The sequence below is a fragment of the Microcoleus sp. AT8-B5 genome (assembly GCF_036705565.1).
Lineage (GTDB): Bacteria > Cyanobacteriota > Cyanobacteriia > Cyanobacteriales > Microcoleaceae > Microcoleus.
The window spans coordinates 57,672-115,342 of sequence record NZ_JAUBUY010000020.1; the positions used below are offsets into that span (position 1 = coordinate 57,672).

42 protein-coding genes and 1 pseudogene (2 of these 43 cut by a window edge) are annotated in these 57,671 nt (G+C 45.4%); 19 read left to right on the top strand and 24 right to left on the bottom strand.

The window, feature by feature from the left end; all coding sequences use genetic code 11:
* Both QUB39_RS15535 and QUB39_RS15540 read right to left on the bottom strand, forming a co-directional pair.
* Positions 1-471, bottom strand: partial view of a Tic20 family protein gene (locus tag QUB39_RS15535; protein ID WP_333054676.1) — the 5' portion only. It extends 3 nt beyond the left edge of the window; the window shows 471 of its 474 coding nt (coding positions 1-471); the start codon lies at positions 469-471; its stop codon lies beyond the left edge, outside the window.
* 142 nt (positions 472-613) lie between these two features.
* A complete protein-coding gene (locus QUB39_RS15540; RefSeq protein WP_190739976.1) occupies positions 614-811 on the bottom strand; it encodes a hypothetical protein in 198 nt (65 codons plus the stop codon).
* 168 nt (positions 812-979) lie between these two features.
* On the opposite strand from QUB39_RS15540, the gene glyA reads away from it, so the two are divergent.
* The 8 genes from glyA to QUB39_RS15580 all read left to right on the top strand — a co-directional run bounded on the left by glyA (position 980) and on the right by QUB39_RS15580 (position 11,791).
* The gene (gene glyA, locus QUB39_RS15545) at positions 980-2,263 is read left to right on the top strand and encodes a serine hydroxymethyltransferase (RefSeq protein WP_333208368.1); all 1,284 of its coding nucleotides are present in this window, start codon (positions 980-982) and stop codon (positions 2,261-2,263) included.
* Positions 2,264-2,851: 588 nt separating this feature from the next.
* The gene (locus tag QUB39_RS15550; RefSeq protein WP_333054678.1) at positions 2,852-3,907 is read left to right on the top strand and encodes an MraY family glycosyltransferase; all 1,056 of its coding nucleotides are present in this window, start codon (positions 2,852-2,854) and stop codon (positions 3,905-3,907) included.
* Between the two features lie 220 nt (positions 3,908-4,127).
* The gene (locus tag QUB39_RS15555) at positions 4,128-5,384 is read left to right on the top strand and encodes a competence/damage-inducible protein A (protein WP_333208367.1); all 1,257 of its coding nucleotides are present in this window, start codon (positions 4,128-4,130) and stop codon (positions 5,382-5,384) included.
* Positions 5,385-5,683: 299 nt separating this feature from the next.
* Positions 5,684-5,821, top strand: coding sequence for a hypothetical protein (locus QUB39_RS15560; protein ID WP_333054680.1), 138 nt, complete (start codon positions 5,684-5,686; stop codon positions 5,819-5,821).
* A 112-nt stretch (positions 5,822-5,933) separates the two neighbouring features.
* Complete coding sequence (gene aroQ, locus QUB39_RS15565) at positions 5,934-6,374, top strand: type II 3-dehydroquinate dehydratase (protein ID WP_333208377.1); 441 nt, start codon at positions 5,934-5,936, stop codon at positions 6,372-6,374.
* Between the two features lie 266 nt (positions 6,375-6,640).
* On the top strand, positions 6,641-7,750 hold the full coding sequence (locus QUB39_RS15570) for a transposase (protein WP_333054682.1): 1,110 nt from the start codon (positions 6,641-6,643) through the stop codon (positions 7,748-7,750).
* 110 nt (positions 7,751-7,860) lie between these two features.
* Entirely contained in the window at positions 7,861-9,009 is a 1,149-nt protein-coding gene (locus QUB39_RS15575) for an ADP-ribosylglycohydrolase family protein (RefSeq protein ID WP_333208366.1), read from the top strand.
* Between the two features lie 229 nt (positions 9,010-9,238).
* The gene (locus QUB39_RS15580; RefSeq protein WP_333054684.1) at positions 9,239-11,791 is read left to right on the top strand and encodes an HDIG domain-containing metalloprotein; all 2,553 of its coding nucleotides are present in this window, start codon (positions 9,239-9,241) and stop codon (positions 11,789-11,791) included.
* Positions 11,792-12,333: 542 nt separating this feature from the next.
* On the opposite strand, the gene QUB39_RS15585 is transcribed toward QUB39_RS15580, so the two are convergent.
* Positions 12,334-13,200 carry a carbohydrate ABC transporter permease gene (locus QUB39_RS15585; RefSeq protein WP_333270411.1) on the bottom strand — a complete coding sequence of 289 codons (867 nt, stop codon included), beginning with the start codon at positions 13,198-13,200 and terminating at the stop codon, positions 12,334-12,336.
* Positions 13,201-13,266: 66 nt separating this feature from the next.
* On the opposite strand from QUB39_RS15585, the gene rpsF reads away from it, so the two are divergent.
* The 4 genes from rpsF to argJ all read left to right on the top strand — a co-directional run bounded on the left by rpsF (position 13,267) and on the right by argJ (position 18,523).
* The gene (gene rpsF, locus QUB39_RS15590; RefSeq protein ID WP_015176119.1) at positions 13,267-13,602 is read left to right on the top strand and encodes a 30S ribosomal protein S6; all 336 of its coding nucleotides are present in this window, start codon (positions 13,267-13,269) and stop codon (positions 13,600-13,602) included.
* A gap of 439 nt (positions 13,603-14,041) precedes the next feature.
* Positions 14,042-15,574, top strand: a complete 1,533-nt coding sequence (locus QUB39_RS15595; protein WP_333208365.1) for a right-handed parallel beta-helix repeat-containing protein — start codon at positions 14,042-14,044, stop codon at positions 15,572-15,574.
* A gap of 600 nt (positions 15,575-16,174) precedes the next feature.
* The gene (locus QUB39_RS15600; RefSeq protein WP_006631905.1) at positions 16,175-16,369 is read left to right on the top strand and encodes a hypothetical protein; all 195 of its coding nucleotides are present in this window, start codon (positions 16,175-16,177) and stop codon (positions 16,367-16,369) included.
* Between the two features lie 912 nt (positions 16,370-17,281).
* The gene (gene argJ, locus QUB39_RS15605; protein ID WP_333208364.1) at positions 17,282-18,523 is read left to right on the top strand and encodes a bifunctional ornithine acetyltransferase/N-acetylglutamate synthase; all 1,242 of its coding nucleotides are present in this window, start codon (positions 17,282-17,284) and stop codon (positions 18,521-18,523) included.
* A gap of 319 nt (positions 18,524-18,842) precedes the next feature.
* Here argJ and QUB39_RS15610 read toward each other — a convergent pair whose 3' ends face one another.
* The 7 genes from QUB39_RS15610 to QUB39_RS15640 form a co-directional block, all read right to left on the bottom strand.
* Positions 18,843-20,162 carry a hypothetical protein gene (locus tag QUB39_RS15610; RefSeq protein ID WP_333208363.1) on the bottom strand — a complete coding sequence of 440 codons (1,320 nt, stop codon included), beginning with the start codon at positions 20,160-20,162 and terminating at the stop codon, positions 18,843-18,845.
* 186 nt (positions 20,163-20,348) lie between these two features.
* Positions 20,349-21,569, bottom strand: coding sequence for a decarboxylase (locus QUB39_RS15615; protein ID WP_333208362.1), 1,221 nt, complete (start codon positions 21,567-21,569; stop codon positions 20,349-20,351).
* A gap of 184 nt (positions 21,570-21,753) precedes the next feature.
* Positions 21,754-23,508: an asparagine synthetase B family protein gene (locus QUB39_RS15620; RefSeq protein WP_333208361.1), complete on the bottom strand. Its 1,755-nt coding sequence runs from the start codon at positions 23,506-23,508 to the stop codon at positions 21,754-21,756.
* Positions 23,509-24,132, bottom strand: a complete 624-nt coding sequence (locus QUB39_RS15625) for a DUF3859 domain-containing protein (RefSeq protein WP_333053314.1) — start codon at positions 24,130-24,132, stop codon at positions 23,509-23,511.
* Between the two features lie 257 nt (positions 24,133-24,389).
* Positions 24,390-25,118, bottom strand: a complete 729-nt coding sequence (locus QUB39_RS15630; protein ID WP_333208360.1) for an HAD-IA family hydrolase — start codon at positions 25,116-25,118, stop codon at positions 24,390-24,392.
* A gap of 163 nt (positions 25,119-25,281) precedes the next feature.
* Positions 25,282-27,195 (bottom strand): S9 family peptidase, encoded by a 1,914-nt coding sequence (locus QUB39_RS15635; protein ID WP_333208359.1) that lies wholly within the window; start codon positions 27,193-27,195, stop codon positions 25,282-25,284.
* Between the two features lie 297 nt (positions 27,196-27,492).
* On the bottom strand, positions 27,493-28,686 hold the full coding sequence (locus QUB39_RS15640) for an NAD(P)/FAD-dependent oxidoreductase (RefSeq protein WP_333208357.1): 1,194 nt from the start codon (positions 28,684-28,686) through the stop codon (positions 27,493-27,495).
* A gap of 409 nt (positions 28,687-29,095) precedes the next feature.
* On the opposite strand from QUB39_RS15640, the gene QUB39_RS15645 reads away from it, so the two are divergent.
* Positions 29,096-32,167, top strand: a complete 3,072-nt coding sequence (locus tag QUB39_RS15645) for a PAS domain S-box protein (protein ID WP_333053311.1) — start codon at positions 29,096-29,098, stop codon at positions 32,165-32,167.
* A gap of 42 nt (positions 32,168-32,209) precedes the next feature.
* Entirely contained in the window at positions 32,210-32,632 is a 423-nt protein-coding gene (locus QUB39_RS15650) for a DCC1-like thiol-disulfide oxidoreductase family protein (RefSeq protein WP_333208356.1), read from the top strand.
* Between the two features lie 104 nt (positions 32,633-32,736).
* On the opposite strand, the gene QUB39_RS15655 is transcribed toward QUB39_RS15650, so the two are convergent.
* The 3 genes from QUB39_RS15655 to QUB39_RS15665 form a co-directional block, all read right to left on the bottom strand.
* A complete protein-coding gene (locus tag QUB39_RS15655) occupies positions 32,737-33,171 on the bottom strand; it encodes a hypothetical protein (RefSeq protein WP_333053309.1) in 435 nt (144 codons plus the stop codon).
* A gap of 266 nt (positions 33,172-33,437) precedes the next feature.
* Positions 33,438-38,951: a protein kinase domain-containing protein gene (locus tag QUB39_RS15660; RefSeq protein ID WP_333208355.1), complete on the bottom strand. Its 5,514-nt coding sequence runs from the start codon at positions 38,949-38,951 to the stop codon at positions 33,438-33,440.
* Between the two features lie 304 nt (positions 38,952-39,255).
* Positions 39,256-41,640 carry a GAF domain-containing protein gene (locus QUB39_RS15665; RefSeq protein ID WP_333208354.1) on the bottom strand — a complete coding sequence of 795 codons (2,385 nt, stop codon included), beginning with the start codon at positions 41,638-41,640 and terminating at the stop codon, positions 39,256-39,258.
* A gap of 673 nt (positions 41,641-42,313) precedes the next feature.
* On the opposite strand from QUB39_RS15665, the gene QUB39_RS15670 reads away from it, so the two are divergent.
* Both QUB39_RS15670 and QUB39_RS15675 read left to right on the top strand, forming a co-directional pair.
* The gene (locus QUB39_RS15670; RefSeq protein ID WP_333053306.1) at positions 42,314-43,096 is read left to right on the top strand and encodes a calcium-binding protein; all 783 of its coding nucleotides are present in this window, start codon (positions 42,314-42,316) and stop codon (positions 43,094-43,096) included.
* A 145-nt stretch (positions 43,097-43,241) separates the two neighbouring features.
* Complete coding sequence (locus QUB39_RS15675) at positions 43,242-43,847, top strand: Uma2 family endonuclease (RefSeq protein WP_333397039.1); 606 nt, start codon at positions 43,242-43,244, stop codon at positions 43,845-43,847.
* Between the two features lie 146 nt (positions 43,848-43,993).
* Here QUB39_RS15675 and QUB39_RS15680 read toward each other — a convergent pair whose 3' ends face one another.
* From QUB39_RS15680 to QUB39_RS15695, 4 genes are all read right to left on the bottom strand, one after another.
* Positions 43,994-45,628, bottom strand: coding sequence for a hypothetical protein (locus tag QUB39_RS15680; protein ID WP_333208352.1), 1,635 nt, complete (start codon positions 45,626-45,628; stop codon positions 43,994-43,996).
* Positions 45,629-45,697: 69 nt separating this feature from the next.
* Positions 45,698-46,084: a hypothetical protein gene (locus tag QUB39_RS15685; protein ID WP_333208351.1), complete on the bottom strand. Its 387-nt coding sequence runs from the start codon at positions 46,082-46,084 to the stop codon at positions 45,698-45,700.
* An 11-nt stretch (positions 46,085-46,095) separates the two neighbouring features.
* Positions 46,096-47,058: a hypothetical protein gene (locus QUB39_RS15690; protein ID WP_333208350.1), complete on the bottom strand. Its 963-nt coding sequence runs from the start codon at positions 47,056-47,058 to the stop codon at positions 46,096-46,098.
* A 26-nt stretch (positions 47,059-47,084) separates the two neighbouring features.
* Positions 47,085-48,284 (bottom strand): hypothetical protein, encoded by a 1,200-nt coding sequence (locus QUB39_RS15695; protein ID WP_333208349.1) that lies wholly within the window; start codon positions 48,282-48,284, stop codon positions 47,085-47,087.
* A gap of 215 nt (positions 48,285-48,499) precedes the next feature.
* Between QUB39_RS15695 and QUB39_RS15700 the strand changes: the two genes are divergently transcribed.
* Complete coding sequence (locus QUB39_RS15700) at positions 48,500-49,900, top strand: NB-ARC domain-containing protein (RefSeq protein WP_333208348.1); 1,401 nt, start codon at positions 48,500-48,502, stop codon at positions 49,898-49,900.
* Positions 49,901-49,993: 93 nt separating this feature from the next.
* On the opposite strand, the gene QUB39_RS15705 is transcribed toward QUB39_RS15700, so the two are convergent.
* Both QUB39_RS15705 and QUB39_RS15710 read right to left on the bottom strand, forming a co-directional pair.
* Positions 49,994-50,221 (bottom strand): type II toxin-antitoxin system HicB family antitoxin, encoded by a 228-nt coding sequence (locus QUB39_RS15705; RefSeq protein WP_333208347.1) that lies wholly within the window; start codon positions 50,219-50,221, stop codon positions 49,994-49,996.
* A complete protein-coding gene (locus tag QUB39_RS15710; protein WP_333208346.1) occupies positions 50,218-50,442 on the bottom strand; it encodes a type II toxin-antitoxin system HicA family toxin in 225 nt (74 codons plus the stop codon). Before QUB39_RS15710 ends, QUB39_RS15705 begins: the two co-directional genes overlap by 4 nt.
* Before the next feature lie 307 nt (positions 50,443-50,749).
* Between QUB39_RS15710 and ffh the strand changes: the two genes are divergently transcribed.
* Together ffh and QUB39_RS15720 are read left to right on the top strand one after the other, a co-directional pair.
* On the top strand, positions 50,750-52,201 hold the full coding sequence (gene ffh, locus QUB39_RS15715; protein ID WP_333208345.1) for a signal recognition particle protein: 1,452 nt from the start codon (positions 50,750-50,752) through the stop codon (positions 52,199-52,201).
* A gap of 396 nt (positions 52,202-52,597) precedes the next feature.
* Positions 52,598-53,226 (top strand): annotated as a pseudogene (locus QUB39_RS15720) (Uma2 family endonuclease).
* A gap of 58 nt (positions 53,227-53,284) precedes the next feature.
* Here the strand turns inward: QUB39_RS15720 and lptC are convergent.
* The 5 genes from lptC to hrcA form a co-directional block, all read right to left on the bottom strand.
* Positions 53,285-54,481, bottom strand: coding sequence for an LPS export ABC transporter periplasmic protein LptC (gene lptC / locus QUB39_RS15725; RefSeq protein WP_333053299.1), 1,197 nt, complete (start codon positions 54,479-54,481; stop codon positions 53,285-53,287).
* 196 nt (positions 54,482-54,677) lie between these two features.
* Positions 54,678-55,283, bottom strand: a complete 606-nt coding sequence (locus tag QUB39_RS15730) for a LabA-like NYN domain-containing protein (RefSeq protein ID WP_006631885.1) — start codon at positions 55,281-55,283, stop codon at positions 54,678-54,680.
* Positions 55,284-55,388: 105 nt separating this feature from the next.
* On the bottom strand, positions 55,389-56,981 hold the full coding sequence (metG, locus tag QUB39_RS15735) for a methionine--tRNA ligase (protein ID WP_333208344.1): 1,593 nt from the start codon (positions 56,979-56,981) through the stop codon (positions 55,389-55,391).
* Between the two features lie 335 nt (positions 56,982-57,316).
* Positions 57,317-57,445: a hypothetical protein gene (locus QUB39_RS15740; RefSeq protein ID WP_333208343.1), complete on the bottom strand. Its 129-nt coding sequence runs from the start codon at positions 57,443-57,445 to the stop codon at positions 57,317-57,319.
* Between the two features lie 179 nt (positions 57,446-57,624).
* Positions 57,625-57,671 carry the final stretch of a heat-inducible transcriptional repressor HrcA gene (hrcA, locus tag QUB39_RS15745; RefSeq protein WP_445243000.1) on the bottom strand. Its footprint extends 1,096 nt past the window's final position, so 47 of the gene's 1,143 nt are visible here — the last part of the coding sequence; its start codon lies off the right edge, out of view — the gene reads right to left on this strand; the stop codon is at positions 57,625-57,627.

Genomic DNA, 57,671 nt, shown 5'->3' on the forward strand with positions numbered 1-57,671 from the left:
TCGTACCTGCATATAAACAGCATCCGAAAGCGGAGGAATCTCTGCATAGCGTCCCAAAAGCGACTGCACGACTGCATAGACAAATGCAGCAAAAGCGCCCAAAAACACCATGTTATACAGAGTTTCCGCAATAAATGCGACTTGTAAGCCGTTAGAAAAAATCGGCAAAACCAGACCGCACAGCATCAAAACAATGTCTAAAAGAATCGCCTGCATCGCATTAAAACGAATGAAGTGACTGATGTTTTCGTTTCTAACTACTCCTAAATACAGAGCAAAGAAAATAACCAAGCTAGCAAAGGGCAAACTATAAATTTGCATCAAAGGAGCTAGCGGTATCAACAACAGTTGCAGCACAGGAAACTGTGTAAACAGAAACCTGCCAAAGGCCAGCCCGTCAACCAACGGGAGCAAATAAGGCAAAGAAGCAAAAATCCGGTCTGTAACAGTTGTAGACCCGCGCCAAGTCATAATGAACTCTCCTGAGTCGATCGGTGAACTATTAATTCCATTAAACTCAGGATAACGCAGCAGCAGGGTTTGTGTTTCGACTCTGCCGGAACTTGCTTTTCACTCAGCAGGGAGCAGCCCCAACTACCAGATGCAGGCTTTTTTATTTAATATTAGCGATCGTGAAGCCCATTTGACACTCGTACCGATCGGGCAAATTTTCCGTAGGTTTAGCAACTGGATGTCCACAGCGAAGCTCTCCACCACTCCAGCGCGGTTGGCCAGTGCGATCGGCCAGCAAACAACTTTGGCAAACACACTGAGGGGCAAGCATCTGATTTTCCATTAAAATGACTAACATTTGATACCTCCGGCAGGTTTCACACCAGTAATTTCATTGTATGTCAGGAGTTGGGGACAAACCGCTTAACCTGAACACAACGTAATATTTATGTCAATGGTGCGAAATCCGTAGTACGGTATAAGATCCCCAATTCCCAATCCCAAAATTGTCAAGAGGTTGATTATTGTGACGGACACTAACTTAGAATTCCTTTCCAAAACCGATCCGCTCATTGCCGATTTAATCGGGCAAGAGCTCCAGCGGCAGCGAGACCACCTAGAACTCATCGCCAGCGAAAACTTTACCTCCGCAGCAGTAATGGCCGCTCAAGGCTCAGTGCTGACCAATAAATACGCCGAAGGACTGCCAGCAAAACGGTATTACGGCGGCTGCGAATTTATTGACGGCATCGAGCAAATCGCGATCGATCGCGCCAAACAGCTATTTGGAGCCGCTCACGCCAACGTCCAGCCCCACTCCGGCGCTCAAGCCAACTTTGCAGTATTTTTGAGCTTGCTGGAACCCGGAGACGGAATAATGGGCATGGATTTGTCCCACGGCGGACACTTGACCCACGGTTCGCCGGTCAACGTATCCGGCAAATGGTTCAAAGCTTATCACTACGGCGTCAGCCAAGAAACAGAACAGCTCGACTACGACGAAATTTTGGCACTGGCCAAAGAAAACCGACCGAAATTGCTAATTTGCGGCTATTCAGCATATTCGCGAATTATCGACTTTGAGAAGTTTAGAGCGATCGCCGACGAAATCGGAGCCTACCTGCTCGCCGACATCGCTCACATCGCCGGGTTAGTCGCCACAGGACACCACCCCAACCCCCTCCCCCACTGTCACGCAGTCACCACCACTACTCACAAAACCCTGCGCGGCCCCCGTGGTGGCTTGATTATGACCAATGACCCGGAATTAGGTAAAAAGTTTGACAAAGCAGTTTTCCCCGGCACTCAAGGTGGGCCATTAGAACACGTCATTGCGGGCAAAGCAGTAGCTTTCGGCGAAGCATTAAAGCCTGAATTTAAAACTTATTCCGGTCAAGTAATTGAAAATGCGCGCGCTTTAGCGACACAGTTGCAGCAGCGGGGTTTAAAACTCGTTTCCGGCGGCACGGACAATCACTTAATGCTAGTTGATTTGCGATCGGTAAACATGACAGGCAAACAAGCCGACCAATTAGTCAGCGGTGTGAATATTACTGCTAATAAAAATACCGTGCCTTTCGATCCGGCATCGCCATTTGTCACCAGCGGTTTGAGACTCGGTTCGCCGGCGATGACCACCAGGGGAATGGGAACAGCAGAATTTACCGAGATTGGCAATATTATCGCCGATCGCCTGCTAAATCCAGATGATGAAAGCGTTGCAGCCGACTGCCTGCGTCGAGTAGCAGCACTGTGCGATCGCTTCCCCTTATATCCCCACTTGTACTTGAAAGTGCCGGCATTAGCTTAATTTTCCTGATCTGCAACGGGAAATTGGTAGTTGGAAGTGTACGGGTAAAAGGGTTAGTCGATTTTAGATTTTAGATTTTAGATTTTAGATTTCTTCTCGCATTGAATCTGGGGGATTGAACTAGCATCTTAAATTTTGGGATCGACCATCGATTGTATCGGGGGCTTGTAACCGCTTTGGGGCGGATATAAAGAGCAGGAAAAGATTGAGAGTTGCCGGTAGCGATATTGACAAGCGGTTTTCACCAAAAATATCGATCGCCAATACGGTTTTTAGTAAAGATATTTGTCGGGCGGGGCTGGTTTGACTAACGGTATTTGTCGGTTGCGAAAGATACCGTTCAACTGGGCCCGCTCGCCAAATATCGACTTTTTTGCTCGCGAAAAAGTCGATATTTCAAATCGTTAATTCGAGAGTTAGAAATGAAAAACCTGACAATTCGTCCTCCTGCAACTGCCATTGCGGCAAATCTCCGACTCCCAAACCCCCAGTCGCTCTTCAAGATGTTTCCTTGTTATAAGCCATCTGAAATGTAGTAGACTCTGCCTGACAGACTAATTGCCCCGCACTATTTAAAATTGATTTCAGATGCCGTACCAGTATCTGTACCACATACTCGCTTTCCTGGTTTCTGCGATCGTCGTCCTCTGGAGTACACCAATAGTCAAAAAAATTGGTCTCAAAAGCGGGCGAGTCGATCGGCCAGGCGAGCGAAAAGTCCACAAGCGCCCAATGGTGCGCTTGGGAGGAGTGTCCATCTTTCTCGGCACTATCACTGCCCTCTTATTTGTCTGGATCTCAGGAGGCTTCCTCGATGCTAACGGACAAGTTCTCAATCCCAAAGACGAATACGAAATTTGGGGAGTCACCCTCGGCGGCATCGGATTCTTCCTCATCGGTTTAGCAGACGACCTATTTTCGCTCTCGGCCTTAAAACGCTTGCTCATGCAAATTGGCGTATCCAGCATCGTTTGGTACGCGGGCGTACAGATTGAGTTTCTGACAGTTCCCTCCTTGGGACTGACTAATATTGGCTGGCTGAGCTTGCCAATTACCGTGATTTGGCTCGTCGGCATGGCGAATGCCATCAACTGGATTGACGGTTTGGACGGTTTAGCAGCCGGAGTTTCAGGGATTGCAGCCGTTGTGATGCTGATTGTCAGTTTGGCGATGCAGCAACCAGCGGCGGCCCTGATTGCAGCGGCTTTAGCTGGCGGGACATTGGGGTTTCTGCGCTACAACTTCAATCCGGCTCAAATCTTTATGGGAGATGGCGGGGCTTATTTTATCGGGTTTACTCTCGCTGGAGTGGGAGTAATTGGGTTGGTTAAAACTACGGCTGTTACTTCTGTGTTGCTGCCCTATTTAATTTTAGCTGTACCGATTTTAGATATGTCGGCGGTGATTCTCGATCGACTTCGCAACGGCAAGTCACCGTTTATTGCTGACAAGCGCCATCTCCACCACCGACTTCTAGAAGCCGGACTCTCCCATCGATTTGCGGTTTTATTTATTTACTCACTGACACTGTGGGTGGGAAGTTTAGCCCTAGCTTTTTCGCTTCCGAGCGGCGTAATTTACGCTATGGGTGCAACAAGTTTGCTGGGATATGCTAGCTGGAAAGTTTGGAGACACGCTAGGTGAAGGAAGAAGGAAGAAGGAAGAAGGAAGAAGGAAGAAAAATAATTTCTAATGCCAAATGCCTAATTCCCAATGCCCTGCGCGGGCCAATGCCCAATGCCCCATGCCCCATGCCCCATGCCCAATTCCCCATGCCCAATTCCCCAATCCAATGCCCCATGCCCAATGCCCAATGCCCAATTCCCCAATCCAAAATCCAAAATCTAAAATCTAAAATCGAATAATGGTTGCTGAAATTATTTGTGTTGGCACTGAATTGCTGTTAGGCGATATTCTTAATAGCAATGCCCAGTTTTTAGCCAAAGAATTAGCGAGTCTGGGAATACCTCACTACTATCAAACAGTGGTGGGGGACAATCCAGAACGTATCAAACAAGTGTTAGAAATCGCCGTCAGTCGATCGCAGCTTTTGCTCTTCACCGGCGGTCTGGGCCCCACACCAGACGACCTGACAGTGGAAACAATCGCCGATTTTTTTGGGGTTCCCTTAATAGAAAAGCCGGAAATTATCGCCGATATCGAATACAAATATGCCCAGCGGGGAGGCACCATGAGTCCCAGCAATCGCAAGCAAGCTTTAATTCCAGAAACTGCGGATATTCTGCCGAACCGCAGCGGTTCTGCACCGGGCATTATTTGGCAACCGGTTTCTGACGTGACAGTAATGACATTTCCCGGCGTACCGGCGGAAATGCACTTGATGTGGCAAGAAACCGCCGTTCCTTACCTGCAAAATAACGGCTGGTGCAGCGCCACTATTTACAGCCGCACATTGAAATTTTGGGGGATTTCTGAGTCAGCATTGGCGGAAAAAGTAGATAGTTTTTTGAATTTAACTAATCCTACTGTGGCTCCCTACGCCAATCACGGCGAAGTCAAACTGCGGATTTCGGCCCGCGCAAACGAGAAAGTTGCTGCGAAAAACTTGATTGAGCCGATCGAACAACAATTGCGGCAAATTGCCGGCTTAGACTGTTACGGTGCTGATAGCGATACCCTCGCTTCGACTGTGGGCCAATTGTTGCTGGATGCGGGGCAAACTCTCAGCGTGGCTGAATCCTGCACGGGAGGAGGATTGGGGGCGATGCTGACAGGTGTTCCCGGCAGTTCGAGCTACTTTTTAGGCGGGATTATTTCTTACGACAATCGGATTAAGGAAGGATTATTAGGTGTTAATCCCCAAGATTTAGCCGAATTGGGGGCAGTCAGCCACCAAGTGGCAAAACAAATGGCTGCGGGAGTTCGCGCCAGCCTCAATACCAATTGGGGGTTGAGCATTACAGGCATCGCCGGGCCAGGAGGCGGCACCGACGGTAAACCTGTCGGACTGGTTTATGTCGGTTTAGCGGGGCCCGACGGATCCGCAGAAAGTTTTGAATACCGTTTTGGCGATGCCAGAGGCCGCGAGTGGATTCGGAATTTGAGTAGCTGTACGGCGCTCGATCGACTCCGGCGTACATTATTGTTGGCAAAAGTGTAGAAAAAATCCTACGATTGGTCAATTGTCAACAGTCAACCGTAAGCTTAAGCTTTATTTAACACTCTCTACTCCGATATAATTCGGCAATTTTCCTTTTGCCTCTTGATTATCTGTAAAGATTCGTTATGATAATAAGATAGGACTGATTGGCCAAGATACTGAATCTCTCCATTGCTGAAAATAACCAGCAAGCGAGAAAGCAAGTTTGACCTTTGGTTTCAAAGTCGTGCTTGCTTATTTTCAGATATTTAGCCGTCGGTTTAGCAATCTAGACTATAAAAAAAGGAGCTATCCGTTCAATGGAAGACATTGAAAAGGTGCTGGAACAAATTAAAGAATGGGTTCGCAAGCTGATAGAAGGATTGCTGAATCCTGAAGCTCAACCGGAACTAGAACCGATTCGTATTCCTGTCAACCAACCGAGGAATCGCAGGTAGTCGGGACTGAATTAGAAGTTTGATGTTTAAGGTTTGACCTTTGAGGTGGTTGACTGGTTTTAAATACCATGTCAAAACTCTCTTAAATTTTGTTGCGCGGGAAATTTTAAAATTGTTAAATATCCTGGTACTTCACGGCCCTAATCTGAATCTATTGGGTCAGCGAGAACCTGGAGTTTATGGTTCTGCGACTTTAAATGATATCAACAAGTTGCTAGAACGAGAAGCGCAAGCCCTCCAGGTGCAAGTCTCAATTCAGCAGTCGAATCATGAAGGGGTATTGGTGGATGCAATTCACTCGATGTTAGGGCAGCACCAAGGCTTATTGATTAATGCTGGAGCTTATACTCATACGAGTGTGGCAATTAGAGACGCGATCGCCGCGGTGAATATCCCGGCGGTAGAAGTTCATCTGAGCAATATTTACCGGCGGGAAGCTTTTCGGCACCACTCCTTTATCGCAGCGGTGGCGATCGGACAAATCAGCGGTTTTGGCCCAGAAAGTTATCGGCTGGGGCTGCAAGCTCTAGTTAGTTACCTGATTAAAAATTAAAAAATTACCGATGGTAGCGATCGGATGAGGGCAGGTTTTAGATGGAAAACCAGCCCTTATATGTTTGGGTTGAATTCAAATTAATCACAAGAGTTAGGCAAAGAAGCAAACCAGGAAGAACTCTAAATTACCAATTACCAATTACCAATTACCAAAGAACGGGGTTTAAAGCCCCGTCCTTATAGGACGGTTTTAATTTCTTAATTGTCCTAATTTTCTCAGATGTTGTGGTATAGTATAATAAGAATAACACAGGAGAGAGAGGCATGAAAGCGCGGTATCGATACAGATTATCTCCTAGTACGGAACAAAAAATTAGCTTAGCTAAATTGTTTGGTTGTACTAGAGTAGTCTGGAATGATGCCCTAAGAATTTGCAAAAACTCTGCCAAAAAACCTAGCTGTGCAGACCTGCAAAAAATTGTAATAACTCAGGCAAAAAAGACTGAGGAGAGAGCATGGTTGGGAGAAGTGTCGGCGATTTGCCTCCAACAATCTGTCTCTGATTTGGAAACAGCTTTTAAGAATTTCTTGGATTCTTGTAAAGGAAAACGTAACGGAAAAAAAGTCGGCTATCCAAAGTTCAAAAAAAAGACAAACAGCCAATCCGCCAAACTAACCAAAAACGGTTTTTCGTTGAGGGATGATTATGTTTACCTTGCAAAGATTGGCAGAGTTAAGCTGATTTGGTCTAGGGAATTGCCAGACCATCCAAGCTCTTTAACTATAATCAAGGATTGTGCAGATCGGTATTTCATCAGCTTTGTAGTAGAGGATGATCCCGAAGAAGTCGAAGCTAAGAACCACAGCGTCGGCATTGATTTGGGCATTAAAACCTTCGCTGTAATGAGTGACGGGACTAAAGCTGTAAGCCCTGACTACAAAGTGTTAGATCGCAAAATTCGCAGATTACAGCGTAAACTTTCCCGTCAAAAACTCGACTCTAAACGGCGGAATAAAACCCGACTGCAAATAGCTAGACTGCACAACCGAATTGCTGACACTAGAAAAGATTTTTTGCACAAACTATCAACTAACTTGGCTAAGGATAATCAACTTGTCATTTTAGAAGATTTGAATGTAGCAGGAATGGTAAAAAATAGGAAGCTATCAAGGGCAATTAGTCAGCAAGGTTGGGGTGAGTTTAGGGCTTTGTGCGATGGAAAATGTGGGAAGTATGGCAGAGAGTTCAAAGTAATTAGTCGCTGGGAACCTACCAGCCAAGTTTGCTCAGATTGCGGGTTTAAGTGGGGGAAAATAGACCTCTCTGTGCGTTATATACTCTGCCTCAATTGCGGTACTAACCAAGACAGAGATGAGAACGCCGCCAAAAATATAAATAAAGTCGGGATAGGGCATTGCCACGACTCTAAATGAACATGGAGACGCTCGTAAAACTACTTCGGTAGTATCGGTCAATGAAGTGTTAAGAATCCCCGCGCTTTTAAGCCGGGGAGTATGTCAATAACAACTTGAGTTAAATTCAAATGCGGCATTCCCTGTTGAGCAAGTTTCAAGGAACCATCCTGGGGGCAGTTTTAGGAGACTCTCTAGGCCTGCAATACCAGAGGCAACTCGTCGGTATTCCCCCCCAAACAGAAGACTTGCAGCCGATTTTACAACTGACGAAACACCAACAATTGACCGTAAGTGGCGCAACATTGGCGTTGAATTCTGTCAACAGTAAAATCCCAAGTGGCAAAGACTCATCCGCATCCGGGACACTTGCGGTAGCGTGTGCTCAAAGTTTAATTCGGTGTAGGGGTTTAAATTTAAAAGATTGGCGCGATACTTGGGAAGCATTTGCCAAGTCGGAAATCTACCATCCCCGCAACAGTGAGTTTCCAACCTTACTTAACCCTGGTGAAGCTGCCCTTGCTGCGCTGCCATCGGCGATGTTTTTTCACGAAAATAAAGCCAAATTGCGAGAAAAAATCATGCTGGCGATAGAGGTTTGGCACAACGAAAACCCGCCAGAATGGGAAACAGCAATTTTAGCAGTAGCATATACGATCGCCCGCTCTCTCAAAGAAAGACTTGACCCCGCGACGGCGATCGAGCAAACACTTGCCTACCTGAAAACAGAGAATGCCTTAACAGAGCTGCTGCTGCAAGTGCAAATACTACTAGAAAAGGGAGCCGATTTAGAAACAGCCGCCACTTATCTGTGCAAAAGCGCCACAGCTTTGCGAGAAAGACAGGGCGAAGGTGAAAAAAAATTACAAACCGAGTCAATTGTCAACCCAGGAAATTTCATTCCCATTGCCTTAGCTTTCTACTGCTTTTTGAACACCCCAGAAGACTTGCGCTTGTCAGTGGTGCGTGCTGCCCGCTGTGGTATAGCCGGACAAATAACCTGCGCTTTGACGGGAGCTTTGTCTGGAGCGTATAACGGCGTTGCTGCGATTCCTGTAGAATGGCGACAGGTATCTTCGGCTCAGGTTAATTCGCAGCAGCTAGCCGAGGGCCGAGAACCTTTGCTCTGGGGAACTGGCAGCGATGTAAAAATTGTAGAGTTAGCAAATAACCTGTTTGCTGTTTGGGCAGGCGTTTACAGGCCCGATGCCGGAGTCGATTCTGCTGTGCTAGCCCGATCGGTGGCTGCACCTTATGTCATTAGACCTCGTAAAATATAAAGGTTAAAGCTTTTAACAGTAAGGGGAAACCAGCAACTAACAAGTCAAAAGCCAAAGTGGAAGGAGAGCGCCAATTAAAGATTAAAAAGTGAAAAATTAAATCGGACGCGCCTGCCCCACAAAACCGGGTTTCAACGAGAATATGGGTAGTTCGGATAAAATCAATCAAGATGCATAGTCAGAAATTCTGACAAAGCTGCTGGATAACAGTGATATATCTTCGACACAAATGAATACGCTCTCCTCATTGATGCGACAGATTGAGCAGCTAGGGGCTGCGCGCTCACTGCGCCAACACATTGCTAAAGTGCAAAATGGCAGCAAAGCAGATACCTCACGCGCTGGCGGGCCTCTCCTGAGCCGTTTGTCGCGCCAGAAATGGCTTCTTCCCGAGACTTTTACTACTAAATTTACAAGTAAAACCTCCAAATCAAGCCTCAAAAATCAAGCTCGTTCCCCTATGTTGGCGCTGATAGCGGTAGTTTCCCTAAGCAGCACTCTGGGCCACCGCTTCTACAACCAGCCGAAACTGGATGTGGGGACGAAAGCTCCTCAGACGATTAAGGCTCCTGCTACTGCTAGCGTCCCGGATTACAAAACTACTGAAGAACAGCGGAAAGCAGCGCGGATAGGGGCTGTAGCTATATTAATGCTGGATTCGGCGGTCGATCGACAAATTTATCAAGAATTGCAACAATTTTTGCAGCATGGGAGCGATCTACGGGAGGCGGTAGGCCCGTTTCCGTTTGCGAGTACCTCGGCCCTCTCACTTGCTGTTCAGGTTTACTTGCGGAGCTGTCCTGAGTGGGAGTGGCGCTGGATTTTGGCGCAAGCGGGTGACAAAAGTGCAACTTCCGAGCGATTGAGTTTGGATTCCCCGGCAATTGCTGCGGCAACAGATAACAAGTCTCAGCAAGATGCTATCGCTCAACTGCAAGCTTACAGCCGATCGGTCAGGGCAGCAGAATTTCAAAGCCTGACAGACAGTATTTCCTCTGCTCGCGAGCGCTATCTCAATGCTGTGGAGGCGCTGGGAAAACCGTCGGTTTTGGGGCTGCCCCAGATTTACGATACTTCGCTGTTTGATTTGTCCGAAGCAGCTTGGCAGAAAACCCAAACCGGTATGAGTCGGGCGGCAAAAAGAATGGTGGCTCAAGGTATCCCGCAGGGGTTGCCCAAAGAGATTTTACAAGAAGCCGTGAACCTGCAAGTGGCTGATGAAGTGCCGTTAGAGTCCCAAGGTTTGGCGGTGGAGGGTTTAACAGCGATTTTGCAGCCAAATCTGGTGAGAGATCGGGAGGAAACCAAACAGCTAGCTGAATTAGCGGCGCAAAAGGTGAAACCGGTGATGATCGCAGTAGATCGGGGCGAGATAATTGTTGCACAAGGACAAGAGATATCGCAGCAAGATTTCGTGTTGCTGGACTATTTTGGTTTGAGCCGACGGGGGGTGAATTGGCTGGGGCTGACGGGTTTTGTTTGTTTAGTCGCGGGGGCAATTGCGATCGTACTGCTGGTGGAAAGGCACTACCGCTTGCGCCGCAGAGATCATTTGCTATTGCTGCTGCTGACTTTGAGCGCGCCAGTGCTGGTGAGTTTGGGGCTGCCTTGGACGAGTTTGCCCGCGATCGGGATTTTAGCGGGCGGCTTCTACGGTTCGGCGGTGGGAGTCACTGTGGTGGGGCTGCTGTCGGCGCTGCTGCCCATTGGCTTAAATGTGGACTTGATTCATTTGGTGGCTAGCGGGGCGGGCGGATTGCTGGGCGCTTTTATGGCCGGGCGGCTGCGATCGCGCGAGGAATTGGCTCTTTTGGGCGTAGCTGTCGGCTTGGCTCAGGGCAGCGTTTATCTGGTGGGGACTTTGATTGCCAGCGCGGCTGCCGGTGCAATTTGGTACGTCGTACTCGGTACGGTGGGCGCGCAAAGTTTGGCCGGTTTGGCTTGGAGCGTTGTGGCGATCGGCATCAGCCCTTATTTGGAACACGTTTTTGACTTGATTACGCCGATCCGGCTGGCGGAACTTGCCAATCCCAACCGCCCGCTGTTGAAGAGGTTGGCTGCCGAGGCTCCTGGGACTTTTCAGCACACGCTGTTTGTGGCGAGTTTGGCAGAGGCTGCGGCCCGAGAACTCGGCTGCAATGTTGAGCTGGTTAGGACTGGGACATTATACCACGATATTGGAAAAATGCACGACCCGCTGGGATTTTGTGAAAATCAAATGGGCGGGGCCAACAAGCACGATGAAATTAATGACCCTTGGGCGAGCGCGGAGATTATTAAAAAGCACGTTACCGAGGGTTTGGTGATGGCGCGAAAGCATCGATTGCCGAAGGCAATTCAGGCGTTTATTCCCGAACACCAAGGTAAAATGTTAATTGCTTACTTCTACCACCAGGCGCAGCAAATTGCTGCCAAAGAAATAGAAGATTTAAAGCTTGTTTTGCCAGATGCGGATAATTCAAAGTTAACAATCGCAAGTCGCCAAGTGAGGGAGGAGGATTTTCGCTACGATGGGCCGATTCCGCAGTCGCGGGAAACCGGGATTTTGATGCTGGCGGATTCTTGCGAGGCTGCTTTGCGATCGCTCAAGGATGCTACTCATGAAGAGGCTTTGAATATGGTTAATAAGATTTTGAGGGCTCGCTGGCAGGATAATCAGTTGATTGATTCGGATTTAACGCGGGAGGATATGTCTCTAATTGCGGAGATTTTTGTGCGAGTTTGGGAACAGTTCAATCACAAGCGGATTGCTTACCCTAGTGCAGTTTTTACTCCCAGGTAGGCGAAAATTTTTAGTTAGGAAAAATCAGTTCGCATTTCAGTTGTGAATGAGATTTTATTGCGGTTTGCGGGGCAAATCGCCATGCACTTCAGGATTGTCGCTGACAATTACCATAGTTTGTTTGATTCCTCAAAATTCCGAAGAGTCGATATCTCTTTCGCCGGCTAGGTGCGATCGCAATTTTTGCCAGTCTTCGGCATCGATCGCATTTGCAAAAGCGATGATAGTATCTACAACCCCAGCGTAGTAAACAATCCAGCAGATTGCTGGCTGTTCCTACATCACAAATACAGCATATTCCATGTATATGTGGTACACACAAGAAGAGAGACGCGAGTAAGGTGCGGATACACCCGTCAATCTGCAATCTTTATCAAATATGAAGCAGATCCGCACCCTACGGACTAACACCACATAATATAGCCGATCGTGTACTTCATGAACCACCGAATATGCGGTAATTTTTGTGAGTTGTGAGTTCAAAAGATTTTAATTTTCAACCGCAAATGAACGCGGATAAATGCCGATTGTTTATCTTGATTCTATCCCTTGACTCCAGCAGCAGTTTCTGTTGGCACAATGTATTTTTGCAAAAGCAAAAATAGTCCTAAAACTGGAACAATAGAAATAATCGAACCCGCCGCAACTAAACGCCAATCTAAGGAAAATGTCCCGGCTAAATTGGCTACACCTAAAGGTAAAGTGTAATATTCCGGCCTGTCTAAAACTAGCAGTGGCCACAGAAAGTCGCTCCAAGAACCGATAAATACGAAAATTCCTAGGGTGACTAAAGCTGGCTTAATTGCCGGAATCATGACGTGCCACCAAATGCCTAATTCGCTGCAGCCGTCGATGCGGGCGGCTTCTTCTAGTTCTTTGGGAACTGCTAGAAATGCTTGTCGTAATAAAAATATGCCGAAGGCTGAGGCTAGTCCGGGAAAGATTACGCCTAAATAACTATTTTTTAGTCCGAGTTGTACAGTCAATATGTATAGGGGAATCATGACTATTTGGAAGGGAATCATGATTGTGGAAACGATCGTGATTAAGATGGCTTCGCGGCCGCGAAAGTTGAGTCGGGCTAAGGGGTAAGCGGCGAGGGCGCAAAAGAGGACGTTGATGCTAACCGTGAGGCCAGCAATTAGGGTGCTGTTGAACAGGTAGCGGCCGAAGGGGTTGGTTTGCCAAACTTTGATGAAGTTTTCGAGGGTTGGCTGTTGTGGCCACAGTTGCGGGGGAAATTGAAAGATGTTTTCGTTGGGGGATTTGAGGGAGGTACTGAGCAGCCACAGCAAGGGAAATAGCATTAAAAGTGCGATCGCGCTCATGAGGCTGTACGTCCACAGGGTGCTCCACGGCGAGGGAGTGTTGTTTGGGGAATTTGGTTTTTTAGTTTTGAGATTGTTCATGGTTGGGATATGATAATAAGTCCTTGCTTCGTGAGAAGCCTTGTTGTCCATAAGGGGATTATTGCCATGAAACCGTTTATTTACGAAACTATGTACATTCTGCGCCCTGATTTGGGTGAGGAAATGACAGACCAGGCGATCGCTAAATATCAAACTATTTTGCGCGATCAAGGTGCTGAAAACATCGAAACTCAGCACCGCGGCAAGCGCCGTTTGGCTTACGAAATCGGCAAGCACCGGGACGGAGTATACGTTCAAATGAACTATACAGCTCCGGGCGCTGCAATTTTTACCCTGGAGCGCGCGATGCGTCTGAGCGAAGAAGTGATTCGCTATTTGACAATCAAGCAAGATGTGCCAGATGCACCGGAAGCGGAAGCTGAAGCTGAAGTCGCCGAGTAGCGATCGTGTCAACTTAACGTCTTATGTAGTAGCAGTCTACTGTTTGACGATTAGGGCCGCTTATTCCTCGGCCCCGGCACGCCTTTCTTAAGGGCTACGCTGTACGCACACCTTGAAAAACTAACGTCAGAGCCTTCCGCTCCCCCTGGCATCCTCCTGAAAAAGAGGCTAGGGGGAGCTCTGGAATTGTGGGTACAGCATAGTTTTTTAAGGGCGGGGCTTGATGTTAATTGAAATTATAGGTAGGTAAGCGGGATTAAACCGAGCTATGTAAAAATATGTAAACAGGGCTAACTTAGCCACGCTTAGGGATAAGGATACTTTACAATCCTTAATATAAGTGTGTTTTACAGCGCCTACCTACTTACTAGATTTACAAAATTACGAAAGTGCTTTAATCTTGAAACAGTGAGGATTAAATGCTACCTAATAAAATTTCATGATGAGAAAAACCGTTCATAGGTTCATCACGTTAGTATTAGCAGGATTTCTATGGGCAATTAGTGGCGAGTGCTGGACATCGCGAAATTTAGCACAAATCCCTCCTCATGTTTTTTATGTTGCACCAAAGGGCAGTGATACAAATAACGGTTCACTTGAGCATCCTTGGTCAACAATTAATCACGCAGCGTCGGTATTAAAAGCGGGTGAAACAGTTTATATTCGGGCTGGAAATTATCGCCTCACCGAACAAATTCAAGCTAAAAATTCAGGGACAGAAAAGGCTTGGATTACTTATCGAGCCTATCCTGAAGAACGGGTTATTATTGATGCGGATGCAGTTAAAGTAGAGCCTCCCTCTGGTAAGAAATCCCATTATCCTCACGATCAAGGTGCATTTTTGTTACAAAATGTTAGTTATATTCAAGTAGAAGATTTAGAAGTTATTAATTCTCATAATTCGGGGATTACAGTTAGAAACAGCCATTTTATTAACCTTTATAATAATAAAACAGAAAATACGTTTTCTCCTGGTATTGGTGTTTGGTGGGGCGATCACTATAAAGTAATGGGAAATACGGTTATTAATGCAAACGATCTGAAGATGGCTGACTTTTTAAATGATTTTTCAGAAGCTCCCCATGAAGCAATTTCAATCGGTGGGGTTAAAAATTTTGAAGTTGCTTATAACTTAGTTAAGGATGGTAAAAAAGAAGGGATTGATGTTAAAGAAAAAAGTAAATATGGAACCGTCCATCATAACTATATTCACCACATGGCACGACAAGGATTATATGTTGATAGTTGGTTTGGAGTCTTAGAAGATGTTGATGTCTTTAATAATGTTGTTCATGATTGTAATGGGGCAGGATTTGCTTTAGCAGTAGAAGGAGGTTCAGAAGCAAAAAATATTCGATTTCACCATAACTTAATTTATGATAACTGGGGAACCGGAATTCTCTTTGCCCGATGGGGAAATGATGGGTTACGGCATAATATTAAAATTTATAATAATACGGTTCATCATAATGGTTATGGTAAACCGAACCCAGGAGAAAGCTTTTTTTGGATTACTGGAGGGTTATATTTATTTTCTAATAATCTTCAAAATGTTGAAATCAAGAATAATATTTTTAGCAAGAATAGGGGATTTCAAATCGGTTATAGCGATCGCTATTTAGCGGCTAACTCTGACATCGAAAAGATTTTTCGTCAAAAAGATATTGAGATTAGCCAGAACTTAATCTTTGGAGAAAATAACACAACCAGTCCGATTTCTGCTGGATGGCTTCCTGATAACTATGCGAATATCTATGGAACGAATGGAAATGCTGCTGTCAGAGAAGAACCTCAATTTATTAATCCAGAAGAAGGGAATTTTTACTTAAAATCTCCGATCAGTAACCCAACCCCATTAACTGCTAATTCTAAAGCATCTCAGATGAGAGTTGGAGCTTTTCCCAATGGAGAAAAACCCCATTTTTGGTGGCAGGGTAAGTTTCCACCTCAATTTCCTGAATTACCCCAATAAACCATTCATTAAAATAAGTTGTACTGTAATAATTAATTGTTAGTAGTTGTATTAAGTACCTAAACAAAATTAATTAAACAACTCAATAATAATGATTTAAGTTGGTAAGCGGGATTAAACCGAGCTATGTAACAATATGTAAACATGGCTAACTTAGCCACGCTTAGGGCTAAGGATACTTTACAATCCTTGACATAATTGTGTTTTACAGCGCCTACCTACTTAGCTACTTATTAAATTTACGGTTAACTCAAGCAAATTCTACTCCCTTGAGAGACAAAATTATGCATCTATAACTTTGAACCAAACTATAAAGTTATTTTTGCCCTTGGCAATTAGGTAGCCGCTAAAATGTGGCTCTGACCAGATGAATATTGTCAAATTTTGCCAACTGCTGCTTGAGGTTGGGCCTGAATCCACCAGCCAAAGCTCGATCGCACTCCCTGCAACCTCGATCGAGATTCTCGCCCCATAGCCCAATTGTAAAGTTTTGTGACAATTTTAATTTGGTAGCTTTAGATACAGAATTGTCTGTTATAGTGATAGAAGAGAAGAAAAAACCAGCCCAACATTAATCTAAAGAATACGGAGGAACCGCATATGTCTACTGAAAATCAAGCTCGCTCTCTGATGATGCGCCACCACCAACTGGTGAAGAACCGCCAGCAATCCATGCTCAACCGCACCGCCACCGAAGTCGGGATGGAAGATACGCACTACTGGGGTCACATTCAAGGCAAACCGCAGCCCAGCTTTCAAGCCAGTTACGATCGCAGCAACGCCACTATGAGCTAGGGCAAACTCAATTTCGACAATTGCCTACGCAGTTATCAAGAAATTGGGTCTAAAACCCCCTCCTTGTAGGACGGCTTTGTATTAAGATGGATGTGCCAAGGTTAAACTCCATCACCATCGTGAAACTGTTAAGACACACTTTTAGGTGTAAAAATTGGGCACAGTGCTGCGAAAACACTTAAAACAGCGAGAGAATCAACGCATTCTCTGTACCAGAAAATACATCATTTGGTTTAAATCAATTAAGTAGGGTAGGGCATACCCGAACTCTAGGTTCGTATCCTAGTACGCTTTTGGAGATAGACCCTCTGGGGTTGCTGTGAATTAGGCTCGTCAATTGGTGTAATTGCACGGTTGAAAAGTTTAAAGATTGCCGAAAGGACATAGTGCTTAAAGGTCAGTCGATGAATTAAGCATCCCTACGCCTTTAGGCTAGGGAGTGTCAAGTCAACTCAAGAACAAGCCCGCAACCTGATGATGCGCCATCAACACGTCGTCAAAAACCGTCAGGAATCCATGCTGAGCCGTGTGGCTGCTGAAGTTGGTTTAGATGCTGGTTCTCCAGCGAGTATCGATCGCAAATAACTCCTTTTTTCAACGGCGAGATAGTTTAATCGAGTTTGTTGTTGGCCAGCTAAAAATTAATAATGTTCATTACAAAACCGTCGCGACTTCTTCTTGAGTTCTAACTCTAGATTGGAAGCCGCGATTAGTTTTATGGGGAATGGGGAATGGGGAATGGGGAATGGGGAATGGGAAATTGGGTTCAAAAGAATCTAAAATCTAAAATCTAAAATCTAAAATCGTTTGACTGAGCGCTCACGCCGAAGTCTAAAATCTAAAATCTAAAATCTAAAATCTAAAATGGTATAATCCCCTTTCAGCAGATTGAAGGCTACTAGGGAGGTCATCATGTCGGACTGGAAAGAAATTGACGGCGGAGTTACAGCACCGAGAGGGTATAGAGCATCGGGAATTACAGCGGGCTTGAAGCCTTCAGGCTTGCCAGATTTAAGTTTAATTTTGTCAGAGGTAGACGCGATCGCCGCCGGAGTCTTCACAACTTCCACTGTCCGGGCCGCTTGTGTGGACTACTGCCGCCAGCGTTTGCAAGCTAAACCCAGCGCGAAAGCAATTTTGTGCAATGCGGGACAAGCTAATGCTGCTACTGGCGAACAAGGTTTGGCAGATGCCCTCGAAAGTGCCAAATTGTTGGGAGAAGCGCTGAATATTCCTCCAGAATCAATTCTTTTGGCCTCCACTGGCGTCATCGGACAGCGGATAAAAATGGAGCCGCTGAGGGCGGGAATTCCCCGATTAGTTGCTGAGGCATCGGAAACTGGTTCCGATGCGGCGGCTAAGGCTATTTGTACGACTGATTTAGTGCCGAAAACGATCGCCCTGGAAACAATGTTTGGCGATCGGCCCGTCCGCATCGGCGGCATTTGCAAAGGTTCGGGAATGATTCACCCGAATATGGCAACAATGCTGGCATTTGTAACTTGCGATGCAGCAGTGTCATCGCATTTGTGGCAAGAAATGGTGAGTCGGGCGGCTAACAGAAGTTTCAATCAAATTACTGTTGACGGCGATACCAGTACCAACGACTCGCTAATTGCTTTGGCAAACGGTCAATCCCGCACGCCCGCAATTACAGAAATGGGGGCAGATGCTGAAAAATTAGAAGCGATGCTGACAGAAGTTTGCGTGCATTTAGCAAAGGCGATCGCCCGTGACGGCGAAGGTGCAACTTGTTTGGTGGAAGTGCAAGTTAGTGGCGCGCTAGATGAAGTTTCTGCGAGTAAAATTGCCAAAACAATTGTCGGTTCTTCCTTGGTGAAAGCTGCTATTTTCGGACGCGATCCGAATTGGGGCAGAATTGCGGCGGCGGCTGGGCGCGCTGGTGTACCTTTCGATCAAGAGAATTTGCGGATTCAATTGGGGGATTTTTTGATGATGGAAAACGGACAACCTAAAGAGTTCGATCGCGCTGCAGCAAGTAATTATATGAAAGCGGCTGCGGAGGGGGAATATTTGAAGGCTGATACGGTTTTAATTCAGGTTAGTGTGGGGGATGGCAGCGGTTTTGCGAAAGCTTGGGGATGCGATTTGAGTTACGACTACGTGAAGATTAATGCGGAGTATACGACTTAAATAAGTCCAGGCGGTTACAAGTCCGGGCGGTTAGAAACCGCGCCTACACAAACAAAACCAGACGAGAGAAAGTTGAAGGCAAATTTCACACAATTTAAACTCAACTTCCCCCCACGGGGGGAAATTAAAAAATCTGAAACCTTTACTCACCGAGTTAATCTCAGCTTTTTTGCTCCTCATTTTAAAATCGCTGAAGCCCTTACCAAGATAAGCTTTTTAGGAGTTTAACAAAAGAGCGCTAAAAATATTATTCAGACTAAGTTTCAAGACTTTTTAAGCTTATTATTAATAAGTCTAATATCAAGTTTGAAAACACGCCCTAACCAAAACTATCGGAGACAAACACATAGCCGCCGCCGTATCCAACATTATCATCCACTAATATTAAGCCCTCGTTACCCTGCGGATCGCCACTCTGAGCAAGTCCATAATTCACCACGCGCAACAACCGCTGCGGCGTAAACGATTCCAATTCCACAAAATTGCCTGCATCCAGCCATGCTAGTTCTTCTGCTGTTAAACTTTGCCTTACAGCGTCGGGTAATTGACGGGCTGTTTGTGCGATTGTTTGAGATTGCTGCACAAACATATCGCGGGATGCTAAGATTTGACGGGGAGAAATTCCCAAATCAAAAATTGTCACCTGTTGATTCGCAAACCAGTTTGGATTAGTTCGCAGTTGATGTACCAAGCCAACTCCAGCAGGGCTCGCATTGTGCAGTGCATAGACTTTTAAATCGGTATTGCGCCGCAGCATTTCAATCACGGTACTGAAGATGCTTTGGGGATAGCCACTAATACTAAGAATCGCGCAGTTGTTTTCAAAATGGACGTTGTTGGCAATGAGGAATTGAGCTATTTCGTCACTGTCACAGATGATTGCGCGATCGAAACTGTAGGCGCTAACTTCGCGATCGATGCTGGCGGGTAAAGCTTCTTGACGAGGCGCAGGGAGCAGTTTTTCTAATGTGCCGTTTACTGTTTGCCAGTCTCGCAGCCATTTATCACTCTGCGCTTGATTGACAAGAAATCCTTCACCAGTTATCTGTGGGCGTTTTTTTTGTGAAATGCCGAGCCAGTAGGAAAATAGCCCTAGTGTAATCGCTACGATGTATCCTGAAGAATAATCAAATATTAGGCTTCCTGAAATGCCCAGCACTAAAATAATTCCCCCTAAAATCTGGAGGTTTTTAGCATTATTTCTTCTGCCGCGAATACCTTGCTCAGGAGATTTACTGTCGTGAAAAAATAGCCATATCCAAATCAAATTGTAGAGAGCGAAGGTAATAATAACTGCGAATTGTGAGGGAAAAATAGCAATAGCGAAGGTAAGGCAGAAGGTTCCCGCAAATACGCTAAAAAAGAAGTAGGTCAAAATCCAACTGATTTCGGGTGCGCGAGATTTAAGCTTTTGGTCAATAAAATACAAAAACTGTTTGTGCGTAAAAAACAACATATTTTGGCTGGAAATATTCTCGATCGCCTTTTTGAAAAACGGATCGGTGAAAGCCAACTTTTTATCAGTGACGGTAGTGGGTTCAAAGACAAACGGATGGTTGCACTGTTTACAGCGACCTGAGTTGCTTGTACGATCGCGCAAATTGTTATCGGTATTACACTGGACGCATTTCATTCCCATTTCGGTTACTCCTGATTGATTTAATGGATTTATATCGTTGACGGTTGTTTTGGAATGATTTTACCGCAGAGGCCGCAGAGGGCGCAGAGGAAGTGAAGAGAGATAACTTCGTTACAACCGAGATGTTACACCATTGTCAGCAACAGGCATCTTGCCTGTTGCTGACAATGGTGTAACATCTCAGGTTTAAAATACTTGCCCGTTTAACAAGATAGAATAGTCTTCTCGCTGTCGAATTAATCGATCGCCCTTAGCATCAATCAACACCTCAGCAGGGCGGGGGCGGTGCAGAAAATGCGACGACATCGCATAGCCGTAAGCCCCGCTATCCAAAATCGCGATCGTATCTCCAATTTTGAGTTTCGGTAGCCAACAGTTGCGCCCCAAATAATCCCGCGAATAAGTCGTGTTGCCGCAAATATCCGTTTCATGTCGCGATACATCGCCGGTTTCCCAAGTTGCGATCGCCCGATAGCCCCCGTGTACCGCAGGCACCGAAAGATTTGATACAGTGGTATCGACACCGACTATTTGCCGAGATCCCAACCACTTCACAGACACAACTTTTGCTAGCAAAATACCGCAACCTGCGATCGCCGATCGTCCCGGTTCAATCACCAACTCGATCGGGCGAGATAGCGCACTCAATCGTTCAGTTATCGCCGCACCAAACTCCCGCCAGTCAAACACCGCACCACCTCGATAGGGATAGCCAAAACCACCGCCAAAATCGAGGGTTCGCCAATGGGGCAACAGTTGGGCGATCGCAATTAGGCGATCGATCGCCTGCGTAAAAGCACTCGTGGCGTTAGTTCCAGTCCCCCGATAAAAATGCAATCCGGTAATCCTCAACCCCTGCGGCTGCGCGATTTCCTTGGCTTTCCCGAATTCGGCGGCACGTACTCCAATCCGACTGTCTCCCGTCAATTCCGGTGAGTTGAGGCGCAGTCCAATTTCGGCACGGATCGATCGCGGTTGACTCCCGGAATATTCGCAAAAATCTTGGAGTTGGGACAGACAATCGAAGTTAAATCGCTCAATCTTCCACTCGATCAATTGCTGAATATCAGCCCTGTTGAGGTTACTGCCGGTGTAGACAATGCGATCGCTCGTAAAACCCGCTTTCAGTCCCAAAAAAACATCCCCCGGTGTATTCGCGTGTAGCCCCCAACCAGCCTGCTGAATCAATTGCAACAGAGCAATATTGCCGTTGGTGACGCTAGCAAAATGAAACTGAACGTGCGGATAGTCGATCGATCGCGTAATATCGTCAAGGGTTTGACGGAGGATATCGGCCTGATACACATATAAAGGCGAACCATAAGTTGACAAAAGTCGCTGGGCCATTGCTTCGGAGAACGGCGGCGAATGTGTTTTGGTTTCATTTTGTAGCAAAGATTCAGTCATATAGAAGAAGTTCGGCAACGAGGAATGTACGGGATTTAACGGATGTAACGGGTTATATCAAGTCCGAGGGATCTGTCTGATATAATTCCATATCTTGTAGGGGCGGGTTCACCAGTATTCTCAACTTCAAAGCCAACAAATTTATAAACCCGCCCCGCCCATATCAACAGTCAACAGTCAACAGTCAACAGTCAACTGTCAACCTCCTTCGATATTTCCAAATGCGTTGTCCGATCGCCGGTGGCAACCAAAACACATGATCCAGCGATCGCTTAACCGGAATTTCGCCTAAAACCTCGGTTCGCCATGCCTGCCACATCAGCAGCAACCAGAGATTATTGCCAATATAGCGATCGCGCATTGCAACTCCGAGTTGTCCCGATAACATCGAGTCGGCCAAATGGGGCTGCCAGCAATTTTGCGATCGCAACACATTCGGATTCAGCCGATCGCCGATCGCAGCCCAAAACTCCCGGTAATACCAAACCTTCAACGGCACACCCATCCCGCGCTTTTCTCGCCAGACAATTTCCGGTGGCAACCAGCGTTCAGACGCTTTTTTGAGGATGTATTTTTCGCACGCACCTTGCAGTAGCAGCTCGCCAGGGAGTTGAAACGTCCAGTCCGTGAGGTCGGGGTCGCAGAAGGGCGATCGCACCCACAAACCGCAAGCAAACGCCAATGCCGTTGCCCTCGGCTGAATATTTTGGGCACCTTTGAGCATCAGCGAAGCGCGCCGTAGCCTCGCTAGCAGGGAAGGACACCTCTTCGACAAACAACCGGGATCGATCGCGTCTTGCAGATAAACGCTCAAATCGTGAGACTGGATGCGATCGAGCATTTCGGGCGAAAAAACCTGTTTTTCATAACCATAAAATCGCTGAAACGTCCGCAAATACTGCTGTTCAAAGGTTTCTCCTCCGGCGGGATGTTCTGCTGTGTAAACTCCGTTGGCAATCAAAGGCTTGTTTGTCCATCCGGCAAATAGCTGATCGCCATTCTCGCCATTGAATACAACTCGCACATCTTGCGCCGCCGCCTGTTTGAGCAAAAACAGCGCAGCCGTCGTACCATCTCCATAGGGTAAATCGAGGGCTTTGGCGGTTGGCCCGATCGCGCGCAACACTGCATCACCCGTCGCCGCCACCCGAATCAGCGGAATCTGGAAAAAGTCCGCCACCTGTTGGGCGTAGGGCAGTTCGGAATAGGCTTCGACACCAAAATCGAGGGCATAGGCGCGCACCTGCAAGCCTGCTTTCACTAGCAGCGCCGTCACCAGGGAAGAATCGATGCCACCGGAGAGTAAAACGCCTACGGGTTCGTCGATCGGCAAATCGGCCACTTGTCGATCGATCGCCTGTTGCAACAGCCTTTGCAATTGTGCGATCGCCTCGTCTTCACTCCGCAGTAATTGGGGCGCTTCTTGCCAAGCTGAAGGCAGCGATCGCACTTTCGGCAGATCCTTAATATCGGCAATTTCCCAAATCATCTCGCTTCCGGCTGCTACGGAGGCAATTTGCTCGATCGGCGTTAACGGCGTGGGCACGTAGGAAAAGCAAGCATAAGTGTGTAGGGCGATCGGGCTAATTTGAGAGGAAGCAATCAGCGGTAGCAGCAGTTGCATTTGCGTCGAAAACCAAATCGTTTCTCGCAACTGCATCCAATAAAGCGGCACTCGCCCAAACGGATCGCGCCCCAGCCTTAGCTGTTGGGCTTCTACCGCCGCCCAAGCATCTCCCGGAAAATCCGTCGCCCGATCGCGCCCGCAAGCATTCAGCGTCACTCGATCGCCCGTGAGTACAGATGCAGAGGCGATCGCCCATTCTGATAATTTGCCCTGTCGGATGAAGTAGTCTGGGGCTAAACGGCTGAGCGTTTTTGTGCGATCGCCCAGTCCCCAATAGCCTATGAAATGTGAAGGTTTGCCGATCGCACCCATCTATTTCACCGTGAAAGGTTCACTGCCGATCGCGCGCCCATCCAGGGACATCCGAACTTCCCATTTGCCTGGGGCTGCAGCAGATCCGAGATCGTAAAAGCAGTGGGTATTCCAAACCGCAGTATCGATCGTGCGAGTTTGATACCTAGCCTGATGCACAGTTTGACCGCTAGGATTAATCCAATCGCATTGCAGAGACAACTCATTGCCGATCGGAGCATTTTGCAACGTCACCTGATAGTAGATGCGGGGATTAATTTGACGATTGACTTGAGTGAGGCTGTCACCGCCCTTTTGAGATAGGGAAATTCGGTCTTCTCCTGCGACAACTCGAGCAGTTTTTTGTTGCTGATTTTGCCCGAACAGTACACCTATACCGATCGCAGATATGACAACGGCTGTCGAGGCGATCGCGATCCAGCGGTTGCGTCGCTGCTGTTTTTCTAGGACTTCGCGGCGGCGCATTTGGGCGATCGCATCTTCTAAAAGCTCATCAGGAAGATTCAACTCCCGTAAAATTTCTCTTACCCGATCGGGTTCCAATTCTAACTCGCGCTGCTGCGATAACTTGTCGATTTCAGCGACTACCTGTGCTAACTGAGTTTGAGTGAGTCGAGGTTCCATAGAGTTCCTTCCCAGTAAAAATTAGATCTAAAAATCACATCACATTTCTCTTCTCTTCCTCTGCGCCCTCTGCGCTCTCTGCGGTTAAATTACTCATATTATTCAATAAACAGCTCTCAAAGTCAATTCATAAAAATCCTAACCTTAACCTCATAAAATTTATGTAAAAGCTATGGTAAGGTGCGTCGCCATCTATACTCTCCAATTTTTATTGAATCTCTGACAGCGACGCACCCTACACATTATCGCTAAGTCCTCTATTTAAGAACCTCGATTATAAAATCAAGACTGCTGCACAGTTCTATTTTCGTTTCACTTAAAGGCAATTTGCCTGAATTGATTTTTTCCTGTTGGCGATTCAACCAAATTGCGTTTAATCCCGCATTTTTAGCACCACAATAATCAGCTTTGAAGCTGTCGCCGATATGCAACACATTCTCCGCAATGCAGTTGTGCTTTTGCAAAGCGGCGGTAAAAATTTGAGAATCGGGTTTGGCTGCACCAACCTCGGTGGAAATTGTCACTGATGTGAAATATTCAGCTAAGTTTAGTGCTTTTAATACTGCATAAATTCTGGAATCGAAATTCGATACTACTGCTAATTTAATCCCTTGTTGCTGCCACCTATTTAATGCTGGGAATACGTCGGGATAGACGAACCAAGGTTCGGCGGTGGCAAAATGAGCGTAGAGTTCGACAAAGAATTTGGGAAAGTCTGAGAATTGATTGAAAACGCCTGCTTTTTGAAAAGCGTTCGCGCAAACTGCTTGCCACCATTCAAATTCTAGCTGGGGAATTTGGGCTAATTCTCTTCCGGGAAATGCCATCGGATTTGAGTCGGCAAAACTTTGGAAAAATGCTGCATTTAACTCTTCGTTAGAAACAGTTACTCCCCAACTGCGGGCAAATTTTCCGTAGACTTCGCCGACGCTGCCGCGCACGTCAAATAGCGTGCCTGCGGCATCAAGAAAAATAATTTTGGTCATTTGAGAAGAAAAAGGGAAGAGGAAAGAGGACTTATCGCACATCCGGTTGCATCGGAATGATTTAACCACAGAGGACACAGAGATCGCAGAGGAAAAGAAGAGAATAGAAGAGAACAGAGATTTGAGTAATTCCTTCTTTGTTCTTCCTTTTTTCTTCTTCCTTCTAATTAGTTATTTGCGGATTCACCACACCAGAATGATTGGCAATGTTGCCTGCAGGTTCAAATCTGCCTCCTAAATATTTGGCTAGGAATTCTTCGGCGATCGCATAAAAGTGCAGGCGATTTTCCGGTCGCGCAAATCCGTGTCCTTCGTCTGTATAAAGCACGTATTCTACAGGTTTGCCGGCTTGCTTCATGGCATTGACAATTTGCTCGCTTTCTGCTAATTTAACTCGCGGGTCGTTAGCACCTTGGGCGATTAGCAAAGGTTTCTGGATGCGATCGACAAAAAATAAGGGCGAGATCGATTTCAGAAATTCTGGTTCTGTTTCCAGATTTCCGACGCGGTGATACAGACTTGCTTTTCTCGGTTCCCAGTAAGGGGGAATAGTTTGCAGCAGTGTAATCAAATTGCTTGGCCCGACAATATCGACAGCGCAGGCAAAAACATCGGGACTAAAAGTCAATCCCGCTAAGGCAGCATAACCACCGTAAGAACCGCCCATAATCGCAATTTTATCCTGTAGGGCAATTCCTGTTTCTACAAGCCAATTAACGCCATCTAGCAAGTCGTCGTGCATCTTAGCGGCCCATTCGCGATTGCCGGCATTGAGAAAGGCTTTGCCGTAGCCGGTGGAACCGCGAAAATTGATTTGCAAAACGGCGTAACCTCGGTTTGCCAGCCATTGGGCTTGTGGATTGTAACCCCAGGTATCGCGTGCCCAGGGGCCGCCGTGAACAAGCAAGACTGTCGGTACGGGTGTGGCGACGCCGACAGGTTTTGTCAGGTAGCCGTGAATGGTTAAACCATCTCTTGCGGTGTAAGAAATGGGTTCTATTGATGATAGCGGTAGACCTTCGAGTTTGGGTTGGTTGCTGAACAGGAAGGTGAAGGTTTTGGAGGCGCGATCGAACGCATAGTGGTAAACTGGGCCGTCGTCTGTCATGTAAGCGATTAGCCAAGTGGTATCGGCGAGGTTTCGGCTGGTGATGGAGAATTCGCCGGGGCGGAATTTGCCGATATCCTCAAAATCCTCTGCTATGCTTTGGTCTAAAATCTGCCACTCTTGCTTGTCCTTGTAGAAGGAAACCGCCTGAATCTCTCGCTTGGTGGGGTGTACGACAATGCCGCCGACATCGTATTCTGGGTCAGAGGCGAGATCGGTTTCTTGTTTGGTTTCTAAGTCGAGTGCGATCGAACGTTCGGCGTTAGCATCGTGATTGCCGATGATGTAAAGAATTTTGCCGTTTTCTGAGAACATGAGGGCACCACCTTCCTCATCGGGCCCCCAGGTTCGCAGGCTTTCCCAAGACTTGTCTGCAGTTTCCCGAAACACTAATTCTGACCCGCCGTCGGCAGTGGTGGCTGTGGCCGCCCGCACTTGGAATTGGGCGTCAGCAATCCAACCGACGATGTTACCTGGGTTGTCGGTGTCAAATTCAACGGCACCATTTTTGAGGTTGATGCGGTAAACGTCGTGTTTGCTGCGATCGCGGATGTTCATTCCCACTAATATTTCATTGGGGAATTTGCGGTCAAAGGCGATCAGATGAGATCGAACACCTTGAAATGGTGTCAAGTCGCGAACCAGATTTGACTGGATATTGACTAAATATAAATGCCAGTTTTCATCACCGTCTGCATCTTGGAGGTAAATTAACTCTTCGCCGCTGTAAGCCCAGTAAAAGATGCGAATGCCTCGTTTTTTATCTGCTGTCAGTTGGCGATCGTCTGCTTGACCGATGGTACGCAATTGCACTTGCAAAACGTTGTTTTCATCGGGTGCAATGTAGGCGAGATACTTGCCATCTGGTGAAAGTCTGGGGCTAGCTTTTTCGGAATTTCCGAAGAGAATTTCTCGCTCTATCAGGGGGGGAAGTTCGGTTTTTTGCTGTTGAATTGTAGGAGTTGGCATTTTTTATTTTCCCTAATATTTTCTATAGGAACGGGCAAGATGCCCGTTCCACAAGAATATTGAATTTTTTGGGAACGGGCAAGATGCCCATTCCACAAGAATATTGAATTTTTTGGGAACGGGCAAGATGCCCGTTCCACAAGAATGTTGAATTTTTTGGGAACGGGCATCTTGCCCGTTCCACAAGAATGAATGTTGAATTTTTTGGGAACGGGCAAGATGCCCGTTCCACAAGAATGTTGAATTTTTGTGGAACAGGCATCTTGCCTGTTGCCAATCTATTTGAAGAAGCATCCATTAACTTTTCAGCAAATCCTGAATCGGCTTGCTAATCCAATTGAAACCAACTTTTAGCTGATGGTCAAATGTTGGCATCCGATAGAGATAGGCTAGGCGGCGAGCAATGTGGGCTAGTTGTCCGTCGAGTTTAATTCCTAAACCGGCTAGGGTGGCGTTGTCATTTCCTAATGTCATCATTTCTCCTAGGGGCTGATAGCGGAAAGGAAGTAATGGGCGGCCGGTCAGGGAGGCCCAAATGTTCCATGCGGTGTAGTCAGCTTGCTGGAAGGCTGTTTGGGCTGTTCCGGGGACTTTTTGACCATTTGCATCGTGACATTCAGCTAAGTCTCCCAAGGCGAATATATCTGGATGGTCGATAATTTGCATTTGCGGATTGACTATTAATTGACCGCGCTGGTTTTGTTTGAGGGGTAGCGATCGCACTGCTTGACTAACTTGAGTTCCTACTGTCCACAGCACTATGTCTACGGGGAGAACATCTAATTGTCCTTTGTAAAGTAAGGATATTGTGTCTGCTTCGATCGCCTCTACTGCTGTTTCTAAGTCGATCCACACTTTCCGTTTTTCTAAAGCTTGGGTGGCGGCTTGGCGGTTAAACTCCGGTGATGTCCGCAGAATCATGTCGCTTTGCTCAACTAACCGCACGCGACCTTTTTCTCCGAGTCGATCGGCTAATTTACAAGCTAATTCTACTCCCGAATAACCGGCGCCGACGATCGCCACCCGAATTTTGTCGGTGTTGCTGGCTTCTAAAAACCGCAGTCTTTCTTCTAAGCGGTAGGCGTCGTCGAGAGTGCGAAACGAGTAAGCATATTCAACCGCACCCTTGACCATATCTAGAGGGGTTTTGCCGCCTAAAGCTAAAACCAGGCGATCGCACGGAATTTCTGGCCCGTCGTGTAACTGCACTCGCTTTTGCTCCACATCGATGCCGGAGACAGTACCTTGACAAAAGCGCACGCCTGTGTTTTCCAATAGTTCGGCAAACGGGGGGGCAATTTCCCAGGTTTGGAGTTCGCCGGTCAGGAGTTCGTACAGCAGGGGAACGAACAAAAATCGATCGCGGCGGTCAACTAGGACTATTTCGGGTTTTTCGGTTTTGGAGAAGGGTAACTGACTCAAGCGCAGGGCTGTGTAGAGTCCGCCGAAGCCTCCGCCGAGAATGCAAATCCGGGGTTGTTGTTGAGTCATGGTGTTTTGTTTGAGGGGCTGGTCGGTAGCAAGGAAACTTATCTTATTCTAACGAGAGTGAGGGAGTGGGGAAGGGGGAGATTGGGGGAGTGGGAGTGGAAGAGATGGGGAGAGGGGGAGAGAGGGGGAGTGGGAAAACGAGAAAGGGGAAAATCTTCCCTGTTTCCCTCGAACCTCAACATCCATCCGTTAAATGCGTTCAATCCGTTAGATAATGCGTTTCCGAACTCTTTTCTACATCTCTAGCCTTGATTAGCTCTACCTATTAGCCACCCTCAAATTTTCTGAATGTTCGCAGAACTAATTTTGTACTATATTAGTTTATAACGAATTATTTCGCCAATTTAATTTACTTTTTATAGGGTAATCTACTCTAACACTTGCCCCCGCACTCACAAGTGAAAAAATCATGCAAATTTCCTCTAATTCTTCTAAATTTAAGAACGGCGATCGCAATAAGGAAGACGGCTCATCTTTGTTAAAAAGCGAAGAAAAATATAAAAATTTAGTAGCTAATATTCCTGGTGCTGTCTACCGCTGTACCTGCGAGTATACGGACGAGGAGGAATTAACACGCACAATGGCGTTTTTGAGCGAGGCTGTTCAAGAAATATCAGGCTATCCTTCTTCGGATTTTATCAACGATCGCGTCCGTTCTTTTGCCAGCATTATCCATCCTCAAGACCGCAAAAATGTGGATGCTACTGTCAAAAAAAGTGTAGAAACCAGAACTCCGTACATCCTTGAATACCGGATTTTCCGGGCTGACGGCGCTATTAGCTGGGTTTACGAAAAAGGCAAAGCTGTTTGCTGCGAGGCGGAAGAGGATAGAGGAAAACAAGAGGAACAAGGGGAAATTGAGGGTTTTTTGTCGGCTGTGGTTTCGCCGGTTTCGCCGATCGCAAATTCTCAGTGTCGGGTTGTTTATCTCGACGGAGTAATTTTGGATATTACGGAACGAAAGCGAGCTGAGGAAAACCTGCGAAACACTCAAGATTTTCTGAATGCGGTACTGCAAAATCTACCAATTAGCGTCTTTATTAAAGATGCTGTAGAGCAAAAATTTATTTATTGGAATACTGCTAGCGAAGAATTGTTTGGCTATTCCAGGGATGAAGTGATTTTAAACAATGCTGCTGACTTGTTGGAGTCAGTTCAGGCCAATTACTTGCAAGCACAAGATTTAGAAGTGCTGGAAACTAGAAAAGGCGTAGATTTGCCCGAACAAACTATCGAACTTCCGCACCGAGGCAAGCGGATTTTGCACACAAAAAAAGTTCCTTTGTTTGACGAATCGGGCGCGCCTAAGTACATTTTGGGTATTGCTGAAGATATTACGGAAAGCAAAAAAACTGAAACAGAATTGTTGCGCTTGGCCATTGTGGCTCAAAAAACGCAAAATGGTGTGATTATTACTGATGCTCAAGGCTGCATTGAATGGGTGAATGAAGGATTTACTCGGATTAGTGGTTATGTGCTGGCAGAAATGCAGGGCAAAAAACCGGGTGATGTACTGCAAGGCGCTCAAACAGACCCGGTAACTATTGCTCAACTGCGATCTGCTTTGGCTGCGGGCCTGCCGTTTAATCAGGAAATCTACAATTACAGCAAGGATGGAAAGGGTTATTGGGTGGCGCTTTCGATCGCCCCAATTTATCAAGAAAATGGCGAACTAGAAGGTTTTATTGCGGTACAAACTGATATTACGGATCGCAAGCAAGCAGAGGCAACAGTCAGGGAGAGGGAGAATTATTACCGCTGCATTGTCGAGACGGCTTCGGAGGGCGTTTGGATGTTTGACAGCGAAAGTATCACGACTTTTGCTAACAGCATGATGGCCGAAATGCTGGGGTATACTGTGGAGGAAATGCTGGGGCGATCGCTATTTGAGTTTATCGACTGCGAGTCTAGGAAAATAGCAGAAAGTTACGTCCAGCGCCGGCGGCAAGGCATTCGCGAACGCCACGATTTTAAGTTTACTCGCAAAGACGGATCTCACTTGTGGGCGATCGTCTCGGCGACGCCGATGTTCGACGATGAGGGCGAATTTTCCGGGGTGTTGCGGATGATTACCGATATTAGCGATCGCAAACAAGCCGAAGCAGAATTGCGCCAAACTCTCCAAGAGTTGGAATTTGAAAAATTTGCTTTGGATCAATCGGCAATTGTCTCGAATACCGACGAATTCGGAGCCATTACCTATGTCAACGATCAATTTTGCGAACTCTTTAAATATTCCCGAGAAGAACTGATTGGCAAAACCCACAGACTTGTCAATTCTGGCTATCACTCAGCCGATTTTTTCAAGGAGCTTTGGTCAACCATCCGCCAGGGAAAGGTTTGGCGAGGAGAAATGAAAAATCAAGCTAAAGATGGCACATTATTCTGGTTGGATACTACCATTGTACCTTTCTTAAATACCAACGGCGAACCCCATCAATATGTAGCAATTCGTAAAGATATTACCGATCGCAAACACGCAGAAGAAGCGGTGCGACTTTCCGAAAGTCAATTGAGGGCTAAAAATCAAGAATTGGCAAAAGCCCTGCGGGATGTGCATAAAACTCAAAGCATGATGGTTCAAAATGAAAAAATGGTAAGTTTGGGGCAATTAGTCGCTGGCGTTGCTCACGAAATCAACAATCCAGTTAGCTTTATTTACGGCAACGTCATGCACGCTGACGATTACTTTAAAGACTTGCTAAAAATGCTGCAACTTTACCAGCAGGAATACCCGCAACCAACATCGGCAATTCAACAAGAAATAAATGATGTTGATTTAAATTTTCTGCTCAAAGATTTGCCGAACCTCTTAAATTCGATGAAAATGGGAGCAGAGCGAATTCGTCAAATTGTGCTGTCACTGAAGAATTTTTCGCGATTAGATGAAGCCGAACAAAAGCAGGTGGATATTCACGAAGGGATTGAAAGCACTTTGTTGATTTTGCAACACAGGTTGAAAGAAACGGCAGGGCATCCTAAAATTGTACTGATCAAAGAGTTCGGGAATTTGCCCCGCGTACAGTGTTATGCAGGACAGTTGAATCAGGTATTTATGAATATTATCGGCAATGCAATTGATGCTTTGGAAGAGGCAATGGAGACTGGACAGTGGGCGCAGGGGGAACAGGCGCTTATTCCTTATTGTCCTTCGCCGACGCTGCGGATTTGTACGGAGGTAAAATATGAACAGGATGCTTTGATGCCACCCGATTCTGCTGTTTCTGATACTTCGATTCGGCATCCTTCTCATATTGTGATTAGGATTGCTGACAACGGCCCGGGGATTCCGATAGATGTTCACGAAAGGCTGTTCGATCCGTTTTTTACTACGAAAGAACCCGGTAAAGGTACTGGTTTGGGGCTGTCTATTAGCTATCAAATTGTAGTGGAAAAGCACGGCGGGCAGCTTCATTGCGATTCTGCACCGGGTCAAGGTACGGAATTTGCGATCGAGATTCCTGTAGGGAATAGTCAGTAGTCAGTAGTCAGTAGTCAACAGTCAACAGTCAACAGTCAACTAATGAAATATAACGTAATTTACGACGGCAATTGCAATCTCTGCGTTACCTTGGTGCAGTTACTAGAAAATTTAGATAAAGGCCAGAACTTTGAGTATATTTTTATGCAAGATTTAGAGCAATTAAATCGCTTTGGGATTACGTCTGAAGACTGCGAAATGGGGATGATTTTGATAGATAGCAACACCCCCGAACGACGCTGGCAGGGCAGCGATGCGGCGGAGGAAATCGGACGGATATTGCCTGCTGGCGAGGTTTTTGTGGCTGCTTATCGGGCAATGCCGGGGATGAAGTGGATGGGCGATCGCGTGTACGAACAAGTCCGCGATCACCGCTATACTTTGTTTGGCAAGCGATCGACTACTTACAAATCTGTTTATCCAGTTGGCTGTAAGTCGATCGGCAATTGCGACAATCGGGACTAATACCAAATCCACCTTCGTTTCCGTAGGGGCAATCCCCCCGTGGTTGCCCGATTTCAATCGCCGATTGACCTTCAATCTAAAATCTAAAATCTAAAATCTAAAATCTAAAATCGATTGATTGATTGATTAAACAAATCAAAAATCTGCTGGCAAAAGTGTTTGAGTTTTTGCGCCGACTCCACCGCAGGTTCGGTTAGGCCGAGAAAATTCCAATTTTCCACAGTAGAAAAGTGCCACTGCTGACCGCTATGATCGTAACCGGCGGCCTCAACTCCGATCGCCCGCCGATATCCTTCCACCGGATCTTGGTAAAATCGGATTTGAATCAAAATGCTGCGGCTTTGCAACAAGCGACTTCTACCGGGAAAATGGAAGCCAATGTCGATCGAATCTGGATCTACAAGTTCTCTGGTATCCTCGTCATTCATCCAAGGTTTCAAATCAACTTTTGCATCCGGGAATTCCGACTTGAATAAATTAACAACCGCAGCAATTTTGCTGGCAACTTCTATATTTTTGGCTTGTTCGGCAGCGTTCACTCGAAAAACTCCTATCAAATATAGTTATTACATTTAGCTAATAATGTAACTGCATACTGCCGAATGTAGACTGCCAACAGCGGACTTTTTCAGAAATAATTAGGCATTGACAAATTTTCATATATGTGTTATTCCGTTTTTAGCCGAGTCTCGCTCCCCCTAAATCCCCCTTAAAAAGGGGACTTTGAGCAGGCTCTTATCCTCCCCTTATTAAGGGGGGTTAGGGGGGATATCCGGGTTTTAAAACACGCCATAGTTCCATGATTTTAATTCAAAGGAAGGGCGATCGCAAATTCCGAACCTTCTCCCAGCACCGATTCGCAAGTTAGTTTACCGCCGTGGGTTTCTTCGACAATTTGCCTGCTGATAGACAACCCCAAACCCGTACCTTTTCCTACTCCTTTGGTAGTAAATAAATGGTCAAATATTTTCGACTTGATCTCCGATGACATCCCTTTACCGTTATCTTTGATTTTAATCACCACGCTGTTGTTATCCTCCGAGAGATGAGTGATAATGGCGATCGTATTCGGTAAAGCTTCAATTTCAGCGTAAGTGCGACCCTGATTGAATTCGTCAAAACACTCGATCGCATTTGCCAGCAAATTCATAAATACCTGATTCAGTTGCCCAAAATAACATTTAACTGACGGGATATCTCCGTATTCTTTGATAATTTTAATCGCGGGGCGAGTATCTTTAGCTTTCAGACGATACTGTAAAATCATCAAAGTGCTGTCGATCCCCTCATGAATATTTGCTGACACTTTATTCGCACTGTCAGCGCGAGAAAAAGTCCGCAAAGACTTGCTAATATTGCGGATGCGCTCTGTACCTGATTTCATAGATAAAAGCATTTTCGGCAAATCTTCAATCAAATATTCTAAATCAATCTCTGATGCTTTATCCTGTAATTCATCTCCAGGATTAGGAAATTTTTCTTGGTAAAGTTGTAAGCAATCAATCAAATCTAAGCTAGCCTCAGCAGCAGCATCAAGATTGCCCGCAATAAAACCAAGCGGATTGTTAATTTCGTGAGCAACCCCTGCAATTAAGTTGCCTAGAGCAGACATTTTTTCGCTTTGAATCAGTTGCAGTTGCGCCTGTTGCAATTCATTGAAAGATTTTTCTAACTGTTGAGATTTTTCTTTCTCCCGCGCGTACAAACCAGCATTTTCTACAGCAATAGCAACTTGAGAAATTAACACTTTGAATACTTCAACTCTCTCTGCTGTAAAAGCTCCTACTGTCAAAGCATTTTCTAAATAAATGATTCCGCGCCGCTGAGATTGATAAATAATCGGCAAACAGAGAATTGATTTGGGTTGATATTTCTGAATGTAGGCATCTACGTTAAAAGGTTCCGCGACAGTCGCATTGTCTAAAACTAGATGCTTTTGACTGCGGTGTACGTAATTAATCACAGACAGGGGAACATCTTGACTATTTTCTACGGGAATAGAGGGTAAGAGTGTCACTTTATCCTCCGCGAAACTTCCAGTAGCTTCTATGCAGAGGTTCTCGTTTTTCACCAGCAGCAGCACTACTTTTTGAGCCGCTGCATTTTCTAAAATAATTTTGATTAATTTGGTCAACAATTTTTCTAGAACAATTTCACCATTAATGGCTTGCGCCGACTTAATAAAAGTAGCTAAGTCTAATAAATCGCCTAAACTACTACTGGTAGTATTTCCCGTGGTAGTGCGGGTGACATCGAGGGTTGGGGTTGGAATTGTGCGCGTCTGTGCTGCTAAGAAAGGATGTGTTGATTCTAAGTGTTTAACTTTAGCGATGGCTCCCCAATGGATATATCCATAATAGGCTTTAGTCAGATATGCTTGAGAAACTATCTCTTTACCCAAAGATTGATAAAATTCTCCTGCTAATTCATAGGCTAATGCTTCCTCTTGAATGTAACCGTTTTTTGCGGCTCCCTCAATTGCGCGATCGTACAAATCCATTGCTTCAGTATTTTGCCCCAACACTCGCGCTTTTTCCGCTGCAACCAAGTCGTATTTGTGTTGATAATTCATCGGAGCATGAACTGCCCATTTTTTCATTTTCTTTTGGTTTTGCAACACTTTTGCCAAATATTGCTTTTGTTCCTCTTTGCCAGTTGCTGGATACAAAGCTATCATACTGAGAGATGAGTAAAAATTATTCAGAGCAACCACATCGAATCCGGCTACAGACTCCTCATGTTTCTCAAATAACCTTGAATTTTCTAAAGCTTGAGCGTAGTTTTTGAATATAAAATTAAGCTGAGTTTTGGCATGATAAACCAAACCCACTAAAAAAAAGTTTTTAGATTCTATTAAAATGGGGAGCGTTTTGACTTCATTAAATCTCTCACCGACTAAATGACAGGGCTCGACAGCTTGACCGCGCAAATTGAGCGCTGTCTGCCTGCCTATACTTATATACTGTACAGCCATTTCAAGTTGAGATTGCTGCATTAGTTTCATATATTTACCAGTTTCCTGCTCCACCAAATCAAGAGGCTCTCCTATCGACAGTTGGTTTAAGCAATATGCACCTATAGCATAACCAGCAAATTCCAAATCTCCAGTTTCCATCCCATTTTTAAAACCTTCTTTTAGATCGCCTAATCCTGACTTGAGAGTGGCTTTCCAGTGGTGAATAAAAGAACCAAATGTTGCATAAACTCTACTTTTGATTGAACGGGAGGGAAATTTGTCTAACAGCCTAATTGCTAGTTGACCGAATTGGTATGCCAAACTAATGTCCCCTAGCTTGCACATAACTACGCCATAATAAACGTAGGCAATACTTGCATAAGGCGAATTACCGTATTTAATACACAGCTTGACCATCCTAAATGCCAGCAGCGGTATCAGTGGGGGTTTTGCCTGAATAGCACTGCTGAGAATCCCTGATAAAATCCGCATGGCTGCTTGTTTTTCGGGATCGATCATTTCTGGCAAGTTAGCTAAATCCTCAATTCGTTTCAATCCCAAGCTCAGTTTGGTATTACTCAGTCCCGCCATAATATGTAGCGCGTGGGGATTTTGAGGAAAAGAAATGCCTAATAGTTTCAGCACTTCCAGTCCTGTATTTAGTGCTTCTACCACTCTATTTTGAGCGTTATAAGACTGGATTTGAAGTTCATAAACATTCACTTTGTCCAGTAATATTTTAGCTTTTTGCAGTACAATATCAACCAGCTTTTTTGAATCTTCATAGTGGACATTTAAGTATTCAGCTTCGGCTGTTGACTCGTAGATTTCTAACGTTAAGTCATAGTGACATTGCCAAGAATCTGCCGGCAATAATTCCATAGCAACCCGCAAATACCTAACAGCCGCTTCATAGGCAGCAGCCGCTTTGGCTTTGCGTCCAGCAGTTAAATTTAATTGTGCCAACTGAGTTTTTTCTGATTGTTGGCTAATCGTGTCAATTCCAACATTCAATTGATTGACAATATCAAAGATGTTTTCTTCTAGCTTGTCTGGTGGAGTATTCTGTAACAGTAGTTGACCGATTTTTAAATGGGTTAATTGCTTTTGGTCTTCGGGAATGAGCGAATATGCGGCTTGCTGAACGCGATCGTGCAAAAATTTGTAACTAACCCGCGAAGTGTCTAACTTGAGGTTGATTGATTCGGCTCGATCGAAAACTAAAGGAATGCGATAGGCATCACTCAATGGCAGAATTAACCCGGATTGTAAAGCTGAATAAAGTTCAGTTGCTGTAGTATTAGCTGACTTTTCGCTAACAAGTGACAGCACATCTAGAGCAAATTTATCTCCCACGCAAGCTGCTAGCTTCAACACTTCTTGCGTGGGTTCGGGTAGCTTTTTAATGCGAGAAGCTACCAGTTCCACTACACTTTTATCGGTGATTCCAATGGCTTGGATTTCATCGATACTCCAATACCAGCCCGTTTGACTTCCCTCATTTGTAATCTGATTAAATTCAAATCTTAAAAGAGAGTCTTGATAAAGTGCTTGGAGTAATTGGGTCAAGAAAAAAGGATTGCCACCCGTTTTATTCCAGATTAAATCGGCTATATTTGTTACTTTTTCTGTGCAAGTGTTAAGTGTTTCAGTGACTAATTCCGTCACATTTGCTAAATCAAGCGGTTGCAACACGATATTGTTGACTATTGTACCAGTTTTTTCAAGTTCTTCTACGGTCTGAATTAAGGGGTGGGTCGGACTAACTTCATTGTCTCGATAGGCACCGATTAGCAGCAAATATTCCTGGTCAGGGTCAGTTATTAGTATTTGCATCAACTTTAATGTTGCTGAATCTGCCCACTGCAAATCGTCTAAAAAGATAACTAGGGGGTGTTCTTTTTGGGCGAAAACGCGAATAAATTCTTTGAATACCCGATTGAATCGATTTTGGGATTCTATAGGGGCGAGTTCTGGGACTTCTGGCTGTTTGCCGATGATTAATTCAACTTTGGGAATTACGTCGGCAATTACTTGGCCCTCTGTTCCCACTGCTGTTAAAATTTTAGTGCGCCATATTTCTAATGAAAGTGCACTTTCGGTTAGCAATTGCCGCAGCAAGGAGTTAAATGCTTGGATTAATGAGGCATAAGGAATGTTGCGTTTTAATTGGTCAAATTTGCCGCTGATGAAGTAACCTTTTGACCTGGTAATTGGTTTGCTAATTTCGTTGACTACGGCGGATTTACCGATGCCTGAGTATCCTGATACTAGCATTAATTCGCTTTGGCAATGGGCGAATTTTTCTGTATTTTGGTTTGGTGGAAAAGATGGGGCTGAAAGAGTTTCTGCATTGGGGCGGGCGGGTTTTTCTGTATTTAGGTTGGGTGGCAAAGATTTGGGTGATCCCGACCCTACACGTTCAAATGCTGCTAATAGTTCGTTGACTTGTTGTTCTCTACCGTACAATTTTTGGGGGATCAACAACTGGCTGAGAATATCTAAGCGTCCGGGGATGAATTCGGTAATTTGTCCGGTGGCTTCTAACTGATGCAAAGAAATTTCTAAGTCTGCTAACAATCCGGTCGCACTTTGATATCTATCTTCGGCATTTTTGGCTATCAATTTCATCACTATCTCTGAAAGGGCGACAGGTATTTGTGAATTGATTTGATGGGGATATATTGGTTGAACGGCGATGTGGCTGTAAACTATTTCTAAGGGGTCGTTGCTGCCGAAAGGCAATTTCCCAGTCAGCATTTCATAGAATGTGATACCAAGGGAATAAAAGTCTGTGCGGTAGTCGAGGGTGCGGTTCATTCTCCCGGTTTGTTCGGGTGACATATAGGCTAAGGTGCCTTCGACTGAGTTGGGGTTGTTAAATTGCGGGTTTTCTTTGTTGAGTTGTGTAGCAATGCCGAAGTCGGTTAGTTTTACTTGTTTTGTTTGCGAGTTAATTATGATGTTGCTGGGTTTGATGTCTTTGTGAATAATGTGGTGAAAATGCAGGTATTGTAAGGCTTTGACTATTTGGAGGGCGATGTTTAATTTTGCTTGCAGACTCAAGGTTTCTATTTCCAGCAGTTGGGCGAGGGATTCGCCGCCAAAGTCTTCTAAAACGATTCCTAATCGGTGGTCAAATGTTTCGATCCTGATGGCTTTGACGATTTGTTCGCTGTCTAAATTTTGGCTGATTTGATATTCGTGTTTGAGCCTGGTAATGGCTTCGAGGGTGGGATATTCGGCTTTGAGGACTTTCAGAATTACTGGGGGCGAGTCTGTCGGTTTTTGTCCGCGATAGATTATTGTTTCAACGCCTTCGTGCAGAGTAGAAATTATTTGGTATTCTGATAAGGTTAACATCACTTAAGTTATAAATTACAGGACATAATTGGGATTAGATTAACACTACTTAATCTAGATTTGGTGTGATTCCGATCGTGTATTTGGCGATTTCCCATCACACGGAATATACAAGAAGTGACAATGTGGGCTTGGTCGTTGGTGTCAACAAACATCTTAAATGTAATATTGGTCTTGTGTGTGAGTCCCGGATGTTTTCGCGGCACCGTTTTTCAGGGGGATGGGAGCGATCGCACGCAGGCCTCAAACAGGAGGAGATGGGAGCGATCGCACGCAGGCCTCAAACGGGCAATTGAACGGGTTATCAATCGCTGACTACCGTAACTTCACAGATAGTAGAAATAGATTCCGGTTCAGGTAAAATACGCACGCGGGCGAATTTTAAACCGCTGACTCCTTGCAGTGATTCTACCATGCCGGTCTGAACTTTTGGCTCGACCCAACCTTCGCGAGACAAGTAGCGCAAGTATTGTTGGTACTCTTCCCATTCGTCTTCGGTTGAATAAACTACCGTTAACATTCCTGGCTGGGTAATTCGCTCTTGTGCGTCTTTGTCAACGGCTTTCTCGATCCGCTTTTTGACAAGTTCGTAGCGGATGTCGCGAGTGCCTTTGACATCAAACATTTTTTCGGTGTTTTCGTTGTGAAAAATGTCGATCGTGGTATTCTGCACTAAGACTAAATGTGCGAGTTCCATGTTGATTTGAGACTCGGCTTGCAGGCGAAAAACTGTGCGGCCGCAATCGCAAATAGCTCGCAGTTGTTCGTACCGTAAACTGTGTAGGTGAAACTGGCTGAATGTGGGGTCGATCGATTTTCCTGCATAAATCATGTGATCGATGCCGTCGGTGCATTCGATATCGCAGTAGTGGGGCAAAATTTGCTGCATTTTTTCTTGCCAGCGAGCCCAGGTTTCTTGAAGTTTGGTGCTGATTAGGTTCAACATTTGGTCGTAGCGGTTGCGATCGCTGTAAACGCAGTTGTGCTCATTTTCACAGGCTGCTTGGTAAGCTTTAACTGCTGCCTGAACCTTGGGCCCGCACTGCACAAAATAGTCAAAATATACTTCTAAACGCTCGTTTAAATATTCGGCTGCTCGCACCTCCATATCGACTGTTACTTTTTGTTTTAAATGCTGGATGTAGTCGAGCAAGTCGAGTCGCAGTTGCTCGCCGAGGTGGGTAGTTTGTGTTTCGCAAACAGCATCAGCTATGACTAAACCTAAGCGAAATTGTTCGAGCAAATCAGTTTGAATGGCTCGGTTTCTTTCGTCGCTAGAACCGCGAATGTCCGAAATTCCGTATAGCGGATGAACATCAGCAAATACGATTGTTTCGGGAGGTAGTCCCCAACTTCGCCTTTCTGCTTCTTGGGCGAACCGCCACTCGACTGCGGGATGGATGTTGTGAATGTGGGTAAACCGCTCCTGTATGGCTTGCCGCAGGGCTGCAATGAAGGCGGGAATGAGTTCTTGGGCGTGTTGAGCGTCAATGCCGTTGAAGTGATTTGGCCGATCGCACAACAGCCCCACAACTCCCAAAATCCGCTGCCCGCACCCCTCGCGGGTGACGGATTTGACTACGAGGGGCACCAGCAGCATCGATCGAGTTCCCATTCTCCGCAAAGTTCGATCGCACTCGGTTTCGCACTCCCTACGCAAGTCTGGCACATTCCAAACTTGATTTGCTGCTGTGGCCTTCAAAAAGTGAGAAGCTTCTAGGGAGTGCATTGAATAAAGAATCGGCTGCAAATGTTGGCCGTCTTTTGCAACTAATAGCTGTACCTGTTCGCCGTCGGGGCGCAGCAGCAAAGTGCCGTCAGCATGGAAGAGGGATCGCAAACACCGATCGATTCTCTCAAATTTCTCTGGCCGCAGCATCGAATCTTGATCGATCAATAACTGAGTCAGCCGCCGAATTTGCTCCTGCACGGTGACATCAAAACCTTCTAGCAACAGCAAGCCTTCTACGCGATAATTATCCAACTGCAATCGATCGGCTAAATTCTCCAGTTGATTCGGCTGCATCAGCCAAGCTTCCCGTTCCGCTACAGGCATTAATCTTAAAGAAATATCCGCAAATTCATCTATTTTTGAGTCAATTCGAGTAATTTTCAACTGTTCCGAACCCAGCCAAAATTCTATAAATCTAGGTTCTCTGTGTTTGGGATTTTTTACACTCGCCATGACAGGTTCTTCTAGCACCCGTAAACCGTCGATGTCAATTTGATAATATTGCTTAAATACCCAGTGCAAAAGGTGGCGGCGGTACAATTGTTCTGCTGTTTTGCCGTCCCCATCCTCGAACAGTTGCAGCAGAGTGATGTCGGTTTCTGCAAACAAACCGTTGGTAAATTGAGTTGCCAAGGGCGTTTCCTCCCAACCTGCCAAGCGACAAAATGCCGCGTTAGCGTAACGCAGGGCAAAAGTTCCCGGTTGCATTACTGCGATTAAAACGCGGCGATCGCCGAGAAATTGAAACAATCGCTGTAAATCTTGTTTCCACGTTTTCAAGGGTTCAATTTCTGAAGATTGACTGGGTACTTGGCCCGCCAAAGCTTCGAGTAGCTGTTCTATACTTGGTTCGCTGGGCAGATTGTTACTGTCTGGCTTTGTTGGGACGATATCTGTCGCTGGCAGTGATTTTACGGAGTTGTTGTTTTGATGGGAAGACGATTTAGGAGTAGACATGAGTAAAACACCTGAAAGCAGTGGATTTTGCCAAAAAATGTCAGCGATCGGCGATTATGGCTTTGTAAAGAGCTTATATCCTGTTTGTAAAGTTTGTGTATGGATATCGGAAACTGGGTTTTTTCTCGGAGGATGGGCCCAGGGACTTTTACTTTTATTCACAAACAACCTCTCAGTCTCGACGTTATAGGTGATATTAACGTGTTTACTGCCTGGGGGGTAACACCCATTATAAGCGGTAGACAGTAGCGGATAGTGTCAATCGATTTTAGATTTTCTATTTTAGATTAAAGAATTGACCCTAGGGATAAATGCGGGGGCTCTTCTGATTTTCGATTTTCGATTAAAGAATTGATTCCACCGATAAATCACGTGGCGGGTACCACATGAAGAAATTCGTGGTCAGCAACTAATGCTATTTGACTAAAAGGCGAGATATATAGCAGGTTTGGGTTGAATGAAGCACAGCCCTGGTAATTGGGAATTGGGAATTGGTAACTGATACGATCGCGTAACCGAAGTATTGATAATTGTAATTGACTATAGCTCAACAGGTTGCTTGTCATTAATTGAGAAACTAAAAATTGCAGCCCAAATCCAAATTCTTGCTATTTGGCAATAGAATAATTAAAATGTATAATACAGCTAAGAGGATTTTTGAAAGGACATAGTTATGGCTTTAACGGTTAACAATCTTATTGGCGATGTGACGGGATTTCCTGTATTTGCTGGGGGCGGGCCACGTCTTTTGGCATTCGCTACACCCGATGAGATTAACGTAGGGAATGGAAATTTGGCGTCTTTTCCCTGGGGAGTTTGGGGACTCGATGGCAACGATACTATAGGAGGTTCGTCGGATTCTAACGAACGGCTGTTAGGAAATAACGGCAATGATATTATCGGTGGTGGTGGCGGAAATGACATAATTTACGGCGGGAAAGAGGACGATCGCCTGGATGGAAATGATGGCAACGACGTAGTTAGGGGCGACGCCGGAAATGACCTGATCTTCGGAGGGTTCGGGAACGATATCCTGCGGGGAGGGCAAGGAGACGACGATTTAGAGGGCAATGAGGGCGACGATTTCTTAGCAGGCGATCGGGGAGTTGACGTGCTCACGGGAGGCCTCGGTGGTGACATATTCGTCCTCAGAAGCAACGATGAAGCATTTGGTATAGATGGAGCAGATGTCATTACCGATTTTAACTTCGACGAGGGCGATCGCATCGGTTTGACGGACGGTTTAACAGAACTAGACCTTTTCTTTGAAAACGACAATTTGATTGCTTACGATAACGACGGAATCATCAACGACATGGTGATTGAAAACATATTTACCGGACAGATTGTGGGGATAGTTTTAAACACGGACAACTTTGAACTTATCGGTGCATTTGAACAGGCAAGTCCGTTTGCTTTGGCAGTTAACGGTTCTCAATTCCAGTTTTTGGCTTAGTTATTTGTAGGGAATTAGACTGGCAAAATCCCCCATAACCCCCCTTAACAAGGGGGGAACAAGAGCGCTCGAAGTCCCCAATTTCTCCCTTTATATATTATTATGCTAATCTAAAAGTAGAAACTAAAAATCGGGGAAAGTATATATGACCATTGCCACTCACCCCAAATTAACTGCACTCCCGGAACAGCGGTTGATTTTGCCGCTATCAATGACTTGGGAACAGTTCAAAGCTCTGGATTCCTTGCTAGAGTACACTCGCAGTGTTCGCTTGTCTTACCTCGACGGATATGTGGAAATTATGACACTTTCGCCGGAACATGAAACCATTAAATGCCTGCTGGCATTGCTGCTAGGTCAGTTTTTTTTAGAAAAAGATATTAGTTTTAGACCGACGGGCAGTGCTACACTCCAAGGGGAAACAAAAGGCAGCAGCAAGGAACCAGATTTATCTTACTACTTTGGCGAAGACCGGCGGCAGCGAGAAACACCCGATTTGGCGATCGAAGTTGTTTTTACTAGCGGAACTATTAATAAACTGGAATTCTACCGCAGATTTAACGTAGCCGAAGTTTGGTTTTGGGAAGACGGTGTATTTTCGATTTACCAACTGAACTCGGAAGGTTACGATCGCGTTTCTCGGAGTATGCTGTTGCCGGATTTGGATCTAGAATTGCTGGGGAGATGCCTGCAAATGTCCGAAGAAAAAGAAGCTTTGAAAGTGTTTCGGGACGCAGTGCGAGGCTGCTAATTATTTGGGAAGTAGAGGGGCGATCGCGCTTTTTGACAAATTGGGGTGTAAGGGCGATCGCACTTTTGTAGTAACTAGGATATCAGCAGCTAGGGTTTGGGCTTAATCTCTGGTAATTTAAAACTTAATTGGTAATATGGATAAAATCAAGGAGTTTCAGTTTTGATTCTGTTGCTTATTAGCGTGTAGTTATTCTGATAAGCAGCCAGCTTTTCTTTAGCTTTAGCTTCGACAAATGTACCTTGAGGAATAGAACTTAACAAGTTGATCGCCTGCTGCAATTTTGATTGAGCATTCTGCCAGACTTCTTTAGGATGAGGTGGATTATTAACCATGACGGCAGCTTCCCATGCTAGTTTTTGGGCGGATTCTAAATTAGTGGCTGCTTTCTGTTCAGTAACAATTCTATTAGTAATCGCCTGATAGTTAGTTCGATAAACACTTAGCTTTTCTTGAGCTTGAGTTGCAACAGGCGAATTGTCGGGAATTGCCTCTAACAATTTGATTGATTCCTGCCACTTCCCTTGTACTTGCTGCCAATTTTCTAGTGGATGAGGTGGATTTTGAGTCATAACGGCAGCTTCCATTGCTAGTTTTTGAGCGGCTGCTAAATTTGTTGCTGTTGGGTCTGGCTGAGGAGCCGGTGTTAAGGTGGGTGAAGGTTCAGAATTTGGTTTTTGCTCCCCAACATTTAGAGGAATTTCCGAATTTGGTATTGTCTGCTGACTCGGTGAAATTTGAAAGGTAGTTTTCCAGCCGATAAAACCCACAACTCCTAGAGTCAGTGTGGATAGTATCAGTATCCAGCCACTTCTACCCCCGCGTCTTTGCTCTGAAAACATGGTACTGTCAATAGTATTTAGAGATTCTCCTGTCTGTGTGGCTCTTTCGCTTTGCTTACGACTAGGTTTTTTTTGTTCCTTGCGACGGCGTTCTTTTTCTAGGTGTTTAAGAGATTGTTCAGCCTGTCCTCTTAACCTATTAGCCCGGTCAATTAAAGCATTAGCTTTTTCTTTTAAAGATACACATTCATTCAAGATAATTCCTAATGTTGTAGTTTGATCCTCATAAGATATAATAAGCCCATGCTCTTCATCAAACCATTCTATCGCAAACACTGATTCCCCAAAGTAAGATATAAAAGCTTTTATGCGCTCAATTGGCTCGACATTACGTTCAAGATTGTGTAGGATACTATCCAGTTTGGGCAGAACCTGTTTTAGCTGTTCTTGAGCTACCTTTATTTGCTGAACTTGTTCCCTTAAAGTTTGCTCTTCATCAAAGTCTATGTGAATTCTTAAATTTTCATCAATTTGCCTTACTTCTTCTGGAATACTTAGAGATTTCCTTTCCCATTCTAGCTTGATCAATAATTGTGAATCATTTAAAATATTTTCTGCTATATTCTTTAAACCATCGCCCCACTCAATTAAGTTTTCAACATTTTCTATTAAGTCAGCAAGAGACGTTTCCTTATCTGGGTCGCCCAATTTTTCAGCAAGTAAGCCACTCCCTGCCGATACAAGTGCATCTACTAAAAATCCACCAGGTATGAACCAGCCCGCAACTGCGCCTAACAAAGGTATCGCTCCCAAAAATCCTTTATTGAATCTCTCATTATTTAATACTTCTTCAAGTTCCTTGCCAATAGTATTTAGTCGCTTTATAAGATTATCGATCTTCCCAATTTCACGTCTGATTTCACTAGGATTGCCAATAGTAAGTTTCATTTCCTCGGCAATTTCTGGCAGTTGGTTTAGAAGGTTTTCAATGTCAGCCATGATTTACTCTCCTTTAGAGTGGAGGAATCCCCACTCTAGTTTATCAATAATCGTTTAACAGCTAGCTAATTAAAACTTCCACTCGTGGTTGGGATCGGCGAGAGCAGCCTGCACAGAAGATAAATTAGCCAGTTCTTTAAACGGGCTAGACTTAGCAAGCTCTGTAATCGAATCTAATGCTAATCCCAGTTGCTCATTATTACCAGATGCTATTGCTCGATCGACCACATCGAAAAGTTGATTAAAATTTTGCGATCGTTCATCAAAAGAGCGATCGAGGTACTCCATTAATAAGTCACGTTGAGCTTTAATCTTGGCGAGGCTTTCCTTTTCCCAAGCTTTGATTTCACGGCGCTTTGTCCGCTCTTGTTCAGCGATTTGCTTGTACTCAAGGTAATGTGCAATAACTTGCTGAAAGGCATCAGCACCGCTAACAAACGCTGCTATTTTGCTCATTGTTAATTTCCTCACATATTACGGTATTTTGCTTGAATATTCGCCACGGCAGAATTCAGATTTCCTTGGCTATCTAACACAGGGGTTTTCATAATTTCTACAAGGCCTTTCACCAGTAGGGCTACCTGTTGAAACTTAGCAGCATCTTGAACTCGATCAAAGGGTTTTGATTCAAGTTCGTTGAGAAGTAGAGCAACGCGGCTATCTAACTCAGACACCAATTTGCCTAATTCTTTGACTCGCCGTTCGACTTGTCGGATGAAATCTCTAGCCTCTTCAATTTTGGCAACTTCAACGTTAACCTGAGCTTCGTATTCACGTGCTTTCGTTAAAGCTTCCTCACCTTTACCTGCAATTTGGAAACCGCCAACAGCTAAAGCAGGGCCAAGTGCAATACCTCCGAGTACAGCCCCACCTAGTGCCATGCTGCCACCGCCTAACCACGCCGCCACACCAGACATACCGAGTTGAGAAACAGCTACATTGGTACTAAACAAGCCAAAAAATTGAGGAACTGCAACTGTCCCAAAAGTTTGGGCCACGCCTACTGCTGTAGCACCAGCCGCCGCGCCTGCCCCTGCGGATGAAGTCACACCTTGGAATACTTCCTGACCTTCCAGCGCGACAGTTTTGTATTCTTTTAGCTGCTGAATTGATATGCCTTCTAGTCCCGCTAAAAATTTCATATCACTTTGGGAAGCTTTCTGGCCAATGCGTTCGATGAAAGCCACAAACCGCCCAATAGTACGATGCCTTACACGAATTTGCAGTTGACCGTAAACTTCTGCTAATCTGTTGGCTGCTTCCCAGTCTACTTTTAGATCGCTGACTGCTTTCTCGTGTCGATGTTGGGATCGTTCTCCTATTTCCTTGGCTTGATTGATGTTACCAAAGCCTTCAGTACCTTTCACAGCGCCATACGCAGCAGTAGCTAAAACAGCAGCGCCCATAATAAACGGAATTACAAAAATCATAAACTACTCCTTTTCTTCCCAGTAAATCAATCACCCAAAGACACGTTTAGCTCCCAGTTTTTATCCTCCATCTCTTGATATGAATATGTCAAATCGCCTCGCCTACCGATCTGAATTGTGTAAAACTCTGCTTTTCTTATACCATTCACTTCGATAGAAAATTGGCAGTGGTTATCAGATATTATTTTACCTATGCCTAACTCTCCAGTCGCAATGGTTTCTCCTTTATGATCTTTTACTAGCACCTGCCTACCACTTTTAATATCCCCGTAACCTCCTTTTCCATTACAAAACTGACCCACTCCACCGAAGAAGTCATCCTTGAGTGTTAGTGAGCCTTTAATATTGTGATTGAAGCCTAAAAAAGGTATTCCTTTAAAGGTTAGAGTTGCTAAGACAATAACTCCTACTACAATCAAACGTTTTTGACGATCTGGATTTTCATTAATATAATTTTGACCGATGTCTAACAATTCTTTAAATTTTCGTTCTCTAAGCAGCTCAATAATCGGAGTCAATAGATCAGTCAAATTTGCAAATTTATCTGTTGATAATTTTTTTGAATCTGAACTAACCTCTGCCTTTAGCTCAAACTCTCGATTCCAAGCCGGAAAATCCTCACCCGCCTGCTGCCCGTAAACCTTCACAGAAGCGATCGCCCCCGCCTTCAAATTCATCAACTCCCTGCGGACAATCCTGATAGAAGCCTCCTCATCAGGAACCCGATCGCCCTCCAGCATCACCTGCAAACAACCATCTTGCAAACTCGCAGTCGCACTAATCCCCTTATTCTGTAACGGAAAATTTAACAGAGATGCGATCGCCTCCACATCCCCAAGCTTAGCCCGTTCCTTCAAACTAAGCTGATTTGACTCCGTATTTTCACTAGAAATTGCCCGCCCCTCTGTAACATCCGTAACAGGCAACTTTTGCCCCGCCACTTCAAACTCTTGACTCCACGCCGGCACCTTCGCACCTGTCTGTCGCCCGTAAACCTTGACTTTCTCAATCGATGCAGCCCCCAAACCAGCGATCGACTTACTCACCCACACGGCCAAGACTTGCTGACTAGGCGCTTCAGCCGATTCCAGCATCACCTGTAAACAACCATCCTTAAGGGAAGCTGCGGCGGTGATGCCCTTGGCTTGTAGCTGGCGGTTCAGCAGAAGCGCGATCGCCTTTGCATCTCCCTGTTTCGCGAGTTCCAAAATATTCGGTTGTGTCATAACAGGTAGATACAACTAGCGCTGAGCCTAACATTTTCTGCTTTAAGTATAAATTATTTCCTAATTGCCCAAAATTTTCAAGCCATATAAAGTCATATTTAGTAGTTTTTTCCATCCCAAGGAGGTCATAAAAAGTCATATTTAGTTGGTTGCTACTAAAAAAGTCATATTTAGTTGGGTTATAATCTGGTCAACCCCTTGCATATACGTGACCGATGGACGTTGAAGAAGCCTTAAAATTTACAGACCATCTAGCTTTAACTACTACAGGAAAACACTTAGATAGTCTGCAAAAAGCTATACTGCGCGGCGCTTGGGACAATCAGAAATATAAAGAAATTGCACAGCATCACAACCGTTCAGAGAAATATGTTAAAGAAGTTGGCTTTAAATTGTGGAAGCTTATGTCAGTTGCATTAGGTGAGGAACAAGTATGTAAAGCAAACTTTAGAGCTAAATTGGAAAATTTACAAGCTTCTAATATTGTCTCACTTGTCGGGAATGGCTGCATCCATATTGGCAACATCTCTGCTGAAAGTTTGCACTCCCCAGAAGCCTCACAATCTGAACCGCAAGACCAGGATAAATTTAACGAAAAAATAAGCAATTCCGAACCTATACAGCAATTAGACTTATCCGACGCACCCGAAATCTCGACATTTTTCGATCGCACATCCGAACTTTCCACCCTAGAAAACTGGATTTTAAGCCGCACCCGCCTCATCACCATCCTCGGCTTATCCGGTATTGGCAAAACCGCCCTTACCCTCCAACTAATCCCGCAAATTCAACACGAATTCGACTGCATCATCTGGCGAAGCCTCCGCAACGCGCCACCCCTCCAAACACTCGAAACCGACTTAATTCAATTCTGTAGGGGCGGTGCCCCCGTGCCCGCCCCCGAAGAAAGGGCAACCACGGGGGGATTGCCCCTACAATATTTACGATCGCACCGCTGTCTCATCATTCTCGATGACGTGCAAACAATCTTCAGCAGCCAACAACTAGCAGGAAACTACCAACCTGGCTATGAAAACTACGGCGCATTCTTCAAACAAATAGCAGAATCATGCCACAACAGTTGCCTAATTTTGATTAGTTGGGAAAAACCCAGAGAAATTGCTGCCTTAGAAAGCAACCCAAAAAATTGTCAAACATTGCAACTCAATGGTTTAGGCGAACCAGCGCGAGAAATATTTATAGAAAAAGGTTTACTTGAATCGGAAAACTGGTCAAAATTGATAGACATTTACCGAGGAAATCCCTTGTGGTTAAATACCATAGCCGCTGCAATTCAAGACTTGTTTAGCGGCAATATTTCTGAATTTTTATCCTATGATAGCCTAGTCTTAGGAGACTTAGAATATTTATTGCACCAACATTTTCAGCGTTGGTCAGACAGCGAAAAACAAGTAATGTCCTGGTTGGCAAATCAAAACAAAGCAGTTGAAATTTCCAAAAAACCAGCCCTTCTGGAATTGTCCCCTTCAGAATTCCTCAAAGCCGTCGAATCCTTGAGACGGAGGTTATTAATCGAAAAAGTCCAAAAGGGCGATCGCACCCTCTTCCAACTCCAACCGGCGATCGCAGAATACATAAAAACCAACATCAAATAACTTCAAAACCTCCAAATATAAAAACAATCGCCCTTCTACATAAAAGAGCGATCGCCTGTTTTTTTGGGAAGGGATCTCGCTTCAAATCAATAATCAAGCAAACAGCAAGTTTTCTACTAGAGTTTTAGGTTCTGGGAGAGATTTACCATCTACCTGATATTCTTCAACTAAAAGCTCTAATACCTCAACTGCATTCTGCAAAGCGTCTTCGTAGGTATCTCCATGAGTGTGGAACTGCTGAGATGGAAAATCAGGTAAGTGAACTAGGTAGCAGTTATCTTCATCTGACCATTGAATAACAATTATATAAGGTAATTTCATGATTCAGGTTCCTCTTCTTCAATTGCTTTCAATATTCCAATTTTTCGATTAACTTCTCTCTCTAAATACAGTTTCGCATCATCGCCATCATTTCCAGCAATAGTAATTGGTTCATTAGGTAGTAAAGGATGAACCCATCTTGTATGGCTGCCTTTTGCCGAACGATAAGTAAACCCAGCTTTTAGCAGCAGGCTTTTGAGTTCTCGAATCTTTTTGGGCATAAGCAGACATTAAAATTGTGGCAAGGTGACGGAAATACTTTAATCCTATTCCAGAAAGTAGGGTTTGTCAAAACGTACCCTACTACATTAATTTGAATTAGTTTCAGCATCAATCCGCGTAAAAACTCACATCTTATAGCAGTTTTAGGAACAGGCAAGATGCCTGTTCCACAACACATGAATAATTTGCTTGTGGGTTGGGCTTCTAGCCCGCCCTGAAAGGATTATTGAAAAATTAGCAAAACATTAATCCAAACAGCCCCATTTAGCCTTAAAATTAAAAAGACTGACTAGCCAACAATGCCCTATGTTTGAAGCCCTTGCCGATCGACTCGAATCCACCTGGAAAAAACTGCGCGGACAAAATAAAATCTCCGAGTCCAACATCCAAGACGCGCTCAAAGAAGTCCGCCGCGCCCTCCTGGAAGCCGATGTCAACCTCCAAGTCGTCAAAAACTTCATCTCAGAGGTAGCGGCAAAAGCACAAGGCGCAGAAGTCGTTTCAGGCGTCCGTCCCGACCAACAATTCATTAAAATCGTCCACGACGAACTCGTGCGCGTCATGGGGGAAACCAACGTACCCCTCGCCACCGCCGAATCCGGGCCCACAGTGATCCTGATGGCAGGTTTGCAAGGAACCGGGAAAACCACAGCTACCGCCAAACTAGCGCTGCACCTCCGCAAGCAAAATCGTACCGCACTGCTAGTCGCAACCGACATTTATCGACCAGCCGCGATCGACCAATTGCTAACCCTCGGCAAACAAATCGACGTACCCGTATTTGAATTAGGCAAAGACATTGACCCCGTAGAAATTGCCCGCCAAGGCATCGAACATGGCAAACAAATCGGCATCGATACCATCATCGTCGATACAGCAGGCCGCCTGCAAATCGACCAAGACATGATGGCAGAATTGGGCCGCATCAAACAAACAGTACAACCCCACGAAACGCTGTTAGTTGTTGATGCCATGACCGGCCAAGAAGCAGCAAATTTAACCCGCACCTTTCACGAACAAATCGGCATTACCGGCGCAATCTTAACCAAATTAGACGGCGACAGCCGCGGCGGTGCAGCCTTATCCGTGCGGCAAATATCCGGCGCGCCGATTAAATTTGTCGGCGTCGGCGAAAAAGTGGAAGCCTTGCAACCATTTTATCCCGATCGCATGGCATCGAGAATACTAGGCATGGGCGATGTCTTGACGCTAGTAGAAAGGGCGCAAGAAGAATTCGACATCGCCGATGCCGAAAAAATGCAAGAGAAAATGCTCACGGCAAAGTTTGACTTTACCGACTTTCTCAAACAAACCAGACTGTTAAAAAATATGGGTTCCCTCGGCGGCATCATGAAAATGATTCCGGGGATGAACAAACTCTCAGACGAACAAATGCGGCAGGGAGAAGTGCAGCTAAAACGCACCGAAGCCATGATTAATTCCATGACAGTTGAAGAACGCCGCAATCCCGAACTTTTAGCAAGTTCTCCATCCCGCCGCCGCCGCATCGGCAAAGGCGCAGGCTACGCAGAAAACGACGTAACAAAGCTCGTCAGCGATTTCCAGAAAATGCGTACAATGATGCAGCAAATGAGTCAAGGCAACTTTACAGGAATGGGAGGATTGCCGGGAATGCCGGGAATGCCGGGAATGGGCGGCCCCGGAGGAATGCAGCCCGGTTCCCGTGGCTATATGGGTGCCCAGCAGAAGAAGAAAAAGAAAAAAGATAAGCCTAAAAAAGGTTTCGGACAGTTGTAAAAAGCATCTGATATATTGCAAAATTGTCAACAATTTAGGGGCGGGCTCACCAACCATCTTTGAAACAAATCAAACAATCTGATAAACCCGCCCTCCCCCGCACGATGTCAACAATGTAGGGGCGGGTTCACCAACCATCTTTGAAACAAATCAAACAATCTGATAAACCCGCCCTCCCCCGCCAGAATTTACATCCATATTTTAGCCAACAAATTCACGGTACATTTGTAATTTGGGTGGGCGGTACCTTGGTATTTTTGGTTGGGTAGGGGCGGGTTTACTATATTGATTGATGTTTGTCAGACATGGTTGGTGAACCCGCCCCTACAGAATTTATGTCTATTAGTTTTAGGTTTTTTGTGACCGATTTCTACCTAAAAAAGCGAACAATTGAATATGGTACAAACAATTACTCAACCAGAAACTATATCTATAGAATTGCCAAATGCGATCGCCCTTTTTGTCACAGGCGAACAATTCGATATCCTAGCATTGGCAAATCCCGACTTGAGATTAGAAAGAACCGCAGAAGGAGAATTAATAGTGAATCCACCCACCGGAGGCGAATCAGGCAGCCGCAACCTCAGTATCAGTACGCAAGTAGGCAACTGGTGTGAAGCAAACGAAGATTTAGGAGAAGGCTTTGACTCTTCTACCGGATTCATCCTTCCTAACGGTGCTCGCCTTTCTCCCCACGCTTCCTGGGTGAGTCGAACTCGCTGGGAAGCACTAACTGCACAAGAACGCAAAGGCTTTGTTCCGCTGTGCCCCGACTTTGTAGTAGAATTGCGTGAAGCGAAGCTATCCCGTAGGGAATCGGCCTCGGATTCTCTCTCAACCCTCCAAGAGAAGATGCGCGAATATATGGAAAATGGAGCGAGATTGGGCTGGTTAATTGACCCGCAAAACCAGCGGGTAGAGATTTACCGACAGCAGGCAGAAGTAGAAATATCGATCCAGCCGAGTTGTCTGGCGAAGATGTATTGCCGGGATTTGTATTGAATTTGAGGCGAGTGTGGCGATAAACAGCATTCATACAGCGTTCATGCGTCCATCTGCCAACATCTGCGGTTGCAATCCCATCTACTCTCCCAAAGTTCCCTGATACTCATCCGGTACAAATTCCGTAACCACTTGGCCGCCACCACCGTCGCCTTTAACAATCACAGTTTGATTTTTCAACTCTCCCGCCGCCCTCGGCCCAGTCAAATTAAACACCGGATTTAGCTGCCGATAAACCACATTTCCTTCTGCATCAAAAGTCTGATTAGTTAAATACCACGTTACGCGATCGGTATTTAATTGAGATTGACGTTTTTCCCCAATTCCTACCACATTTCCCGTCAAATAAAAAACTTTTTTCTCTAAATCTCCCCGCCCCGTATCCCCAGTCATCGTCACCTTTTCCACGCGGTGAAAAACCTTCACAGGCCCAGGCGATATCACAGATTGCGCCGGAAAATTCCAACTCATCAAACTGCTTTCTATTTGCAGCGGCGGATCAGAAGGCATCAACTGAGCGTTTTTTGTCAGCGTCGCAATCTTGGTTTTTAAGTCTACATCTACTTGGTCGGCAAAACCGCTGTCTGTTACTATTTTATCTTTGTATCTGTCAATTTGAGTAGGTTTGGTGCTGTTTACCTTTTGTTGATCCATAAACCACACTAAGTGCTCGGTTCGCAATTGCAAAACCGGATCTTTAACATTCGCCACCACAGAGCCGAATAACTCCATCCTCTTAGCCCTAGTGAAAACCCGCGCTTCCTTCGCTGAAGCCGTCACCTGTTTGTTCTCTCCCGTCAAATTGTTGCGGACAACTAAAACATCCTCCTTTGGCCGCCACTCCAACTCATTTCCCCGCAATACCACTCCATTTTTAAGGTCAGTAGCGACTATGTTACCTTTGAGAAAAACTTGATTTCCTTCCTGAAATACCTGGCCAGTTTCTCCCTGAATATCGTAAATTTCTTTGCCATCTTGAAACAATTTGCCTACAGGTTTCTGAACGTTAACTATTTTTTTGTCTTTGCTGTAAACGGCATTTTGTGAGTTGACTTTCCAGAACGTCTCGCCCTTTTCGTTTGCTTGTTCTAGAGTTACTTTGTTTAAAGTTAAAGTGCTGTTTGACTGTTGAGCAGTTTGGAGATCCTCAGCTAATTTGTTCTTTTGAGTCTCTTGCGGAACTGCACAAGCACCAATCCCCAAAATCAGTGCTGCTAAAAATAGCAGCCTCAATTTTGGGGAGTTGAGATTGGGAATTTGGGATTGGAGATGAATCATTGGGAATAGGGAATTGATAATAGGTAATTGGGAATGGGAATGGGGAATTGGTAATTGATAATTGGGTCGTGAAAAACACTTAATCAAAAATTAAAAATGTGTCATGCTTTGTCTAAATTTTTAACTTCTAATTCTCAATGATTCAACCCATTAATCATCACCTATTAACCCTTACCAATTACCCATTACCAAATCCCTATCTGTCGTCGTGTTCCTCCATCAAGCTCAAACCAGACAAAGGGCGGTAAGCATAATTAGGGCGCGATGTTTTTTGGATGTCGTCCTTAATCATTTCCAAATCGATATAGCGATCGGCTACATTAATCAAACTGTCGCTCGTCATCGATCGCAAACTCACCACCTCTACCCGCACACCGCGATAGCTCACAGCGTCTACAGCATAAGCCAAGTCGCCGTCACCGCTCACCAAAACCGCCGTGTCGTAAGACCCGACTAAAGCCATCATATCCACAGCGATTTCTACATCCAAATTCGCCTTCTTAGAACCATCTGGCAACTGTACCAAATCCTTAGAAATCACCCGGTAGCCGTTGCGGCGCATCCACAGCAAAAACCCCTGCTGTTTCTCGTTAGTGCGATCGACACCCGTGTAGAAGAAAGAGCGCAGCAGCCGCGATCCCGCAGTTAAACGGCACAGCAGCTTAGTGTAATCAATCTCAATTCCTAACTGCAAAGCCGCGTAAAAAAGGTTAGAACCGTCAATAAAAATTGCCACTCTACCACGATTTTCTAGTACCTGTTCCGGCGTAAAAAGGTCGTTGCTTTCTATTCTATTCAACATGATTGTTATGCCTCAATTTTTATGAAAGATTGGTAAGGAAATAACTGCTAATTCGTAGTCTGTCATCACACCCAGAGCGCTGGCTGCCAACTATGAAGGTACTGTTTACAGCAGTTCGATCCGCTTAAAAACAGGTTGGGGTTCCCCCAGAGTTTGGTTTGCAGGCAAAGCGCCCCAGGCAGCATGAGCTGCAAAATTCGCTAAACTGTTAACTGTAACCCGATCGTTAAAGTCAATTGAAAAACCTAGCTGTTGATAGATAGCGTTGCTGATATTGGGAATAATGGGCGATAAAAGGTAAGATGCTAGTCTAACAGATTCCAGAACAGAATATAGCACTTGTTCAACACTTTCGATCTGTCCCTGCTTGTACAAACTCCAAGGTGCTTGCACGTCAATAAACTTGTTCCCGGCTCGCACTAATGCAAGCACGGCTTCGCAAGCCTTGCTAAAAGCCAACTCTTCGTAAAAACCCGCTACTCGATCGCCCAAATCCAGGCTCATAGCCTTGAGAAGGTTATCGCCCTCAATGTTTTCTCCCAACACATTTGGTACGCAGGCACCGCAATATTTGCGAGCCATGTTTAGGGTACGATTAAGCAAATTCCCCAAATCATTTGCTAGCTCAGCATTCAATATATTGATAAACCGAGTTTCGTTAAAATCGCCGTCCTCTCCGAACTCAATTTCTTTAAGGAAATAGTAACGTACTGCGTCAGCGCCGTATTTGTTGACCAATTCGACAGGGTTTAAAGTATTACCCTCCGTTTTCCCCATTTTTTTGCCGTCTTTGGTCAAAAACCCGTGTGCGAAAACGCGACCCGGCACCAGTAGATTCGCTGACATCAGCATTGCCGGCCAGTAAACTGCGTGGAAGCGAAGAATATCTTTGCCGATCAAGTGCAAGTCAACCGGCCACCATTTAGATAAAGCATTCTCCAAAATCGGGTCGCTGTCAGGATCTAGCAAGGCGGTGACGTATCCCAGCAAAGCGTCAAACCACACGTAGATGCTGTGACTGGGGTCAACTGGCATTGGCAGACCCCATGCGAGATTCACTCTAGAAATGGAAAAGTCTTGCAGTCCAGAGTTGACGAAACTGAGCACTTCGTTGCGTCGGCTTTCCGGCGCGATGAAGTCGGGACGTTCTGCGTACAATGCCAGCAGTTGGTCTTGATACCGTGACAGACGGAAAAAGTAATTTTCCTCGTCGCGCCACTCAACTTCCTTGGTGGTGTGGACAGAGCACCGATTTCCCGGCAACAATTCCCGTTCATCCTTAAATTCTTCACAGGAGACGCAGTACCAGCCTTGTTGCTGGTTCAAGTAGATGTCGCCGGAGTTCCAGACGCGCTGGAAAAATTCTTTGACAATGTACTCGTGACGCCGCGAAGTTGTGCGAATGAACCGATCGTACTGGATATCGAGTTGCTCCCAAAGCGTCTCAAACGCCGGAACCACTGAATCGCAGTGAGCTTGGGGCGATCGTCCCAAACTCTCGGCTGTCCGCTGAATTTTCTGCCCGTGTTCATCCGTCCCCGTAACCAGCAAAACAGATTTTCCCCGCAGCCGCTCAAATCGCGCTAGGGCATCCGCAGCCATAGTCGTATAAGCGCTGCCAACGTGAGGTAAATCGTTTACATAATACAGAGGCGTTGTTATCGCAAAGGTATTCTTAGTTTTATCAGTCGATTTCATTGAATGCTAAAAGAAAATTCCCTAAATTTCGTTTCGATCTTAACTCAGCGGTTAAATTTTTTATGGAGTGGCAATCAAGCCAAATTCACTGCAAGTTATTTGCAATTGTCTAACCCGGGCTATTCCCAAAAGAAATATTGCTTTCCTATCCACACTAATCTTTTTTAGTTGTTTTTGACCAACTCTCTAAAATGTCTTAATATTTTGACATTCTGCTGCCTTGGGAATCGACGCTCCCAGGGTGGACGCCTCATCTATTCATTGGTCATAGCCGCTATCCCTAGAGCGGTTTTAGCAGCCCACCCGGTTGGCAACAAAACTCGTCAGTTGGGCTGCTAAACCCGCCGTTCGACTAACGATCCGCGGCCACTTTCTGCGAAGGCCCGATCGCTCACCATCGCCATCTCTTTCTCGCGATCGCTGGAAAGTCGATCGCCCGCAACTCCTGCCACTTTCCGAGCCACTCATGGACACAGAAACCGGGTTGTTTACAAAACTCTCTTGTCAACTGCCAAGCTTTAGTTTCTTGCCCCAAAAAGAGTATAAAAGCCTAGTTTTTTTGTCACCAAACCCGGTTTTTAAAGGTTGTGAGTACATCCACAGACAATAAAACCCCAAGCCAATTAAGCTTGGGGCTATCAAATTAGGGTGCATCTAACAAAGGATTATCCGATCGCCCTCGATCCCCAT

Bases quoted from the DNA above. Each gene is read 5' to 3' on its own strand.
- QUB39_RS15540 (WP_190739976.1), bottom strand. From the start codon at position 811: ATGTTAGTCATTTTAATGGAAAATCAGATGCTTGCCCCTCAGTGTGTT.
- QUB39_RS15550 (WP_333054678.1), top strand. From the start codon at position 2,852: ATGCCGTACCAGTATCTGTACCACATACTCGCTTTCCTGGTTTCTGCG.
- QUB39_RS15555 (WP_333208367.1), top strand. From the start codon at position 4,128: ATGGTTGCTGAAATTATTTGTGTTGGCACTGAATTGCTGTTAGGCGAT.
- QUB39_RS15560 (WP_333054680.1), top strand. From the start codon at position 5,684: ATGGAAGACATTGAAAAGGTGCTGGAACAAATTAAAGAATGGGTTCGC.
- QUB39_RS15570 (WP_333054682.1), top strand. From the start codon at position 6,641: ATGAAAGCGCGGTATCGATACAGATTATCTCCTAGTACGGAACAAAAA.
- QUB39_RS15575 (WP_333208366.1), top strand. From the start codon at position 7,861: ATGCGGCATTCCCTGTTGAGCAAGTTTCAAGGAACCATCCTGGGGGCA.
- QUB39_RS15580 (WP_333054684.1), top strand. From the start codon at position 9,239: ATGAATACGCTCTCCTCATTGATGCGACAGATTGAGCAGCTAGGGGCT.
- QUB39_RS15585 (WP_333270411.1), bottom strand. From the start codon at position 13,200: ATGAACAATCTCAAAACTAAAAAACCAAATTCCCCAAACAACACTCCC.
- rpsF (WP_015176119.1), top strand. From the start codon at position 13,267: ATGAAACCGTTTATTTACGAAACTATGTACATTCTGCGCCCTGATTTG.
- QUB39_RS15595 (WP_333208365.1), top strand. From the start codon at position 14,042: ATGATGAGAAAAACCGTTCATAGGTTCATCACGTTAGTATTAGCAGGA.
- QUB39_RS15600 (WP_006631905.1), top strand. From the start codon at position 16,175: ATGTCTACTGAAAATCAAGCTCGCTCTCTGATGATGCGCCACCACCAA.
- argJ (WP_333208364.1), top strand. From the start codon at position 17,282: ATGTCGGACTGGAAAGAAATTGACGGCGGAGTTACAGCACCGAGAGGG.
- QUB39_RS15610 (WP_333208363.1), bottom strand. From the start codon at position 20,162: ATGGGAATGAAATGCGTCCAGTGTAATACCGATAACAATTTGCGCGAT.
- QUB39_RS15615 (WP_333208362.1), bottom strand. From the start codon at position 21,569: ATGACTGAATCTTTGCTACAAAATGAAACCAAAACACATTCGCCGCCG.
- QUB39_RS15620 (WP_333208361.1), bottom strand. From the start codon at position 23,508: ATGGGTGCGATCGGCAAACCTTCACATTTCATAGGCTATTGGGGACTG.
- QUB39_RS15625 (WP_333053314.1), bottom strand. From the start codon at position 24,132: ATGGAACCTCGACTCACTCAAACTCAGTTAGCACAGGTAGTCGCTGAA.
- QUB39_RS15630 (WP_333208360.1), bottom strand. From the start codon at position 25,118: ATGACCAAAATTATTTTTCTTGATGCCGCAGGCACGCTATTTGACGTG.
- QUB39_RS15635 (WP_333208359.1), bottom strand. From the start codon at position 27,195: ATGCCAACTCCTACAATTCAACAGCAAAAAACCGAACTTCCCCCCCTG.
- QUB39_RS15640 (WP_333208357.1), bottom strand. From the start codon at position 28,686: ATGACTCAACAACAACCCCGGATTTGCATTCTCGGCGGAGGCTTCGGC.
- QUB39_RS15645 (WP_333053311.1), top strand. From the start codon at position 29,096: ATGCAAATTTCCTCTAATTCTTCTAAATTTAAGAACGGCGATCGCAAT.
- QUB39_RS15650 (WP_333208356.1), top strand. From the start codon at position 32,210: ATGAAATATAACGTAATTTACGACGGCAATTGCAATCTCTGCGTTACC.
- QUB39_RS15660 (WP_333208355.1), bottom strand. From the start codon at position 38,951: ATGTTAACCTTATCAGAATACCAAATAATTTCTACTCTGCACGAAGGC.
- QUB39_RS15665 (WP_333208354.1), bottom strand. From the start codon at position 41,640: ATGTCTACTCCTAAATCGTCTTCCCATCAAAACAACAACTCCGTAAAA.
- QUB39_RS15670 (WP_333053306.1), top strand. From the start codon at position 42,314: ATGGCTTTAACGGTTAACAATCTTATTGGCGATGTGACGGGATTTCCT.
- QUB39_RS15675 (WP_333397039.1), top strand. From the start codon at position 43,242: ATGACCATTGCCACTCACCCCAAATTAACTGCACTCCCGGAACAGCGG.
- QUB39_RS15680 (WP_333208352.1), bottom strand. From the start codon at position 45,628: ATGGCTGACATTGAAAACCTTCTAAACCAACTGCCAGAAATTGCCGAG.
- QUB39_RS15685 (WP_333208351.1), bottom strand. From the start codon at position 46,084: ATGAGCAAAATAGCAGCGTTTGTTAGCGGTGCTGATGCCTTTCAGCAA.
- QUB39_RS15690 (WP_333208350.1), bottom strand. From the start codon at position 47,058: ATGATTTTTGTAATTCCGTTTATTATGGGCGCTGCTGTTTTAGCTACT.
- QUB39_RS15695 (WP_333208349.1), bottom strand. From the start codon at position 48,284: ATGACACAACCGAATATTTTGGAACTCGCGAAACAGGGAGATGCAAAG.
- QUB39_RS15700 (WP_333208348.1), top strand. From the start codon at position 48,500: ATGGACGTTGAAGAAGCCTTAAAATTTACAGACCATCTAGCTTTAACT.
- QUB39_RS15705 (WP_333208347.1), bottom strand. From the start codon at position 50,221: ATGAAATTACCTTATATAATTGTTATTCAATGGTCAGATGAAGATAAC.
- QUB39_RS15710 (WP_333208346.1), bottom strand. From the start codon at position 50,442: ATGCCCAAAAAGATTCGAGAACTCAAAAGCCTGCTGCTAAAAGCTGGG.
- ffh (WP_333208345.1), top strand. From the start codon at position 50,750: ATGTTTGAAGCCCTTGCCGATCGACTCGAATCCACCTGGAAAAAACTG.
- lptC (WP_333053299.1), bottom strand. From the start codon at position 54,481: ATGATTCATCTCCAATCCCAAATTCCCAATCTCAACTCCCCAAAATTG.
- QUB39_RS15730 (WP_006631885.1), bottom strand. From the start codon at position 55,283: ATGTTGAATAGAATAGAAAGCAACGACCTTTTTACGCCGGAACAGGTA.
- metG (WP_333208344.1), bottom strand. From the start codon at position 56,981: ATGAAATCGACTGATAAAACTAAGAATACCTTTGCGATAACAACGCCT.